Genomic DNA, 57671 nt, shown 5'->3' with positions numbered 1-57671 from the left:
AACGATTCACCACCAGGAATCATCGCTGGACCTGAACAGTCGGTCGGCGGATGCTCGGGTCATGGGTCCGGTTCTGTGTCTTGTCTCCGCGGCGTGCTTCGGTGCCATGGCGATCTTCGGCAAGTTCGCCTACCAGGCCGGGGTCACCCCGGCCACGCTGCTTCTGGTCCGCTTCGGGCTGGCCGCGATCCTGCTGGCGGCGGTGCTGGCGCTGCGGCCGGGACCGCGCCCGGCCCGGCCGCGGCCCCGGGTGCTGGTCACGGCGATCGGGCTGGGCGCGATCGGGTACGCCGCCCAGGCCGGCTTCTTCTTCGCGGCGCTGCGGCGGATGGACGCCTCGCTGCTGTCGCTGATCCTCTACACGTTCCCGGCGCTGGTCACCGTCGCGGCGGCGCTGCTCGGCCGGGAGCGGCTGGCCCCGGCCCGGGTCGCCGTGCTGCTCGCCGCGTCGGCCGGGACGCTGCTGGTCCTGCTCGGCGCGGGCGCGGGAGGGTTCCAGCCGGCGGGCGCGCTGCTCGGCTTCGGCGCCGCGCTCACCTACACCGTCTACATTTTGGTCGCCGACACGATCGTGCACCGGTTGCCGCCGCTGCTGCTGGCCACCCTGGTGATGACCGGCGCGGCCGGCACCCTGGGCGTGCGGGCGCTGCTCACCGGCGGCCCGGACCTCGGCTTCCGGCCCGCGGGCTGGTTCTGGCTGGCGTGCATCGCGGTGGTGTCCACGGTGACGGCGATGCTGACCTTCTTCGCCGGTCTCAAGCGGACCGGCCCGTCGACCGCCGCGATCCTGTCCACCGTCGAGCCGGTGGTCACCACCACGCTGGCCGCGCTCACCCTCGGCGAGTTCCTCACCCCGGCGCAGCTGGCCGGCGGCGTGGTGGTGCTGTGCTGCGTGGCGGCCCTGTCAGTACGGCAGGTCGACCGCACTGTGGCCGCCGCGGCATGACCGGCCTGCTGGCCGAGATCCGGTCGGCCCGGCGCTCAGGCCTTGGTGATCGCGCCCACCAGGTCACCGACCGGGCGTTCGGGCAGCGCCTGGGCCACGTCCGCCAGCGCCACCATGCCGACCAGCTGGTGCCCGTCGATCACGGGCAGCCGGCGTACCTGGTGCTCGCCCATGGTGCGCAGGATCTCGCCGGCGTCGTCGTCCGCGCCGATGGTCACCGGTTTGCCCTGGGCGAGCTCGCCGGCGGTGACGGCGGCGGGGTCGCGGCCCTGCGCGACCGCCTTCACGACGATGTCCCGATCGGTGAGCATGCCCTTGAGCCGGTTGTCCGAACCGCAGATCGGCAGTGCGCCGATCTCCAGGTCGGCCATCTTGCGGGCCGCGTCGGCCAGCGTCTCGTTCTCGCCGACGCAGGTCGCGTCGGGGGTCATGATGTCTCGCGCGCTGGTCATCTCTTCCTCCTCAGGTGTTCGGACCGCTATGCCGCCGGATACCCGGGTCACGCCCGCCGACTCCGGCGATCTGAGTTCCTGTTCGCCGCCCCCTGAACGCGCTCGTGGACGAGGCCGCCCGACCCCTCCAGTGCGCCGGCGCGCTCATCGCGCGGTAGGCCGGCTGCCCGCACTCGGTCCGCAGGTCGCGCAGCCGGGAGGCGAAGGCGACGCGGTGCGCCGGCTGGGCGGCGTCCCCATGGCGGCCTCGCGACGGCCCCGCCGTGCGACTTCTCCCGTCTCGGCCATCCGACCGTGCCCTCCAGAACCGTGCCCTCCAGAACCGTGCCCGCCAGTAGCGTGCCCCCAGGAACCGGGCCCCGGAACCGCGGCCCAAGATGACCCGCTTCTACTCAATGACGTCGATGCGTTGAGTGTCGATGGCCGACAGCGCGACAGGTGCTGATTGGCCCGATGATCCCTGGGTACCACCGTCGGAGTGGAAACCGTGGTGATCACCGGAGCCTCCAGCGGGGTGGGGCGGGCGTCCGCGCTCGCGTTCGCCCGCCAAGGGGCACGGCTCGTGCTGGCCTCCCGCTCCGAGCCGGCGCTGGAGACGGTCGCCGCCGAGTGCCGTGCCGCCGGGGCGCAGGTCCGGATCGTGGTCGCCGACGTGACCAGGCCGGAGACGGTGCGGGCGGTGGCCGCCGGTGAGGCCGTCGACGTGTGGGTGCACACCGCGGCGGTGATGGCCTACGGGCGGTTCGAGGACGTGCCGGCCGACGTGTTCGACCAGGTGGTGGCCACCGACCTGCTGGGCGCGGCAACGGTGGCCCGGGTCGCGCTGGCCGGCTTCCGGGCGCGCGGGCGGGGCGTGCTGATCTTCGGCGGGTCGCTGCTGGGGACCGTCGTGACGCCGTACACCAGCTCCTACGTCACCAGCAAGTGGGGACTGCGCGCGCTGGTGCGGGCCCTGCGCCTGGAGACGCGCGACGCCCCCGACATCCACGTCTGCCTGGTCTCGCCCGGGGCCGTGGACACCCCGATCTACCGCAACGCGGCGAACTTCGCCGGCCGGATCGGGCGCCCGCCGCCGCCGATCGACACCGCGGACAAGGTCGCGGAGGCGATCGTGCGGTGTGCCCGGCGGCCCCGCGGCACGGTCACCGTCGGCGCCGCCAACCGGCTGATCCTGTTCGGCTTCGTGGCCACGCCGGCCCTCTACGACCTGCTGGTCGGGCCGCTGATGCGGATCGCCGGGCTGTCCCGGGAGCGGATCGGCCCGCATCCCGGCAACGTCTTCGCGCCGCCGCCGGCGTCCGCCGAGTCGGCCGGCGGCGGCCGCAAGCGTCCGCGCCGCCGCTGATGAACAACGATGCGATGGTACGGCGGCAGCGCTCGCGCCGTACCGAAGAATCGGTTTGGTGTAGATCCAGCCGGGTAAGTAGTGGTGTGAGCGATACGCCCGTCTACCACCTCCGGCGCGTGGGAACGATCATGTCGCCGGATCTCGACGATCCGATGGAGTTCTGGGGCTCCTTCAACCCCACCGTCGGCCGCTGCCCGGACGGGCACTGGCGGCTGCTCGCCCGGGTCACCGCCGAGGGCAACGTGTCCCGCCTGCGGCTGGCCGACATCGTGCTGGACGGCACCCGGCTGGTCGGGGTGCGCCGCCGTGGCGTCGCCCTCGCCCCGGATGAGGCGTGGGAGCGGAACGGCGGCCGCGGCGGAGTGGAGGACCCCCGCGCCACCTGGGTGGACCAGCTCGGACTCTTTGTCCTCACCTACACTGCGCAGGGCCACAACGGCGGCCGCGCCGCCCTCGCGATCTCCGAGGACTTCCAGCACTGGCGGCGGCTCGGTCCGGTCCACTTCGCCTACCTGCCCGCACTGGCGCACGACATCAACATGTTCCCCAACAAGGACGTGGTGATGTTCCCCGAGCCGGTCGCCGGCCCCGACGGCCAGGCCGCTTTCGCCTTCCTGCACCGGCCGATGTGGGATCCGGCGCTCGGCCTGCCGGCCGGGGTGGAGGATCCCCGGCACGGCATCTGGGTGTCGTTCGTGCCGGTCCGCAAGGTGGCCGAGGACATCTCCAACCTCGTCTACTTCGGTGGCCACCGGCCGGTCGCGCTGCCCCGCTATCCGTACGAGAACTTCAAGATCGGCGCGGGCCCACCGCCGATCCGCGTGCCGGAGGGCTGGCTGCTGATCCACCACGGGGTGAGCCAGCATGTCACCGAGGCGCCGCTGCCGCGACTCGACTACGCGGCCGGCGCGATGATCCTGGACGCCGAGGACGTGAGCCGGGTGCTCTACCGGACCGCCGAGCCGCTGCTGGCCCCGGAGACCCAGCTGGAGCAGGCGGGCATCGACCGGCACATCGTCTTCCCGACCGCCCTGGCGGAGATCGGCGGCCGGTGCTACCTGTTCTACGGAGTCGCCGACCGGCACGTCGGCGTCGCGGAGCTGCGCGCCGAGGCGCGCCCCGACTCGCCCTGGGAGGCGGTGGCGTCGTGACCGACCCGTGGTTCGCGGCGATCCAGGAGATCCTGGACGCGGCGCACCTGCTGCGGCCGGACCGCCTGGCCGGCACGATCGCCGACGCCGCGGCGCGGCTCGGCCTGCGCACCCGGATCTGGCTGGTCGACTACGAGCAGGTCAGGCTGCACGCCCTCGGGCAGCCCGGCTCGGAAACGCCGGAGCCGCTGCCGATCGGCGCCTCGCTGGCCGGCCGGGCGTTCGCCCGGGTCGCCTCGATCCGCGGCGACGGCGGCCGCTGGTGGGTGCCGATGGTCGACGGCACGGACCGGCTCGGCGTCATCGAGTTCGCCCCGGACGACCCGGCCCGGTCCGGCGACGACCTGCCGCTGGCCCGGTGTGAACTGCTGGCCGGCCTGGCCGGGCACCTGATCGCGGGTCTCACCTCGCGCGGTGACCACCTGCACCGGGCCCGCCGCACGCAGCCGATCACACCGGCCGCCGAACTGCTCTGGCAGCTGCTGCCGCCGCTGACCGCGAGCTGCGACCAGGCCGTGGTAAGCGCCGTGCTGCAACCCTGCTACGAGGTCGGCGGCGACGGCTTCGACTACGCCATCGACGGCGACACCGTCCAGCTGGTGATCCTGGACGCGGTCGGCAAGGGCGTCGCGGCAGGCGTCGCCTGTGCGGTGGCCCTGGCCGCGGTCCGCGCCGCCCGCCGCAACGGGCGGGACCTCGCCGATCAGGCGCAGGCCGCCGACACCGCCCTGTCCGAGCAGTTCCCGGAGGGCCGCTTCGTCACGGCGGTGCTCGCCGAACTGCGGCTCGACACCGGCGCGTTGCGCTACCTCAACGCCGGCCATCCGGAACCGCTGCTGCTGCGCTCCGGGCGGCTGGTCCGGGAGCTGCCGGAGGGCCGCCGGCTGCCGCTGGGCTTCGACGACCCGCAGATACGGGTGGCGGAAGAGTCCCTGGAGCCGGGGGACCGGCTGCTGCTCTACACCGACGGGGTCACCGAGGCCCACACCCGCGGCGGTGAACGCTTCGGCCTGGAGCGGCTGGTGGACCTCGTCGAGCAGAACGCCGCCGCCGGCCTGCCCGCCCCGGAGACCCTGCGCCGGCTCGCGCACGCGGTGGTCGAGCACCAGGGGGCGGCCCCCGGCGACGACGCGACACTGCTGGTGCTTGAATGGTCGGCGGCGGCCGCACGCAACACCGTACCCGAGGGGGGACAACGATGATCCTCTCCGTTGGCACCGAGCAGGTGAGCGATGCGGTGACCGTGCTGGCCCTGACCGGCGAGATGGACCGGGACAGCAGCGACGTCCTCGGCGAGGCGGCCGACGTGGTGCTGCACGGGGGCTGCACGCAGCTGGTGCTGGACCTGTCCCGGCTGACGTTCTGCGACTCCTCGGGCCTGAATCTGATGTTCCGGCTGCACCGGCGGCTGGCCGCGCTGGGCGGGGCGCTGTACGTGGCGGCCGCGCAGGGCGTCGTGCTGCGCTCCATCGAGGTCGTCAACCTGAGCCGCGCGGTGGGCGTCCACCTCACCGTGGCCGACGCCGTGAGCGCGGCGTCCGTCTGACCTGGCCCCTGGGCGACGCCTTCGAGTCGTGGCCGCTGTCGCCCGTACGCTGGCTCGACACCTTGGAACGACGTTCCGACGTCCTGTCCGGCCAGTCCGAAGGAGCACCCCGGCGGCCGCCGGCGCATTTGCGGGCCGGGGCTCATGGTGGCTACCGGCGGCGCAAGCAGCCGAACAGGCCTGCGAGCTCGTCACGGTTCTCGGCGGGCAAGCAGTGCGAAGGAATTCGGCAGACGACCAGCCCAGGCCGCGGCATCAACGCCGCCCATACGCCAGAACGGCTCGGGGACCTCCTCCAGATGAAGAATGTGCAAGCCCGCCGCTGCCAGCGTCGTCACGATCTCGCCGAGAGTGTGCTGCCATTGGACCGCTCCGCCGGCAGGGAAGGTGTCGTTGACGTGACTTCCGGAGAAGTAGTTCCGGTCCGCTCGGATGCGAGGCTCATCCTCGTCCCACGACCACAACGGCGCCGCGGGATGCTCTTCGTAGACGAACAGATGTCCGGACGGCCGCAGGAGGCGAGCGATGTCTCGCGCCCATCGGCCGAGGTCGGGCTCCAGATCAACGCGCCCTTGCCGGTGTAGACCAGGTCGGCGCAGGCCTCTGCCAGAGGGGCGCCAGGAAGTTCCGCGACGACGTACCGGCATGGGACACCCAGCTCGATCGCACGTCGTTGGGCCGAGCCGACCGCAACCTCGCTGTAGTCGACTCCCACGACGAACTTCGCGCCCATCTGGACGAGACCGATGTCATCGGTGCCGTTTCCGCTCTGCCAGTGCACGACGTCCGGCGATCCGCGCAACACCTCACGCAACAGGTCGTGCTCGAGGCCGAGAAGCGATGAACCGGCGGCGACCTCCGCCAGCAGAGCTTCGTGCTCGAGGACGTACTTCCGGGATGCGGTCTCCCACGCACGTCTGTTCGCCTGGGTCGTCGGGTCCATGACCGAACGCTGTGCCAGCAGGGAGCGACTGTCAAGGAATCCAGGACCACAGCGCGGCGTCGCAGTGCAACCTTCTGACCGGGACGCGGGGCGCACGGTCACCGGCGACGGCCGGCTGCGCCGGCATCGTCCCGCCGGCCCCGATCACGGGGGGTGCGGAGGCTTGGCCTTCTGCGGGTAGATCGTCTCGTGGCGGGCCAGCATGGCGACGAACTCGCCGATCTTCCGCTCCCGGGTCTGTGCCCGTTTGACGGCGTTGAGCCGATGGATGAGAGCGAACCGGTTCCCCTTGGTGAGCACGTCCAACATGGCCTGGGCGGCCGGGACGGCGGCGATGGCGGCGAGCAGGTCGGCCGGCACCTCGGCTTCCGACTGCGGGGCGTAGGCGGCCGCCCACCGGCCGTCCGCTTTCGCGGCGTCCACCGCGGCGCGGCCCGGGGGCAGCATCCGACCCTGTGCCTCCAGCCGGGCCACGTGCGCGATGTTGCGTTGCGACCAGGAGCTGCGGGGCCGGCGCGGGGTGAGCCGGATCCAGGAGGTCTCCTGATCCCGTCGCCGGGCCTGCCCGTCGATCCAGCCGAAGCACAGGGCCTCGTCGACCGCGTGCTGCCAGGTCAGCGTGGTGACTGTGCCGCCCTTTCTGGTCAGGGCCAGCCAGACGCCGGGCGACGTGGCGTGGTTCGCCGACAACCACGCGCGCAGCACCTCGGCGTCCGCGACGATCAACTCCTCCAGCTCGGCGCTCGCCATGACGGCAGGCTAGCCGACGCGACGTGGCCGCGCCCTCCGCCTGTCGGCCGGTGCGAGCGTCACGGCGAGTTCTCAGGTACGGGGCCGCCGGCCCAGCGCACCGTGACCTTGAAATGGAATCCCGTCTCCGCCTTGGCGATCAGCGCACCCGCCGCCGCGGTCATCACCACACCGAACTCGACAGTTACTTCATCCGGCCCCGCACCACGCAGCTCCTGCAACATCTCCCGGGAGGCCTGCACCACCGGACGAAGCTGGCTGCGCAGGCTGTCGCGCATCTCCACCACGGCATCGGCGGCGCGGCCGGCTTTGATCCGACCGGACACGCCGGCGTCGGCGGACTCCAACAGCAGGTAGCCGCCGCCATCGAGGGGGACATGAACAAGACCTGTCACCGCCGGAGGACATCACACCGATCGTGCCGTCCGCCCCGGATTCTGTGCGCGGTTCCCCCGTTGGAGACTCGACGATCTTGATTGCTGGCGCCCGTTCCCGGCACCGCCACGGGCCCCACGGCGTGCCGATCCCGCCCCCGCCGTCGTGGATCTGCACCTGGTGGTGTGCTGTGCCCTGTACGCCGTCACTCCGCCGGCAGCATCTCGCCCGGCGATTCCGGTACCGACCGGGTGATCGGATCTCGTCGTTGAGCCGTCAAATTCGCCGGGTGATTTCCGGGTACGCCCGAGCGCGGCGCGTGCTGTGCGAGGGGAAAGCCCGGCGGTGTGGGGTCGGCCGGGCTGACCGGAACACCGCCGGACCAGGTGCCGCCGCACCTCCGGGCGCGTCCGGCGTCACATACCCGCGCGGGCGGCGGGTAGACCTCAAACATGAGCACCCAAGCACCTCCCGCCTCGGCCTGGGCGCCGCTGCGGATCGCGGCCTTCCGCAGCCTGTGGCTGGCGCTGCTGGCCAGCAACATCGGCACCTGGATGCAGACCGTCGGCGCGCAGTGGCTGCTGGTCGAGCAGTCCGGCATCGACACCCTGGTGGCGGTCGTGCAGACGGCCAGCACGCTGCCGATCGTGCTGCTGGCGCTGCCGTCCGGGGCGCTCGCGGACACCTTCGACAGGCGGCGGCTGCTGATCGCCGTGCAGTTGTTCCTGACCGCTGTCGGCGTGCTGCTGACCGTGCTGACGCTGGGCGGGCACATGCCGCCGTCGCTGCTGCTGACGCTCACCTTCGTGCTGGGCGCCGGGCAGGCGCTGACCGCCCCGGCGTGGCAGGCGTTGATCCCGGAACTGGTGCCGCGCGCGCAGCTGGCGTCCGCGTCCGCGCTCGGCGCGATCAGCATGAATCTGGCGCGGGCGGTCGGCCCGGCGGTGGCCGGGGTGCTGATCGCGCAGGCCGGAACGGCAGTGGTGTTCGGGCTCAACACGCTGTCGTTCGCGGTGTTCGCGCTGGTCCTGTGGCTGTGGAAGCCGGCGGCCGCGGATTCCGGTGGCATGCCGGAGCCGTTCGTCGCGGCGGTCCGCTCCGGCAGCCGGTACGTGCGGCACTCGCCGGTGGTGCGACGGATCCTGCTGCGCGCCGCGCTTTTCCTGGTGTCCGGCAGCGCGCTCTGGGCGCTGCTGCCGCTGGTGGCCAGCCGCCGGCTCGGCCTGGGCTCCGGCGGGTACGGCATCCTGCTCGCCGCGGTCGGTCTGGGCGCGGTGGGCGGCGCGCTGCTGCTGCCCCGGATGCGGGCGCGCTGGTCGATGAACCGGCTGCTGCTGACCGCGAGTGTCGGGTTCGCGGTGGTGCTGGCCGTGCTGGGGCTGGTCCGGTCGGAGGCCGCGGTGGTGGTCGCGCTGATTCCGGCCGGTGTGGCCTGGGTGATGGTGTTGTCCAGCGTGAACGCCGCGATGCAGCTGTTCCTGCCGAACTGGGTGCGGGCCCGGGGTCTCGCCGTCTACCAGATGGTCTTCGCCGGGGCGCAGGCCGTCGGTGCGCTGGCCTGGGGTGCGCTGTCGGACGCGGTGGGCCTGATGCCGGCGTTGGTCGCGGCGGCCGGGCTGATGCTGGCTGGTGCGGTGACGCTGCGCTGGTGGCCGATGCGCGACACCAGCGGGCTGAACCGGGACCCGGCGAACTACTGGCCGGTGCCCCATCTGGAACTGGACCCGGAGGAGCACGACGGGCCGGTGCTGGTGCTCACGTCGTACCCGGTCAGCGCGGAGCGGGAGGAGGCGTTCGTGGACGCGATGCGGGACGTGCGGCGTAGCCGGCTGCGGACCGGGGCGGTGCGCTGGGGGCTGTTCCAGGACGGTGAGCGGGCCGGGCGGTACGTGGAGGCGTACCTGGTGCCGAGCTGGGACGAGCATCTGCGGCAGCACACCGGCCGGCTGACCGGGACCGATCAGGCGATCGAGGAGCGGGCCAAGGCGCTGGCGGACGGCCCGCCGGAGGTGAGCCACCTGCTGTCGCGGGAGTGAGTGCGGTGCACCGCGCCCGGGTCCTGCAACAGCCGTTCGTCGTGCGGGTCGCCGATCCGCGCGGGGCCGCCGGCGCCAGCGGCCCCGCTCCGCCTCAGTTCAGCAGCGAGCAGTTGGTGATCGCCGGAAGCCCGGCCAGGCGCAGGGCCAGCCAGTCGGTCGCCGGCCCCTGGTCGGCCAGCAGCGGGCCGAAGTGGTTCAGCAACGCGCTCCCGGTCGCCGGCAGCACGACCGGGGCGTAGACCACCTTCCCGCCGAGCCGGCACCAGTCCGCGGCCATCGTCCGGGCCTGCGCGAACGGCACGAGGTTGTCGCTCACCCCGATGGCCACCCGGACCACCCCGGCCGGCTTGCGGGCGCCGATGCGCTGCTCGTCGAGGTACCCCCGCAGCGCCGGCTCGGCCGCGACGATCTCGGCGACCGTCTGGCCGGACGTGGTCCACGACGAACTGCGCCGGCCCGCGTACCTGAGGATGGCGTCCCCGACGCACATCGTCGACAATTTCTGCAGTACGGCGCGGCCACCGTCACTGAGATACCGATCGAGCAGCGACCGCAGCGCTGGTTGCGACTGCGCGAACCCGTTCACCGACCAGCCGAGCGCGCCGACCAGCTCCGACCCGTCGATCGCCGAGGTCACCTCGGTCAGGTCGGCCGGCGGCGCTCCGGCGTAGGTGGCTGTCACCTTCACGTCCGGCGCGTACGACGACTGCAGCTCGGCCGCCGCCGCGACCGCGCCGCCACCCTGGCTGTAGCCGTAGAGCCCGACCACCGACCGGGCGGTGATCGAGGTCCGCGGCAGCGCCCGGGCGGCCCGGGCCGCGTCGAGCACGGCGTGCGCCCCGTCGACGCGGTTGACGTAGGTGTGCAGCCGGTCGGTGGTTCCCAGCCCCACGTAGTCGGTCTGCACCACGGCGACACCCTTGAGCAGCAGCCGGTACATCGTCAGTATCTCGTACCCGATCGAGACCGTGAGCTGGTCGTTCTCGGTGCCGAGGACCAGGCCGCGCTGCAGGGCCAGCGAGGTGGAGCACTGATCGCCCTGGCCCATCGTGCCGGGCGCCAGCACGACCAGCGGCCGCGGGCCGAGCCCCAGCCAGGGCAGGGCCGGCTCCACGTAGGCGCCGGTCACGGCGACCGCTTCGCCGTTGGAGTCGGTGGACTTGTACATGATCCGGGTGGCGGTGCCGGGCAGCGTGCCGGTGATGCCCGGCAGCGACAGCGCCAGTCGCAGCGGCTCGCTGCGGACCAGCGCGCCGTCGGCCGCCGGCAGCGTCGCCGGCGGGTCGTAGAAGTCGGGGACGGCGCCGGCGGCCCCGGCCGGGGCCGGAGCCGCGGCGAGAACGCCCAGGACAGAGGCGGTGAGCAGGACGGTGAGGATGCGGGACATGGACAGCCTCCGGTGGCTCGGCTGCGGGTTACCGGACGGTAACGAGCGCAACCGAGACATTCCAGAGGGTCGATCCCTCAGGTCGGGCGGTGGTCGTCGGGGAGTCGCCGGCTGCCCGCCGACGTGCTCAGGGTGGGCACCGGATGGTCCGCAGCACCTCTCCGGTCTCCGACATCACGACGGTCACCTGCTGGACGGCATCCGCACCGAGCACCCGCGCCGTGCCGCACGGGTTCTCGATGCTGGGCCGCGGCGGCTCGGCGCCCTCGTCGGTGACCCCGAGCAACGCCACGCCGGCGACCACCAACACCAGGTGGCGGGGACGCCACCGGGAGGCCTGCCGGGCGGCCACCGGCGCCGGCGAGTCGAGATCGATGATCGGCACACGCCGATTCTAGGTGGTCGCCGGACGTTGCGACGCCCAGCCGGTCCGGTGTGGACATCGGCGCGCTAAGGTGCCCCCGTGGACCAGATCGACCCGACGCAACCGCACCCGGCCCGGCGGTACAACTACTGGCTGGGCGGCAAGGACCACTTCGCCGCCGACCGGGCGTCCGGGGACGAGCTGGAGCGCCTGTTCCCGAAGGTGCGACTCGGCGCGCTGGCCAACCGGGCGCTGCTGCAGCGGGCCACCCGCTTCCTGGCCGCGGAGGCCGGGATCCGGCAGTTCCTGGACATCGGCACCGGGCTGCCGACCGCGGACAACACCCACGAGGTGGCGCAGCGGCACGCCCCGGAGAGCCGGATCGTCTACGTGGACAACGACCCGCTCGTGATGGTGCACGCCCGGGCGCTGCTGAACAGCAGTCCGCAGGGGCGCACGGCGTACATCGAGGCCGACCTCAACCACCCGGAGCGGATCCTCGGCCATCCGACGCTGCACGAGACGCTGGACCTGAAGCAGCCGGTCGCCCTGATGCTGATCGCCGTGCTGCACTTCGTGCACGGCCACGGCGCGGCCAGGCCGATCGTCCGCACCCTGCTCGACGCGCTCCCCCCGGGCAGCTACCTGGTCGCCACGCACGCCACCTCCGACTTCGGGACGCCCGAGCAGCAGGCGCTCTACCAGCAGCTGGTGGAGTCGGGGAAGTCGGACGTGTGGACCCGGGGCAAGGCCGAGTTCACCGAGCTGTTCGAAGGGCTGGAGCTGGTCGAGCCCGGTGTGACGCCGGCCAGCGAGTGGCGGCCCGACCCGGGGACGGAGATCCCGGAGCGCTCGGACATCAACGTGTGGACCGCCGTCGGGCGCAAGCCCTGACCGATGGACGACCCGATCCTCGCCCGCATCGGCCAAGCGGTGGAACTGCACCACGGTCGCGGCGAGCCGGCCGCCGCCCGTGACCTGTTCGCCCGGATCTGGGCGGAGATCGGCGGAGAACAGGCGGACCCGCTGCACGTCTGCGTGCTGGCGCACTCGATGGCCGACGTCCAGGACGACGTGGAGCAGGAGCTGCTCTGGGATCAGCGGGCCCTGGCAGCGGCCGGCCGGATCACCGACGAGCGGGTGGCGCGGGCCGGGGTGCCGCTGTCGGTGGCCGGGCTGTATCCGTCGCTGCACCTGAACCTGGCCGACTGTCACCGCAAGCTGGGTGATCCCCGCAGCGCCCGCGAGCACCTCGAACAGGCGCGGGCCGGCCTCGGCGCGCTCGGCGACGACCACTACGGCCGCCTGATCAGAGACGGTCTGGTACGGCTGGAGAGGCTCCTGGAAGGCTAGGCGACGCCGGCCACCCGGAAAGCCGCCCACACCCGCGGATCGGCGGTCTCCGGGTCGTCCAGCATCTCCAGCTGCGCCGTCCGCAGCGCCGCCCCCGGCGGCCGGCCGTCCTGGACGAGCTCGTGGAAGCGCCGCATCAACGGCGCCGTGAGCTCGTCGGGGATCCGCCACAGGCTGGAGACGACAGTGTTCGCGCCGGCCACCAGGAACGCGTTGGCCAGCCCGATCGTACTGTCCGGATGGTCGTCTCCCAGCGCGGTCTGGCAGGCGCTGAGCACGACCAGACGGGCGCGCGTGCCGGCGTCGTACCGATAGATCTCGTCGGCCGACAGCGGACCGTCGGCGAGCGCCAGGAAGGAGCTCAGCGGACTGCCCTGATCGTAGTAACCGTGCGTGGCGATGTGCACCACGTCCCGCTTCTGAGGAGTTCCGCGGAGTACGGACCGGGTGGCCGCTTCGTCCAGGAACGGTTCCACGCCGAGCAGGTCCGCGACCTGGCGCGCCTCCGTGCCCGCCCCCGGCAGCGGGGCGGGACGCACCGGCACCGGGCCGGCCCAGGTGTTCCACTGGACCGTCTCGTCGAACCGGGAGCGGCCCAGGACCAGGCTGCCGGTCTCCGGTGGCCGCCGCTTCAGGGAGCCGACCAGCAGCTCCAGCGCGGTCGCCGACGGGGCGACCGACACCTGCAGCTCCTCGAGGAGATACCGGCCGCGCGGGGTGCGCAGGGCGGCCAGCGGCAGCGGCTCCAGCCAGGGATCGGGGATCACCACCAGCCGGTCCAGGCCGCCCAGGACGTCGTCGATCTCCGGCGGGATCAGGGCCGCGTAGCCGGCGGACAGCGCTTCGTCCAGGTCCGCGTCGGGTTCTGGCGACTGCGGCGAGCCGGAGATCTGCCGGGCCAGCTCACCCGGACCGCCGGAAAGATAGGGCAGGGCCGTCCCGAGAGCGGCCAGCGCCGGGTCCGGGCCACCAGCGGTCCCGGCCAGGATCTCGCCGTCCGGGCGGACGAGCCACGCGGCCACGCCGTCCGGCTGGCGCATCAGATAGAGCAGCGGGCCACACGCCGTCACCAGGTCGCCGATGCCGGACGCGTCGATGGTGGGCGTGCTCTGCAGCACTCCGCCCAGTCGCATGACCGTGGTCATGTCCAGCCGCGTCATGGGGTGGTTACGGCTCATCCACGAGGAGAGGGAACCGCCGACGATCGACTCGAAGGCGCCCAGGGCCCTCGCGTCCGCGCCGAGCTTCCGGAGCACCAGGACGAGGTCCCGGCCGACCAGGTGCAGGTGCTCGGACACCAGGTAGCTGAGCTGGTGGGCGAGGGGACCGGCAGCGGTGGTGGCCCGCTGCCGGTTGAAGACGAGGTTGCTGGTCGCCAGCGCCAGGTCGGCGAAGACCCGTTCGGCCGCCGCGGGGTCCGCGACGACCGCCGGCAGGTGACGGCGAGCTTCCGCGTAGACGGTCATGGCATCGTGCGCGTCGTTCCCCTCGCCCGCGGCGGACCGGGCGATCCTGCCGGAGGACACCAGGACGTCGACGAAATCCATCTGCCCGACCTCGCCGGCCGCGGCCTGGATCAGGATTTCCCACGCGCCGTACTCCGCGCAGGTGGTCCGCAACCGATCCTGCACCGCGCGCCGTTGCCGGTGGTCGCCACTCAGCCGGGCCAGTCGCTGCCAGGCATGCAGCAGCGGCGGCGACTCCGGCGGCGGCACCCGGCCGGCGATCGCCGCGACGAGCGGGCACACCGCGGCCGCGTCGGCCGGGATGCCGTCGGCCACGTCTCCGACCGGAGTGTCCTCCCGAACCCGGTCCACGATCTCGCGGACGACCTCCCGGAGCGTCCAGATGTTCGTGGTCGCGGACACCACGCCACCCGCGTCCGCCAGCACCGCGGCGGTGAACAGGCCCAGCCGACCGGCGCGGAACGAGCCGGACAGGTCCCCGCGGCGACGCTTGTCGCGGCCCTGTTCGAGAGCGGTTCCGGTCACGTCCCGCAGGCATTCCGCGATCGCCGGGTCCGCCGCCCAGCGCGTCAAGCCGGCCAGCAACTCCTCAGACCCCGCGTCCAGGATCTCCGCACCGGGGGGTCCCGGCAGCGCGGCGACCGGCATGACCTCCGCGGGGCCCAGCGTGATGACGAGCATCCGGATCCCCCGCTCGCGGGCATACCGCTCGGTCGTCCTGGCGATGTCGTGACTCATGCCGGACGATGCTTCCAGAGAGGACACGGACGAGGGAGCCCCGTGGGACGGAACGTGTACGCCCTTCTCGTCGGGATCGACAGCTACCCGGCGCCGATGTCCCCGCTGGCCGGCTGTGTCAACGACGTGCACGCCGCGCGCGCCCTGCTCGCCGCCCGGTCCACCCTGCGCCCGCTCACTCTGACCGACCGCGCGGCCACCCGGGAGGCGGTTGTCACCGCCTTCCGCGCGCACCTCGGGCAGGCCGCCGCCGATGACACCGCGGTCTTCTGGTTCTGCGGTCACGGCTCCCGGGAACCGTCGAGCCCCGGGGATCCGGAGCGCTGGAACGAGACGATCGTGCTGGTGGACAGCCGTTCACCGGGCGTGCGGGACCTCGCCGACAAGGAGCTCTCCGCCCTGGTCGCCGAGATCAGCGGCCGCGGCGCGCACGTCCTGGTCGTCCTCGACTGCTGCCACTCCGGTTCCGGCGTCCGCGGCGTGGGCCGGTCGGAGCGCTGGGTGCCGCGCGACCTCCGCCCCCGGGACGGACATCTGACCGGCGCGGACGGCGCGGTCGCCCGGTACGTGCTGCTCGCGGCGTGCCGGCGGGACCAGACGGCCAGGGAGGTCGTGGTGGCCGGGACGGTGCGGGGCGCCCTGTCCGCCGCCCTGGACCGTACGCTGCGCCGTACCCCGGGGTCGATCTCCTACCGTGACCTGCACGCCTGGTCCGCGGCGGCGGTGCACGCCCTGGCGCCCGGCCAGACCCCGGTCCTGGAGGCGCCGGCCGCGGACGACGTCATGCGGCCGTTCCTCGGTGGCGCAACGGCCCCGGCTGCTCCGGTCCTGACCGCCGCGTACCGGCACGGCGCCGGCTGGGTGCTCGACGCCGGGGCGATCCACGGCATCCCACCCGCCGGGCGCACCGAACTGGACCTCTACCGGATGGCCGGCGGTGACGTCCCGGTGGCGCGGGCCACCGTCAGCGAGGTCGGGGCCGCCACCGCCCGGCTCGACGTGCGCCCGCCCCTCGACGAGACCGCCGTCCACCGGGCCGTGCTGCGTGCGCTCCCGGTCGCCGGGGCGCCGGTCGCGGTGACCGGCGACACGGCCGTGCGCGCGCTGCTCGACCGGTCACCGCTGGTCCGGCTGGTCCCGCCGCAGGCCGCCGAACTGCTGGTCACCTGTGTGGACGGCCGGGCCCGGATCACTCGCGGCCCGAGCGGCGATGCGCTGACCGAGGACCGGTGGGGCGTCGCGGACACGGTGTTCGCCGTCGAGCGGATCGCCCGCTGGCAGGCTGTCCGGGACCGGGCCAACCCGGCCCCGCCCATCGCGGCGGAATCAGCCGGACTGGCCGTCGAGATCGACGAGGTCCGGGCGACGATCCGGGTCCGGGTGAGCAACGGCGGGCCGCGCCGGCTCTTCTACGCGATCCTGGCGCTCAGCGACACGTTCCGGATCGCCTCCCTGATCCCCGGCGGCGGTGAGTGGCTGGATCCCGGCGAGCACCTGTGGCTGCGGGGCGACGACGGCCGGCCTCGCCTGCACCTGATCGTCCCGCGCGGCCGGGAGAGCGCGACCGACCTGCTCAAACTTTTCGTCGCGGGGGAGGAGTTCGACGCCCGCACACTCACGCAGCCGAACCTGCCGCCGCCCGCACCGGCCCGCGACCTGGGCCCTGTCGGAGCCGGCCGGATCACGGGCCTGCCGGCCACCGCTGACGATTGGACCACGCGGGAGGTGGTCGTCACCACGGTGCGCCCGGTCCGAGCGCCGGGTTCGGCGCCTTTCTGCTGGCGGGCCGTCGACCAGCACGACCCCGGGTCATGAGGCGAGTGGCCGGCGACGCCGCGCGCTCCAGCCGGTGTGGGTCGCAGCGGCGGCATCGGGGTCTACCGAGATGTACGCGTCCGCAACGGCCGCTCGGCGCAGCCGCAACAGTCGAAGGACAGGACAGTCAGTCCACGTCGATGGCGGCGAGGACCGTGTCGGCAGGGTCGGTGGCTGACACCGCGCTGGTGGCCGCCACCAGCAGTAGCAGGCTCGCGGTGAGAGCCATGACGACGCCGATGCTCCGGCGCATGAAGCTGACCCGTGAGTCGTCGGCGACGCGCCGCCTCCACAGAGACACACTCGCCAGGCCGGTTGCCGCCATCACCGTGGCGGCCATCGCGGCCATGATCCAGTGGTAACGCTCGGCCTCCCCGAGAAGCACTGTCAGCGCGGGGGAACTGGCGTGCGGGCCGGTCGACTGCGTCAGCCCCTCCCGCATCTCGCGCAACGTCCGAGCGAGTTCGTTGCCGGGTGTTTCGCCGGCCATCAGCGGCAGCAACGCGATCAGCGGTACGACGGTCGCCTGGACGTTCAGGATCAGCAGTCCCGTCGCAAGGACGGCGAAGACGGTCGCGCCGACAGCGCCCACCGCGTTCCTCGCCGCGCCGTGCAGGTATCTCCGCCACAGCGCGACGGCGAGCAGGACGAAGACCATGAGCATCAACGAGCTGATCACCACCTTGATCGCGTGCCATCGGAACCAGTAGTCGGTGAGCCTGGCCAGGAGAGCGGGGAACTCCGGTCCGCCACCTCGCCAATACTCGACGAGACCGCGCCCGACTGCGTCCCGCCGTGCCTCCTCGTCGCTGAACACCGCATCGGTGGCGTTCAGGATGGCGGCCGGGGCGAGCACGAATGCCGCCACCAACGCCGAGCCGGCGGCCAGGAGTAACGCGATCACCGACCTCGAAGACAGGTGAACCCTGCTCATGGCCGCCATCCCGCCACCCCGGGCACCGGCCGCACGTCCGTCCGGACCACGTCGGTGGCCCAGCTGGGAGGCCGATCGTCCCCGGTGGATCCGACGCCGACGTTCGCGGTCGGGAGCTGCCGGGCAGCTGCTGCCCGGGGAAAAGCCTGTCGTGGTGTCCGTAGTAGAAGATCGCACGGGTCTGAGTAGATCAACGGCGCGGTCTCCGGGGCACTACGGCAGACTCCCGTGACCATGGTGGGGCCAGCCCTACCCGGGCCGAGCACTGAGATGCTTCAACAGCTGCCGCACAACGCGCTGCCTCCGACGGCTCAGCACCATGGGTAAACCCGCCCACCGCGGCGCGGACGCCCGGACCGACCGCTCTCCCGTCGGCGCCGAAGTCGGCTCGGCCGGGCGCGCCAGCAGGCGCGGATCTCGTCGGCGTCGGCGAACGACTGGACGTACACGTACCGCGACAGGCATGTCCGTCCGCAGTCGCCGTCGCCACCCTTGCTGACGTAGCGCTGGTGCGCGGCGAGGCGGAATCGCAGCGGCGGTCGACGGGCCGGCTTCAGGTGGTCACCGGGTGGAGCAGGAAACCGACCAGTTCGCGGGCGTGCGCCCCGGCCCGGGCGGCCAGCTCGGCGCGGCCGTCCGGCGGGGTGGTCAGAGCGTGCATCATCGCGCCGCCGGCCAGCGTGTTCAGCAGCAGCGTGACAGAGGTGGCCGGGGGCAGCTCGCCGCGGCTGATGCCGCGGCGGATGATGTCGCGGGCCGCGGAGATCTGCGATCGGCGCATCGCGGCGTAGTGGTCCGCGATCCCGGTGATCGAGGCGGCCTCCAGGTTCAGGCGCAGCGCCGCGCGGCTGGCCGGGCCGGCGTAGAGGCTGATCATCTGGGTGGCCAGCTCGACCAGGTCGCCGTGCAGGGTGCCGGTGTCGACGTCGCCGACCCGGGGCAGGCCGGCGGTCAGGGCGTCGGTGAGTAGCACCTCCTTGCTGCTCCAGCGCAGGTAGAGGGTGGCCTTGCCGATGCCGGCGCGGCGGGCGACGGTCTCCATGGCGAAGCCGGCCCAGCCCAGGTCGCCGAAGACGTCCAGCGCGGCCTGGGTGATGCGCCGGTCGACCTCGGGGTCGCGGGGGCGGCCAGGGCCGGCCGGGGAAGCGCTCATCAGACAAGAGGATAACGACCCGGCCGGCGATCCACGGACAAGGACGACCCGGCCCGGCGGGGTCCCGGTCACCCGGACGGTGAGCCCGCCGGCGGGAACGACACGTCGACCCGCAGGCCGTCGCCGCCGGTGGAGGTGGCGGCGATGGTGCCGTCGTGCGCGCGGGTGATCGAGCGGGCGATGGCCAGGCCGAGACCCGCGCCGCCACTGTGGTCGATCCGGGCGGCCGTGCGCCGCCGGAACGGCTCGAACAGCGCGGGCACCTCGTCCGGCGGGATGTCGTCGCCGGTGTTGACCACGGTCAGCGCCGGGGTGTCGCCGACGTGTACCTCGATGGTGCCGTCCGGGCGGTTGTACTTGACCGCGTTCTGCACCAGGTTGGTGACCAGCCGCTCCAGCAGCACCTGCTCGCCGGCCACCACCCGGGGCCGCAGGTGCGTGGTGATCGTGACGCCGGCCTCGGCGGCGCGTTTGCGGTGCGCGTCGACCACCGCCTCGGTGATCAGGTCCAGTCGCAGCGGCGTGTGCGACATCAGCCCGCGATCGCTCTCGCTGAGCACCAGCAGACCCTCGATCAGGCGCTCGTTGCGCTCGTTGGTGTCCAGCAGCTGCCCGGTCAGCAGTTCCAGTTTCTCCGGCCCCAGCGACTGCGCCATGCTGACCTCGATCAGCGTGCGCTGCACCGCCAGCGGCGTACGCAGTTCGTGCGAGGCGTCCGCGGCGAAGCGGCGCTGCGCCTCGTAGCCCACCGCGATCCGGTCCATCATCTCGTCGATCGCCCGGCCGAGCCGGGCCAGCTCGTCGCCGCTGTCACCGGGCCGCAGCCGGTGTCCCAGGTTCTGTGGCCCGACGTCGGCGATCAGCGGGACCATGTCCCGGACCGGCCGCAGGCACCAGCGGATCGCCGGGAGGCTGACCAGCACCATCGCGATCAGGATCAGCAATTCCAGCGACGTGTGCGGAATGCTGGGCCGCCGGTAGATCTGGACGCAGATGAAGGAGGTGGTGTCGTCCGGGGCGCGCAATGCGGGCAGGGCGCACCAGGCCGGCCCGAACGCCGACCACAACTCCAGTACCCGGGACGCCAGCCATGGCGCGAACTGCGCCGCGACCAGCAGGACCGCGGCGACGAACAGCATCCGCCGGGCCGGCGAGCCGATCCTCATGAGCCCAGCCGGTATCCGACGCGCGGAACCGTGTGGATCAGCGGCGGCTCGCCGAGTTTCCGGCGCAGCGTCATGATGGTCACCCGGACCGTGTTGGTGAACGGATCGGCGTGCTCGTCCCACGCCTGTTCCAGCAGCTCCTCGGCGCTGACCACGCGGCCGCCGGCACGCATCAGCACGTGCAGCACGGCGAACTCCTTCGGCGACAACGACAGCACCAGGCCGTCACGGGCGGCGGTGTGCCGGGTCACGTCCAGCACGATCCCGTCCCGCTCCAGCACCGGCGGCAGCGCCGGCGCCGACCGCCGGAACAGCGCCTGCAAGCGTGCCACCAGCTCGGCGAACGCGAACGGCTTGGTCAGGTAGTCGTCGGCGCCGAGCCCCAGGCCCTCGACCCGGTCGCGGATGCCGACCGCCGCGGTGAGCATCAGCACCCGGGTGCCGGCGTCCGAGCCGGCGATCCACCGGCAGACGTCGTCGCCGCTGCGCCCGGGCAGGTCCCGGTCGAGGACGGCGACGTCGTAGCGGTTGACGCCGAGCCGTTCGACGGCGCTGTCCCCGTCGTAGACGACGTCGACCGCCATCGAGAACCGGCGTAACCCCTCGGCCACCGTGTCGGCCAGAATCCGCTCGTCCTCGGCGACCAGCACCCGCACCCGCGTCCCTCCGTCACCTACCGCTGTCCGTTGCAGGCTTCCAGAGCCCAGATAAAGCTGCCATAAGTACGCCTCTGACGGTCCCCGAACGTTGCGCCGCGCAACATCGGTGCCCCAGTCCCTGCGGAATTCCCCCGGTGGTGCGTCCCGTGTCCCGTCTGCTGACGAACCTACTCACGATCGTGCTGGTGGTGCTGGCCGGCTCCCGGCCGGCGTACGCCATCGCGTACGGCGCGGACGCACCCGACGGCGACTATCCGTTCTCGGTCCGGCTCACCATGACCGGCATTCCGACCGAGGACGGCGGCACGCGGGACAGCTGGTGCTCGGGAGCGCTGATCGCGCCGCGCTGGGTGATCACTGCCGGTCACTGCTTCCGGGACGCCGCGGGCAAGCGGGTCGAGCGCACGGTCGCCCGGCGTACCACCGCGATCGTCGGCCGCACCGTGCTGGGCCGGCCCGGCGGTCACGAGATCGAGGTCGTGGACGTCCGGCAGTCCGGCTCCGCGGACGTCTCGCTCGCCGAGCTGGCGACACCTGTCACCGACGTCCCCCCGCTGGGGGTCGGCGACAGCCCGCCCGCGGCGGGGGAGAAGGTCCGATTGACGGGGTACGGGCTGGCGCGCGACGGATCCACCACCCCGGACCGGCTGCAGACCGGCGAGTTCGTGATCGACCGGGTGGGCGACGCGACCCTGGAGATCTCCGGCCGGGCGCCGCACCCGGACACCAGCGCCTGCGAGCACGACTCCGGCGGCCCCTACTTCCGGGAGGACCCGCCGGTGCTGGTGGCCGTGGTCAGTTCCGGACCGGCGTGCCCGCACGAGGGGCCGGACACGAGCGCGCGCACCGACAATCTGGCGTCGTGGATCGACGACACCGTCACGGCCGGGCCGGGTCTGCCGTACGTACCGGCAATCGGTCTTTCCGCTCTTGCTCTCGCCCTGCTCGCCGGGCTGATCTGGCTCGGCCCTGGGACACGGCGTGGGGCACGCCGCGGGCCAGGCTGACTTCCGCGAGGCGGCGCGCGGTACCTATCTTGTGAGGCATGCGGGCGCGGGGCCACCTCAAGCAGAGGCTGCGCGTCGCCGTGGGCGGCCTGGAGCACGTCGTCGGCGGCCTGGGCACCGCGCTGCTGGCGTTCGCCGCGCTGGTCTGGCTCGTCCTGGTGGCCGTCGGCTGCCTGGTCGGCGTCGGTCTGCCGCTGGTGCCGACGGTGTTCCGGGTGACCCGGGCGGTCGCCGACCGCGAGCGTGCGCGGCTGACCCGCCGGGGCCCGGAAGTGATCGGCCCGCCGCCGCTGCCGGCGAACGCCCGCCAGGCGCTGGCCGACCTGACCGTCCGGCGCGAGCTGGCCTGGTTGTCCCTGCACGGCACGGCCGGGTTCGTGGTCGGCGCGCTGGGGATCACACTGCCGGTGTACGCGGTCGAGGACATCACTTTCCCGGTCTGGTACTGGCTGCTGGAGCCCGGGCCGATCGGACCGGGAATCATCTGGTGGCGGATCGACGGGCTCGCCGACGCGGCGGGCGTGTCGCTGATCGGCTTCGGCTGCGCGGCTCTGGCCGTCGGACTCACCTCCGGCATCGCCCGGCTGCAGGCCCTGCCCGGCCGGCGGCTGCTCGCGCCGGCCCCCGGCGTCGACCTGTCCCTGCGGGTCGCCGAGCTGACCGCCACCCGCGCCGCCGCCCTCGACGCGCACGCCGCCGAGCTGCGCCGCATCGAGCGATCCCTGCACGACGGCACGCAGAACCGCCTGGTCGCGCTCAACGTGCTGATCGGCGCGGCGCGGCGGGCGCTGGACCGCAACCCGGACGCCGCCGCGGAGATCCTGGACCGCGCGCAGGACGCCACCGAGCAGGCCCTCGGGGAGCTGCGCGCGGTGGTGCGGGGCATCCTGCCGCCGGTGCTCGACGACCGGGGCCTGGCCGGAGCGCTGGCCGGGCTGGCCGGGAACTGCGCGGTGCCGTGCCGGGTCGACGTGGACGTGCCCGGCCGGTGCGCGGCGTCGGTGGAGGCGACGGCGTACTTCGTGGTGGCCGAGGCGCTGACCAACGTGGTGAAGCACAGTGGCGCCACGTCCGCCGAGGTCACCGTGCGCCGCGACGGCGACCGGCTGCGCGTGCGGGTCGCCGACGACGGCGCCGGCGGCGCGGACGAGCACGGCGGCTCCGGGCTCGCCGGGATGCGCCGGCGGGTCGCGGCCTACGATGGCCGCTTCGTGCTGACCAGCCCACCGGGTGGGCCGACGACGATGGACGTGGAGTTGCCGTGCGGATCGTGATCGCCGAGGACGACGCCCTGCTGCGGGAGGGGCTCGCCCTGCTCCTGCGCGCCGAGGGGCTGGACGTGGTGGCGACCGCGGACGAGCCCGGCTCGTTCCTCGACGCGGTGTCGTCCTTCCGGCCCGACGTCGCCATCGTGGACGTCCGGATGCCCCCGACCCACACCGACGAGGGGATCGTCGCGGCGGTCGAGGCCCGCCGCCGGCAGCCGGGCCTGGCGGTGCTGGTCCTCTCGGCGTACGTCGAGCAGGCCTTCGCCACGGACCTGCTCGCGCACGGGTCGGCCGGCCTCGGCTACCTGCTCAAGGAGCGGGTCGGCCGGGTGGAGGAGTTCCTGTCCGCGCTGCACCGGGTGGCCTCCGGCGGCACCGCTGTCGACCCCGAGGTGGTCGGGCAGCTGCTGGCGCGCACCCGGCCGGACAGCGGGGTGAGCCGGCTCAGCCCGCGCGAGCGCGACGTGCTCACGCTGATGGCCGAGGGCCTGGGCAACACGGCGATCGCGGAGAAGCTGGTGATCACCGAGGGCGCGGTCCACAAGCACATCCGCAGCATCTTCGCGAAGCTGGGCCTGGCCCCGGACGACCGCGCCGACCGGCGGGTCACCGCGGTCCTGCGCTTCCTGCAGGCCTCCCGCTGAGCGGAGGTGGGACCGGCACCCCCGGCCGCTGCCCGGTGTCAGTCGCGGCCCTGCCAGGTGGTGATGCACGCTTCGTTGCCCTCCGCGTCGGCGAGGACCCAGAACGCGGGCGCCCGCTCGCCGGACACCAGCCGCCCGCCGGCCTTCAGCGCCGCCTCGATCCGCGCAGCCGCCTCGTCATGGGCGACCGAGACGTCGAAGTGGATCCGGTTGCGCTGCGGCCTCGGCTCGCTCATCTGCTGGAACCAGATCGCCGGACCCAGCCGGTCCGGGTCGACGATCGGATCCCGGGGCCCGTCGGCGCCACCCTCGTCGGTGTAGGCCAGAACAGCCTTCCAGAACGGCCGGATCGCCGGGATGTCCAGCGCGTCGATGGCGATCTCCAGCAGTTGGACGCCGTAGGGCTCGGTCTCCGGGACGGCGACCGTGATCAGCTGAGCCAGTTCGACGGTCGCCTGCTCGCTGCTGCCCAGCGTGAGGAAGACCCGGTCGGCGCGCAGGTCCACCCGCAGGTGGTCGTCGGCGGCGGCGCCGCAGGCGGTGATCGCCCGGGTGGCCACCTCGGTGGCGTGGGCCAGCGAGGAGACCGGCACTGAGGTGCGCAAGGTCCCGAGAACGTATCGCCAGCCCCGGTCACTGACGGCTGCCGAGGCGGCCTGCCTGCTCATATCCATGGAGGACATTATCCGGCCGGCGTTCGGGCTCATGCCGGCAAGTCTTGTGTAAGAAGTCCGGGCGCCGGATGCCAGCCGTCTTCCAGCGCCGCTGAGTTCCGGCGCCGGACGCGGGGACCCTTGCGCGCAGAAGGCCGGCCAGACCGTTCCGGGGGGTTATAGGCGCGCGAGCCAGCGATGCCCCGGATGCACACGGGCGAGCAGTCGAAGACTAGCGCTCGGGCGCCGGCGCCGTTCCTGCCCGGTCCGTCCGGGCTGGTGTTGTGACAAGCATGTCCGGGTGCTCGCCGTGCCGTGGTAATCGGCTGGCATCGCGTGGTGGGGCCGCACTAGCGTGCCGGTGGTGCCGATCCACGAGAACGAGGTCCGGGTCACCGCCGAGCAGCTGCGCCGTCTGCTGGCCGAGCAGTGCCCGCGGTGGGCCGAACTGCCGGTGACCGCCGTGCCGTCCGACCTGGAGGGCACCGACCACGTACTCTTCCGGATCGGCGACGGCCTGGCCGCCCGCATGCCCAAGGTGGCCTGGGCGGCCGACCAGGCCGATTCCGGCCGGCGGTGGCTGCCGGGGCTGGCGGCCCGGCTTCCGGTCCGGATTCCGATCCCGCTGTACGTGGGAGAGCCCGGCGCCGGCTATCCCTGGCGCTGGTCGGTGGTGCCGTGGCTGGACGGGACCACCCCGCCCCGCCTGGGCTGCGACGACGTGCCGCTGGCCGGCGACCTGGCCGCCTTCGTCCGCGCGCTGCACCGCATCGACCCGGCCGGCGGCCCGGCGAAGCCGCCCGGTTCCCGGGGCGCGTCGCTGCGCCACGCCGACGAGAGCGTGCGCCGGGCGCTGCCCCGCCTGGCCGGATTCGACGACGGGTTCGACGTGTCCGCGGCGGAGCGGGCGTGGGAGGCGTGCCTGGCCGCTCCCGAGTGGGCCGGCGCTCCCGTGTGGATCCACGGCGACCTGCAGCCGGGCAACCTGATCACCGATGGCGGCCGGCTGGCAGCGGTGATCGACTTCGGCGCTCTCGGGGTCGGTGACCCGGCTCCGGACGTCGCTGCGGCGCTGTGGACCTTCACCGGCGCGGCCCGTGACGCGTTCCGCGAGGCCGTCGCCTACGACGAGGACACCTGGCGCCGAGCCTGCGGTTGGGCTCTGGCCCCGTCACTGACCGGAATTGACTACTACCGGCACACGTTTCCCCGCATGGCCGAGCACGGCCGCCGCATGGTGCGGGCGGTGATCACCGAACTGTCCTGAGACTCTCTCCTGTGCTCACCGCATTCTGTCGGATTGTTGTGCCGGGTGGCCGGTCGCTGTGGACCACTTGAATGGGCTGGCGGGGCAACTCCGCCGGAGTAGCGCCACCAGCCCATCGGAATGCGATCGGTCAGCCGGCGGAACCTTCGCCGCCGCGGCCCGTCTCGCCTTTCGTTGCAGTCATTTTGCGCCCCCATGTCAGGCGGGGCGAATCGGCGCGGGAGTGCATCCGTGCGCCGCTGCCCGATATTTGGCTCTGTTGCCGAGAGGACACTATCAAAACGCCGGGCCTCTCATTGCCACACTGCCCGGATCTCCCATTCGTAGCGGGTTCGCGCGGCGGGCTCGCCTGCGCACCACAGAGCGATGCGATTGCCATTCGAGTCCCACCCGTAGCTCAGCGTTCCCAAATGATTACGCTCGTGTACGGAGAACGCTTTGGCCTCCGGGTGCAGAACGAAGCGAACCACGAATCGTTGCATCGGGAACTTCCGCAGGTCGTACCGGAAGACATCCAGGCCGACCTCCCGCAGAGGATTCCAGATGCCGTTCGGCACCGGATAGACCAGTTCCCAGCTCAGCTCCGGCGCGAAGACCGGTGGCATGAAGATCACGGCGCCGCGATTGGGGATCGCCAGGGGCAGCCAGTCGGCTTTCACCTCCGGGTCGTGCACGGTCAGCGCCGGCACGACCGGGGTCTCCTCGGCGTGCGGGCTGAGGTAGGCCGAGATCAGCGTGAGTTTGCGGTAGCCGATGGCGTGCGCGTGCCGCCGCCGGGTCACCCGGTGCTCCGCGACCCGGTCACTGCCCGGCCCGGTTCCGATCTGGATGACCAGTTCCAGATCCTCCTCGAAAGGCTCCGAACCCGGCTGGGTGTCCTCGGGCCGGTTGAGGGCCGAACGCCGGCGCCCCCGCGACCGCTCCGGCCGCCGGCCCAGATGGACTCCGGTAACCACGATCAGCACCGTGATCACGGCGATCACCGACGTGGCGCGGAACCCGACGCTGGCGCCGACGATCAGGATCAGGTTGAGGGCGGTGACGGTCCCCGCGGAGGCCCAGGTCGGCGCGGGGACCGATCCGGCGAGCCGCCGGATTCTGGTCCAGAGCGCCCCCGACGCGGCAGTCACTCTGTGCTCGACCGCTGCAGCCGCAGGGACCAGCCGATCGGCTCCACCGCCTTGGCGATGGCCTCGGCGTGGACCGAGAACTCGTACTCGCGTATCTGGGTCAGGCCGTTCGGCTTCTCCTTGAAGGTCACTCCGGCCGGCAGATCGCGCGGGGCGACCAGGACGCCGAGGCTGCTCGGCACCCGGAAGACGAAGGCGGCCGACCCCACCGGGCTGCGCCGGCGGCCGTCCTCGTCCAGTCCGACCAGGGGCGGAAGCCATTCGAAGTACTGCACGTGCCCGGACTGCCGGATCGGGTCCCAGTAGCCCGGCGACCGGTACTTCGCGGTCCAGGTCACCTCGGCGTGCGGCGGCGCGAACGTGATGAGGGCGCGGGGCACGGACTTGCTGTGCAACTTGACCACTCCGGCCTGCTGCGGGTCCCCGGAACTGGCCGGCGGCCTGGTCACGTGCAGATCGATGTCGTCCCAGCCCAGCTCATGGTCGCGTCCGCGGTTGAGCGCCTCGAACTGGCACCAGTAGACGCGCTTGGCGAAGTGCGGCCGCGTCTTGTGGATCTCCTCGATGTCGTCCCCGTCGCCCTGCTCGCCGATGTCGAACACGATCTTCCAGTCGTCGCGGTAGGGCCGGTACGCGCCCAGCGTTCCGTCCAGGACACGCCTCGCGTGTTCCGCCTCCCGCACCCGGATCAGGAATTCACCGCTGGGCACGGCGGCTCCGCCGCTGCGCCGCCCGATCTGGTAGGCAAGCGGTAGGGCGGCCGCGAGGATGATGAACGCGGCGATCACGAGGCCTTCGGTGGTCGGCCGATTCGCGGTGAGGATCTGGATGCCGTTCGCCACCGTGCCGAGGAAGGTCCCGACCCAGTACGCGCCGAGCAGCACCCTCGGCCAGCCCGCCTCGCCCAGCCGTTGGAGCAGGCTGCTGCTCATCGACGTGCCCGATGACGGGGGCGTCCACCATCGTCCGGCCTCCCGGCTCCTCCGGCCGGACTCGACCGGCCGATCCGCGTCGCGTCACCGCTCCGCCGATTACCCGCACGAAGCCCATCAACTTCGAAAACTGCCATCAGTATGAAGTCTAGAAATCCGCGGAGACAACCGGACGCCGCGGAAAGCCGTTCAGGTGCGCATACCCGGTCGCCGGGTCGATTCGTCGCGAGTGGACCGGAACCGTGTCCGGCCGAGGTCGCGCTGGTCAGCTTCTTGATCGCAGAGAATCGAAAACACTCTCATCATTGGGTGGTGAATGTGCCAATCTTGCGGAATACACTCGCGCGGGCGGCTCGGCCGGACCCTGTCGGCGATCCCGGAACCGTGATCGCCGGGCGACGTGAATTCGCACTTTCTGACGCCCGGCTGACGGCGCGGACCCGGGGCGCTAAATTCCGAGGGCATGACACCGGATCCATACGGAACGGTCATGGGATTCCTCGTCGGGCCGTGGCTGGCCCAAGCCGTACGCGCGGCTGTCGATCTGTCGCTGGCCGAGCACCTGGCCGGCGGCCCGCGGACGGCCGAGGAGATCGCCGAGGCCGAGGGCGCGGATCCGGCGGCCACCGCACGGTTCCTGCGTGCCTGCGCCTCGATCGGCCTGGTGGCGTACACCGAACGTGGTTTCGCCGGCACCGAGACGCTGGCCGTGCTGCACCGCGAGGCGCCGATGTCGCTGCGCGACCTGGCCGCCTCCCAGTCCAGTCCGTGTCTGTGGCAGACGTGGGCGCGGATCCCCGAGGCGATCCGCAGCGGCCAGGCGCAGACCGCCCAGGCGCTCGGCATGCCGTTCTTCGACTACCTGGCCGCGCACCCCGACGAGGGTCGGCTCTTCGGCGCCGCGATGGCCAGCATGTCGGCGCCGGTCATCCGGGAGGCGGTGGAGGTGATCGGCGTCGCGGGCGCCACCACCGTGGTCGACGTCGGCGGCGCGCACGGCTCCTTCGCACTGGCCATGCTGGCCAGGCACCCCGGTCTGGACGCGATCGTGCTCGACCTGCCGCACGCGCTGCCGGGCGCGCGGGAGGCGGCCGTCGCGCAGGGCCTGCAGGACCGCTGCGCCGCGGTGGCCGGTGACTTCTTCAAGGAGGTCCCGCGGGGCGACATCCTGCTGCTCAAGTTCATCCTGCACGACTGGTCCGACGACGAGTGCGTACAGATCCTGGCGAACTGCCGCGACGCCCTGCACCCCGGCGGGCGCGTCGTGATCACCGAGATCCTCATCGACGACCATGCCCCCGGCATCGCGCCGCTGATGGACATCGCCATGCTCGCCACCGCCGGCAGCCGGGAACGCACGCTCACCGAATTCGACGATCTGCTGACCCGGGCGGGCCTGCGCCGCGTCACGGTCACGCCGGTCGAGCCGCCGTACGCGGTGATCGAGGCGACCGCGGCGGCCTGAGCGGGCACGCCGAGCGGTCCGCCGTCTCGGCGACGCGTATGCGCGGCAGATGCTGCGGGTGTCCGGGCCGGACCACCGGTGTCCGGCGCGCGGGCCGCCCGTCGTCCGGTTCGGACCGGTCCACTCAAGAGCGTGTGACATATCCCACTCCGTGGCTCTGAGCTCGTCTTTTGAGGAGTGACGGAGGGGATGCAGATGAACGCTGTCTGAACAAGATCTTGTGAATCTCGATTACCGTGCCGCATGCTTCGCCGAAATCTTGGAAGAAGCTGTGAGCGGGGGCTCGAATGAGACGGCGTATCGCTGTCGTCACTGCGCTGGCCGTCGGGCTGTCGGTGGGTCTGCCACCGGAGGTGGTGCCCGACGAACGGGGCGGCTGGCCGTTGTCGGGACTGGTGTCCTTCTTCCGGCAGGTGCCCGCGCTGGCCGCGGTGACCACCGGACTGCCCAGGCAGGAGCGCGGCGGCGCGACCGGCAACGTCGACCACTACGTCGGGGTCGACGAGACGCGCGCCAACGGTGGCACCGGAACGCCGCCCGGCCGGGGCAAGGGGATCAAGGACCCCGCGCAGCCGGCCAAGCCGGCGGACAAGAAGTTCACCACGCCGAAGGGCCAGGGCAACGCCGAGAGCTTCGACAAGAAGACCAGCAAGCGGCTGCCCAAGCGCTCGACGGCGAAGTACGACGAGTACCAGAACGAGGACGGGTCGTACACCCGCGTCTTCTTCGATTCGCGGATCAACTACAAGGCGTCGGACGGGTCCTACCAGCCGATCGACACCACGCTGACCAAGCGCGGCGAGCGCCTGGAGGCCGGGGCGAACTCGATCGACGTGTCGCTCGCGGCGACCGGTGGCCCGGCGCTGGCCACGGTGACCACGGCCTCCGGCCGCTCGATGGCCTACGACCTGGCCGGCGCCGCCGCGGTCCCGGCGGTCGTGAACGGCTCCACCGCCACCTACCGCGACATCCTGCCCGGCACCGACCTGGAGCTGCGGACCACCAACGACGGTCTCAAGGAGACCCTGGTCCTGGACTCGCCGGCGGCCGGCAACGAGTGGGTCTTCCCGCTCAAGCTGCAGGGCCTGACCGCGCGGACCGGCAAGAACGGCTCGCTCGACCTGGTCGCCGCGGACGGCAGCGTCGCCATGCAGGTGCCACGCGGCTACATGCAGGACTCGAAGGTGGACCCGCACTCGGGCGCCCCGGCCGAGTCCGACGGCGTGCGCTATGAGCTGATCACCGCCGCCGGCGGGCCGGCCCTCAAGGTGACCGCCGACCAGGCGTGGCTCAACGACCCGGCGCGGCAGTACCCGGTGCGGATCGACCCGACCATCGAGACCTCCGACACCGGTGACATCTTCACCGACAACAGCACCTCCACCGTCACGCACAACGGTGACAACCTGCCGGTCGGCACCTGGGACGGCGGCGACACGGTGTCCCGCTCGTTCATGCACTTCGACCAGTTCGACGACGACGGCCTGGTCGGCACGCAGATCAAGTCGGCCAAGCTGTTCATGTTCCACACCTGGTCGTACAACTGCGCCGACCACGAGCCGATCGAGGTCCGGCGGGTCACCAAGTCCTGGACCGTCGCCGGGATCGAGGACGCGAAGGGCGTGCTCTCCGCCGGTCCGACCTACTCGTCGCCGATCGCCAACTGGGTGATCAGCGACAACAGCCCGGCGTGCAGCAACACCGGCGGTGACCGGGGCAAGGGCGCGATGCGGTCGGTGTCGCTGCCGACGCAGACGTTCAACGGCTGGTCGACCGGCTCGCTGCCGAACTTCGGCCTGGCGCTGACCGCGTCGGAGACCAACTCGAAGGCGTTCAAGCGGTTCACCTCGGCCAACTACGGCGACTACGCGACCGACCCGCGCATCGAGGTCACCTACGACTACAACACCGACCCGCAGGTCAACGAGCAGTACCCGGCGTACGGCGCGACCACCGCCACGCTGACCCCGGAGCTGATCGCCGACGCGCACGACCCGGACAACTGGCCGAAGACGCTGGAGTACAACTTCTTCGTCTACGACAAGGACAACAAGGTCCAGCTGGCCACCTCGGACTGGACCACGAAGAAGTCCTGGACGGTGCCGCCGGGAACGTTCACCTGGAACGAGTCCTACTACTGGACGGTCCAGGTCCGCGACGGTCTCACCGACAACCACGAGAACCTGGTCAAGAACCTGATCACCACCCCGGTGCCGCAGCCGTCGATCACGTCGGTGCTGTCGCAGAACGCCGGGCAGGGCTTCGACCCGGTGATCGGCAACTACACGACGTCGGCCCGGGACGCGATGGTCAACACCATCGGCCCGCCGCTGGAGATCACCCGGTCGTACAACAGCAGTGATCCCCGCGCCGATCAGGCGTTCGGCGCCGGCTGGTCGAGCATCGCCGACGTCAAGGCCACCGAGAAGCCGGTGACCATCAACGGCTCGCAACGCGTCAACACCGTGGTGGTGACCTATGCGACCGGGCGCGAGCTCGCCTTCGGCCGCAACCACGACGGCTCCTACTCGTCGCCGGCCGGCCTGGCCTCGACCTTCCGGGAGATCCCGGCGGAGGAGGGCGGCGGTTACCGGCTGACCGAGAAGGACGGCACCACCTACGAGTTCAAGCGGCTCGAGGAGGGGTCGGCCCAGTTCCCGGTCGCCTCGATCACCGACGTCTCCGGCCGCGGCCAGAAGTTCACCTACACCGGCGGCCTGCTCTCCACGATCACCGCGGCCTCCGGGCGCACCCTGGACCTGATCTGGACGGAGACCGCGCCCAAGCACGTTGCCTACGTCGCCACCGACCCGGTCACGCCGGGGGACTGGGACTCGGTCAACACCTGGAAGTACGAGTACAACGGCAACTCGCTGACCAAGGTCTGCGCCCCGAACAACTGGGGCGAGTGCAACACCTACCGGTACGACGCCTCCGGCTCGCTGTTCCCGACCGCGATGGTCAACGCGCGGCCGCACTCGTACTGGCGGCTCAACGAGGCCGGCGGCACCGCCGCGGCCAGCACCATGCTGGAGAACGGCGGCGCGGACGTCGGCGTCTACAGCGGCGTGACGCTGGGCCGGCCCGGCCCGCTGGCCGGCTCCACCTCCACCGCTGCCGGCTTCGACGGCACCTCCTCGCAGGTGCAGGTCCCGGCGAACCTGGCCGCCGACGGCGCGAACCAGGCGATCAGCATGTGGTTCAAGGCCCCGGCCGCCGGCGGCGACGGCGTCCTCTACGGCCAGTCGATGGAGCCCGCGGCGTCGACCGCGGCGACCACCAGGACCGCCTACAACCCGACGCTGTACCTGGGCTCGGACGGCCAGCTGATGGGCGGCTTCGCCAAGGCCCCCAAGCTGGGCGCCTCGCTGGGCACGCTGACCGCGGTCGGCCAGGGCCAGTGCCTGACCGTGCCGGGCAACGTCTCCACCAACGGCACCCGGCTGGCGATCGCCAACTGCGCCGGCACCGCCAACCAGCTGTTCACCTGGGCCACCACCCGGCAGCTGCAGGTCACCACCGGCGGCGTGGTCAAGTGCGTGGACACCGAGGACCAGGAGGCCGTCAACGGCACCGACCTGGTGATCAACACCTGCGCGTCGACCGCCGGCAGCCAGCGCTGGGACGTGCAGGCCGACGGCCAGATCATCAGCGACTTCTCCGGGCTGTGCCTGGACTCGGTCGGTGACGGCTCGCAGACCGGCGCGCTGATGCAGATCTGGGCGTGCGGCAAGACCCGCCCGGTCGACCAGCTGTTCCTGACCCGCATCCACACGCCGATGGCGGCCACCACCACTGTCAACGGCGTGACGTCGCCGCTGAAGGTCAACGACGACACCTGGCACCACGTGGTGCTGTCCTCCTCGGGCAACCGGCAGGACCTGTACCTCGACGGCAAGCCGGTGGCCTCGGAGACCGGCGTCACCGTGCAGGACACCTCCCCGGCGTCGTCGTTCATCGGCAAGGGCTTCCTGGGCGGGGCCTGGCCGAACCAGTCGCACGCCAACGCCAACAGCAACGTCGGCACCCGCGACTACTTCACCGGCTCGATCGCCGAGGTGGCGCTCTTCGACACCCCCGTCGACGGGCAGCTGGCCGCCGACCTGTACGACTCCAGGAGCGCGGTCAGCCTGCTGACCAAGGTGGTCCGCCCGTCCGGCAACGCCACCGCGGAGATCTCGTACGACAGCGCCTCCAGCCGGGTCACCAAGGTCATCGACGGCAACGGCGAGACCTGGACCCCGGAGACCCCGGCGATCGTCGGGACCACGAAGGTGTACGAGAGCGGCGTGCTCGGCGGCGCGCCGACCAACTACTGGCGGATGGCCGAGTCCGGCGTCACCGACGCGGTCAACCAGGTCAACGGTGGCACCGCCACCTACAGCACGGTCACGCTCGGCTCAGTCGACGGTCCGTTCGGATCGTCCGGCAAGGCGGCGTCCTTCAACGGCACCAGCTCGTACGTCACCCTGCCCAAGGGCGTCGCGCCAACCGGGCCCAGCTCCGTCTCGATGTGGTTCAACACCACCACGACCAAGGACGTCCTGCTCGGCATGAAGTCGAGCAGCACCGCCCGGTACGACAGCCCGGCACTGTGGATCACCCCGGACGGCAAGCTGCGCGCGCTGTCGCCGTCGCTGACCCCGACCGGCCCGCTGAACTCGGTCGGCGTCGCCGGCAAGTGCGTCGACGTGACCAGCAGCGGCACCGCCGACGGCACGGTGATCCAGAGCTACGACTGCAACGGCACCGCCGCGCAGAACTGGACGCTGGTCTCCTCGGCCTCCGCCAACGGCAACCTGAGCACCGTCCGGGCCTTCGGCAAGTGCATGACCCCGGCCGGCAACGCGACAGCCAGCGGCACCAAGATCGTGCTCTCTGCCTGCACCGGCCACGCCTCGCAGAACTGGGAGCCGTCCAGCAACCGGCTGCTCAACAAGGCCTCCGGCCTCTGCCTGGACCTGCCCGGCTCGACCAAGACCAACGGCGCCGACCTGCAGCTGTACGCCTGCAACACCAGTACCGCGCAGACCTTCATCCCGTCGCTGGCCAGCAAGGCCGCGGTGAACGACGGCAAGTGGCACCACGTGGTGCTGGCCACCAACGGCACGACGCAGACGCTGTACGTCGACGGCGCCAAGGCGCAGTCGACGACCGGGTCGGAGCCGATGGCCCCGTCCCAGCTGACCGGCGGCGCCCCGACGGTGTACACCCTCGGCGCCGGTTACGTCGACGGCACGACGGCCGGCCACAACTGGTTCTACCTGGACTCCAACACCACGCCGTACTACAAGGGCAGCCTCGCCGAGGTGGCGTTCTACGCCTCCGAGGTCGACGCCACCCAGGCGCAGTACCAGTTCAAGGCACGTGACGCGGTCAAGGGCGCGCCCTCCGGCCAGATCAACTACGCGGTCACCGGGCCGAAGGACGCCGACGGCAAGCCGACCCGGACCACCACCGTCAACGACCTGCTGTACGCCCGCAAGATCGCCGAGATCGACGCGCTCGGCAACGAGACGCGGTTCGGCTACAGCGGCAAGGGCAACCTGCGCACGGTCACCGACGCCAACGGCAACATGACGATCAACGAGTACGACGTGCGCGGCAACGTCGTGTCGGTGACGACCTGCCAGGACCGGTCGGAGAACAACTGCTCCACGTCGTACTCGCTGTACTTCCCGGACGCGACGACGCAGAACCCGGACCCGAAGAACCGGCGCAACGACCGGCTCATCGAGCTGCGCGCCGCCGGCTCCGACTCACCCTCGGACAACCGTTACCTCACCAAATACGAGTACGACGACCAGGGCAACCGGATCAGCGAGACCGACGAGCTGGGCCGGCGGACCACTATCACCTACACCGACGGCGGCAAGAACGGCGGTTTCCAGGGCGGCAACGCGCCGGCCGGCCTGCCGTGGCGGGTGGTCAAGCCGGGCGGTGGCCTGCAGACCATCCTCTACTACCCGAACGGCGACGTCGCCGAGACGACCGACCCGGCCGGCGCGACGACCCGGTACGAGTACGACGGCCTGGGCCGCACGGTCAAGGAGATCGACGTCGTCAAGGGCATGCCCGGCTCGACGGTCAGCTACACCCACGACCGGCTGGACCGGGTGGTCACGGTCACCGACAGCGTGGTGACCAACGCCGTCACCGGCGCGGTGCACACGCCGGTCACCACGCTGGCATACAACGTCGACGGCCTGATGACCTCGGAGACCGTGTCGGACGCCACCGGCGGAGACGCGTCCCGGACCGTCACCTACGACTACGACAGCCGCGGCCGGCGGATCGCCGAGACCGACCAGGAGGGCAACCGGGTCGAGCTGGGTTACGACTCGTTCGGCCAGGTGAACCGGCAGACCCACGTCGACGGCTCGACGGTGCTGACCAACTACGACGCGGTCGGCAACGAGATCTCCACGGTGGTCAAGGGCTTCACCGGCGACCCGGACTCGCCGTCGGCGCCACGCGACCTCAAGGTGCGGCAGCTGGCCTACGACCCGGCCGGCCGGCTGGCGTCCGAGACCGACGCCATGGGCTTCGTCAACGAGTACACGTACACCGACAACAACCTGCTGGTGTCGGTGACCCGCACGAACGGCTGCGACCCGGCGAAGACGCCCGGGTGCACCAAGCAGTCGCACGTGCTGGAGAAGAACACGTACGACGCGGCCGGCAACCTGCTCACGCAGATCACCAACAACGGCCGGACCAAGACCACCCGCACGTACGACGCCGCGGGCCGGAACCTGACCGCGACCGTCGACGTCACCGAGGACGGCGAGGCCGCCACCACCCGCACCACCACGTACACCTACTCGGCCGAGGACGAACTGCTGAGCACCACGCTCAGCGACGGCACCTCGGTGCTGGCGTCGACCGGCACCACGTACGACCGCCTCGGCCGGGTCCGGCAGCAGACCGGCTACCTCTCCGCGGGCGTCACCCCGACCCTGCGGTGGAAGCTGGACGAGAAGACCGGCAGCACGGTCGCCGACGCGGCCGCCAACAACACCGGCACCCTGGCCGGCGGCGTGGGCTGGTCCACCGAGCGCGGCGGCGCGGCCTCCTTCTCCGGCGGCGCGTCCGGCACGATCTCCGGCCAGGCGCCGGTGGACACGCTGCAGCCGTACACCCTCAGCGCCTGGGTCAAGCTGGGCAACAAGGACGCCGACCGGTTCGTCGCGGCGATGACCGGCGACGTCGGCAGCTCGGCGCTGAAGGTCTACTACGAGAAGGCGACCGACTCGTGGCGCCTGGCCATGGCGGTGCGCGAGCCCAACGGCGAGGTCAGCTGGCCGAGCAGCGCCAGCACCTACACCACCGGCTCGGCCACCGCGGACTGGACGCACCTGGCGGTCACCGTGACGCCGAACGCGGCGTCCGGTGGCACGAACACCGCCCAGCTGTACGTGAACGGCGTGGTCAAGTCGGCGCTGTCGACCACCAAGCAGTTCAACAACCAGGCGACCGGCCTGCTCGTCGGCGGCCAGACCGAGACGACCGGCATCTTCGCCGGCCAGATCGACGACGTGCAGGCGTACCAGAAGGCGCTGAGCCCGGCGGAGATCGGCCAGCTGCAGTCCGGCGCCCTCCCGGCGGCCGGCGCGCAGGTGAGCCGGACCAGCTTCGGCCTGGACACCGACGGCACGGTCACCTCGGCCATCGACCCGAAGGGTGTCGTCACCTCGATCACCAACGACGAGGTCGGCCGCCCGGTCGTCACCGTCGGCCCGGAGACCAGCACGGTCACCGGGGAGGGCGCGCCGGTCCGGATGCGGGCGGTCAGCCGGATCGGCTACAACACCTTCGGCGACACCACCGAGCAGGCCGACCCGTACGGCAACGTCGTGACCAACCGGTACGACGGGGTCGGCCAGATGGTGGAGCAGGAATCGGCGGCGTACACCGCGCCGGGCGCCACCGCCCCGATCCGCGCCAAGAACACCGTCAAGTACAACAAGGTCGGCCAGGTCCTCTCCAGCACCGACCCGCTGGGCGCGGTCACCGAGTACACCTACGACCAGCTCGGGCGCACCACCAAGGTGGTCACGCCGGACCGCGGGGTCACCCGGTACGCCTACGACGACAACGGTGAGCTGCTCTCGCACACCGACCCCAACGGCGCGCAGGCCCTGTCGACGGTCGACTACCTGGGCCGGACCGTCACCGCGACCGAGGCGGTGCGGCAGGCGGGCACCGGGTACACCACCACCTACACCTACGACAACAGCCCGTGGCCGACCAGCGTCAAGTCGGCCGGCGGCGTGGCCACCACCCTGAAGTACAACAGCCTCGGCGAACAGACGGCGGTGACCGACGCCGCCGGAAACACCAGCCGGACCAGGTACGACGGGGCCGGCCGGCCGGTCAAGGTGATCGCCCCGGACGGCAGCTACTCGACGGCCACCTACGACCTGCTCGGCCGCACGGTCAGCTCGTCGGAGTACGCGGCCGGCACCGGTGAGCTGCTGCGCACCCGCAGCCAGCGGTTCGACATCGCGGGCCGGACCCTGGCGGCGAGCAACGCGTACAACCCGGCGGTCGCCGCCGACACCGATCAGGCCGGCAGCCGGCACGAGACCACGTTCGAGTACGACGAGGCCGGGCAGCTGATCTCGCAGCGCGAGCCGATCAGCGCCTCGGACGCGATCACCACGACCTTCGGGTACGACGTGGGGGGCCGGCAGACCCGGTTCACCGACGGCCGGGGCAACCGGTTCATCACCACGTACAACTCCTGGGGTCTTCCGGAATCGCAGATCGAGCCGGCCACGTCCGGCACGCCGGCCCTGGCGGACCGGACGTTCACCATGACCTACGACGCCGGTGGCCGGGCGATCCGCCTGGACTCGCCGGGCGGGGTCACGGCGACCTCCGAATACGACGTGATGGGCCGGCTGATCAAGAGCTCCGGCAGCGGGGCCCAGGTCGCCACGAAGGACCGCTCCTTCACGTACGACCTGACCGGCCAGGTGACCTCGTTCACCGGCGCGGCCGGCGAGAACAAGGTGCAGTACGACGACCGGGGCCTGGTCACCTCGATCACCGGCGTCTCCGGCAACTCGTCGTACGCCTACAACGCCGACGGCGCGCTGACCACCCGGACCGACGGGGCCGGCACGACGACGTACTCCTACGACGTCGCGGGCCGCCCGTGGAAGGTGGACAACAGCACCGCGGGCGTGCACATGACCTACGCCTACGACGCGCTGTCGCGGGTGAAGGAGGTCGCCTACGGCGGCAACACCCGCTACTTCACCTACAACAAGCTCAAGCAGCTGGAGTCGGACGAGGTCAAGACGTCCGCCGGGGCCACCGTCGGCAAGATCGCCTACGGGTTCGACCTCGACGACAACATGACCAGGAAGACGACCACCGGCTTCAACGGGGCGTCCACCAACACCTACAAGTACGACTGGGCCAACCGGCTCACCGGGTACGACAACGGCGTCACCCCGGTCGTCTACGCCTACGACAAGTCCGGCAACCGGATCCAGGCCGGCTCGAAGACGTTCACCTACGACGAGCGCAACCAGCTCGTGTCGGACTCCACCGGCACCGGCTACCGCTACTCGCCGCGCGGGACGCTGACCTCGACGGTCACCAACGGGGTGGAGACCAAGACCGTCACCGACGCGTTCAACCAGGTGATCTCGCAGGGCACCAAGGCCGGAGGGACCACCACCTACTCGTACGACGGTCTGGGCCGGCTGATCCTGCCGAACCTGACCTACACCGGCCTGGGCAACGACGTGGCGGCCGACGGAACCACCGTCTACGTCCGCGACGTGGCCGACGACCTGGTCGGCGTGGCGTCCGGCACGACGCAGCGCTACGCCTGGACCGACGTGCACAGCGACGTGGTCGGCGAGTTCGGGGCCACCGGCACCGCGCTGACCGGATCGGTGTCCTACGACCCGTGGGGCAAGGTCCTGGCCAGCGGCGGCATGATCGGCAAGCTCGGCTTCCAGCAGGAGTGGACCGACCAGGGCACCGGCAAGGTCAACATGCTGTCGCGCTGGTACGACCCGGAGACCGGCGCGTTCGACACCCGCGACACCGCGAACAACAGCCCGTCGCCGGACTCCGGAGCGGCCAACCGGTTCGCGTACGCCGAGGGCAACCCGCTCACCAACACCGACTCCACAGGTGAGGGCGTCGACGGCAAGTGCGGTCAGTACGACTACGCCTGCGAGGTGAAGAAGTACCAGGCCGCGCTCAAGCTCTACAACCTGGCGATGGAGGCCCGCGACCGCGACATGAAGGCGGTCGGCGCGCAGATCGTCGCGCAGGAGGCCGAGTACGTCCGCGCGCTGCGGGAGAGCAACACCAGCCTGCTCGACATCCTGCTGCAGGTCGGCGTCGGGATGCTGCTCGACATGATCGGCTACAACTCGGTGGTCGGCTGTCTGGGCGGCAGCGTCATGGACTGTGTCGACCTGGCACTGAGCGCTCTCGGCCCGATCAAGGCGCTCAAGGTCGGCAGATCCCTCTACAAGGCGGCCGACCGGGCGTTCGCCGGTTACCGCCTGTGGAAACGGATCGTCGAGGGCGCCCGTACCGCCATGCGACGGGCGCAGGACCTGGTCAACATGGCCCGCAAGAAGCTCGGCGACCTGATGTCGAAGGTGCCGAAGAAGCCGAAGCCGCCCAAGAAGAAGCCGAAGCCGCCGGCGAAGAAGAAGCCCAAGCCGAAGCCGAAGCCGGAGAAGAAGCCGGCCCCGTCGAAGCCTGCCAAGAAGCCGAAGCCGGAGAAGGCTCCGAAGAAGCAGGACAAGCCGGACAAGGGCAAGCCGCAGAAGACCAAGCAGAAGCAGAAGGACAAGTCCGAGCCGAAGAAGAAGCCGAAGCAGAAGCAGTCCCGGTCCGACGACGGAGACGACTCCGACGACGGGGGCGACGACTCGGAGACCGGGGGAGAGTCCTGCCCGATCCCGCAACTGGTGCAGAAGCACAGCTTCGACCCGTCGACGCTGGTGCTGATGGCCGACGGCACGACGCGGCCGATCTCGGAGGTCAACGTCGGTGACTCGGTCCTGACCAAGGACCCGGCCACAGGCGAGATCAGCTCGCGGCAGGTCACCCTGCTGCACTCCAACCGTGACCTGGACCTGACCGACGTCACGGTGTCGGAGAAGCCGGCCGAGGGCACCACCGGAACCGAGACGCGGACCGAGGGCAAGGGCGGCCGTAGTACCCGTGGCCCGACCGAGCCGACGGTCCTCAAGACGACGGCGCACCATCCCTTCTGGGACGCGACCACCGAGAAGTGGGTCGACGCCGCGGACCTGGTCCCCGGCACGTCGACGCTGATCGGTCCGGACGGCGAGCTGCAGTACGTCACCGACGTCGACAACCACGCCGGCGCCGAGGTGATGCGCGACCTCACGGTCGACGACATCCACACGTACTTCGTCGTCGCCGGCGGGGCACCGGTCCTCGTCCACAACAACAACGACGACTGCCGGATCGACTACGGCACGATCAACGAGCACGGTCAGCGGAGCGGCGTGCACGCGCTGCTCGACAAGAGGAATCTCGGCAACTCGACGGCGCCCGACCCCGATGAGGCGATCCCGGACATCCGGCCGGGAGGACTGGACAACCAGACGCATCTGCTCGGAGCCGCCATCGGTGGTTCCAACACGGACCCCCGGAACTTCGTCTCCATGTTCCGGCATGCGAACTTCCCGCGGATGTACTTCGGGGCCGAGATCAAGATCAAGAAAGCTCTGAAGACACAGCAGGTTCGGTTCAGCGCGGTGCCGAAATACATCGGAAACAGTTCACGGCCCATCTACATTCATATCAAGGCAATAGGTAGTGGGCCGGATCCGTTGATGATCGACATGAAGATTTGGAACGTGCCGAAACCGTGAGATCACATAATTATGCCGAGCGGCTCATCGACGTGCTGGGTGTAACCCAGAGGGTTGTGCCCTGCTCGTGGGATGCCGTGGAGGAGGCGATCGGGCAGCCGATACCCGGTGACTACAAGACCTTCATAGGGCACACCGGGTCGGCCTGCATCGATGACCGACTCTGTGTTTTCGGTCCGAACCCGTCCGAGAGCGTGGACATCGGGCACATGATCGAAAGCCTCGATCAGGGTTGGCAGTACCTGCGGGAGAACGATGTCGACCTCCCCGAGGAGTTCTTCGCCGAGGGGCGCAGGCTGATCACCTTCGCGGCCGTCCAGGAGAACTACTTTTTCTGGGACGCACGGGAAGGCGTCGCTCCGGATGACTGGGGCGTGGTGATCGTGGATGCGGACCTCGAAGGCTGGCATGAGTTGGACATGTCGGCGACGGAGTGCATCTACAAAGTCATGGTTCGGGAGATCGACATCAAGCCTTTCGGGCAGTTCTTCGGCCGGACTGAGCACGACATAGGTTTCTTCGGAACGGAGTAGTCGTGCCGGCCGGGGATGGAGCACGGAACAGCGTCCATTCCCGGCCCGGCTGATCTCTGTGTCGTGCAGCCAGGTCGCCGCCAAACGACCGCCAGCGTGTCGGTCCTGGCGATACGGCTTTGTTGTGGGCTGTCCGCGCGGTACCGGAACGCCGGCCGTTCTGCCGCCGGCGCCAAGGGGCTCCTCAGCGTGCGCTCAGCACCCCCTGTGGATGCTGTGGCCGTGACGATCATGATCTCTGGCTTGCATCTGACCATCGCCGAGCTCGTCGTCGTGCTGGCGTCGGCCGTGCTGGTGCTGGCCCGGTGGCTGCCGCCCGCGGCCCGTCGGCGTACCGCTGCCGGCGCCGCCGCCGTGGCGATCGCCGGCGCGGCCGGGACCTTGCCGGGGACGCGCTGGCAGATCCTGCTGGTGCTGGGTGCGGACCTCCTCGTCGGCGCGGCGGCCGCCGGGGTGTGGCTGCTGGACCGGCGCGCCGGCCGGTCCGGGCGGCGGACCCGCTGGTGGCTGGCCTTGCCCGGCTCGTTGCTCTGCGCCGCGCTCGTGGTCGGCGGCACGGTCGCGGCCTGGGCGTTGCCCGTGCCGTCCTTTCCGCGCTTGTCGGGGCCGTCGGCGGTCGGTACCACGGTGCTGCAGTGGACCGACCCGGCCCGCGACGAGCCTGCCACGCCGGACCCAGCCGACCGCCGTACCGTGGTCGTGCAGTTGTGGTATCCGGCGGGGAAGGTGGCCCGTGAGGCGCCGCGGGCGCAATACCTGGGCCGCACCCGCCGGGAGGCGGACACCGTCGCCGCCGCCGTGGCCGGCTATCTCGGGGCGCCCGGCCTGCTGTTCGACGGTCCGACCCGCTCCCGCAGTCACGCGGTGCCCGGCGCGGCGCCGGCGGCCGGTCGCTTCCCGGTCGTGCTGTTCTCGCCCGGGCTGGGTGGGGTGCGCACCCAGAACACGGCGTGGGCCGAGGACCTGGCCAGCCGCGGTTACCTGGTGGCCGGCGTCGACCACCCGTACGACTCGGCCGCGGTGGTGCTCGCCGACGGTCGTACCGTCGGGACGCGTATCGCGGCCGGCGGAGATCCGGACGAGGACGACCGGCGAAGAATCTCCTGGGCGACGGTGCGGGCGGCGGACCTCAGCTTCGTCCTCACCCAGCTCGGCCGCCTCGACTCCGGTGCTGCCGCCGGGACCTTCACGGGGCGGCTCGACACCGGACACGCGGCGGTGACGGGTCATTCCCTCGGTGGGGCCGCCGCCATGCGCGCCGCCGCGCGGGATCAGCGGTTCCTCGCGGTCATCAACCTGGACGGTGGCGTCACCTCCGATCAGCTCCCGCTGCGCCAGCCCGTCCTCGTCCTGACCCACCAGGTGCGCGATCAGGCGGACGCCGGCTACGTCGCGCGGGTGACGAGGGTGCTCGACGGCGGCCGTGGGCCCGGCTACCGGCTCAGTGTGCCCGGCAGCGCCCACCTCAGCTTCACCGACGCGCCGCTCTACCTGCCGCCGGTGCCCGCGCTGGTGGGTTCGCTCGGCCGGTCGGAAAGTGTGCGGATGACGACGGCGACCAGCGCGGCGTTTCTCGACGCCACCCTGTCCGGCCACGCCACCGGGCTGCCGGCGACGCTGGCGGAATACGGCGACCTGTCGGTGCGGGGATCCGCCGCCGCTCGCTGAGCCGACCGGCCACGGAAGCCACCGGTCGCGCACGGGGCCGAGGGTCCGGAGCGGCAGGGGCGCGCGCCCATGGCCTGCCGGGGGAATCCGCAACTCGGGGGGACGCGTTTGACGGCACCCGAACAAATCCAAGAACATCAACGCCGCAGGCACGGACCAGCGGGTCAGCACGATCCTGTCGATCGTGGCGGGACTGGGCGTCGTGGTCACCGCGATAGCTGCGGCCACCCGCCGCAGATGAGAGATCGGAAGCGTCCGGCGAGAGCCGGGCGCTGCCCGCGTCGCGGCTCGTCCCCGGCGCTGCCCGGTGAACTCGTGGGGGTGCGCGAAGCCCTCCCGCCGGATCACTTGATGATCTTGGCTATGGTGACGCGATGAGCGTTGCCGTCGCGGTCCCCGGGCCGGCCCGCACCCGGCGTCCCTGGCGCCTGGCGGTCGCGGTCCCGGTGGTCGCGGCGGCCGGCCTGACCGTGATCCTGCTGGGGCGCGGATGGGTCCCGGGCTCGGTGGGTTCCGTCCTGGACAGCGTCCTCCCGTGGCTGGCCGTCCCGATCGTGTTGCTGCTCGGGGTCACCGCTCTGACCCGGCAGTGGGTTCCGGTCGCCGCGGCGCTGGCGCCGGTCCTGACCTGGACCGTGATGTTCGGCCCGGTGCTGGCCGGTGGCGCCCGGGACGGCGGCCACGACCTGCGCGTGGCCTCCCTCAACCTGGGCCGGGCGAGCGCCGGGCCGGCCCTCGCCCCGCTGCTGGAGGCGCGCCCCGACCTGATCGTCCTGCAGGAGGTCACCGCCGCCAACCGGCCCGCGATCACCGACGTCCTGGCCGGCGGGTATCCGTACCTGGCCGGAGCCGGCACGGTGGCGGTGTTCAGCCGCCTGCCGCTCTCGGACACCCGTCCGGTGGACATCCGGATCGGCTGGACCCGGGCGCTGCGGACCACCGTGCGGGCCCCGGCCGGCCCGATCCGGCTCTACGCCGCCCATCTGGCCTCGGCCCGCGCCGGCATGACCGCCGGCCGCAACCGTACCCTCACCGCGCTCGCCGAGCTGGTCCACGCCGACCCCGCCCCGCGCCTGCTGCTGGCCGGCGACCTGAACACCGCGACCACCGACCGGCATTTCACCGTGCTGGCCCCGCTCGCCGACACCCAGCAGGAGGCCGGCGCCGGCTTCGGGTTCACCTGGCCGGCCCGTTTCCCGCTGGTCCGCCCGGACCACGTGCTGCAGCGGGGGATGAGCACCCGGCACGCCTGGGTGGTCGCCGCGCCGGGCAGCGACCACCGCGCCGTCCTGGCCGACGTCGGGAACTGATCAGATCCGGTAGGCGGACACCGTGGCCTGCAGCTCCGCAGCGGTGCCGGCCAGCTGGGCGGCGGTCTGCTGCGTCTCGGTGGCGCCCTCGGTCACGTGCCGGGAGGCGTCGGCCACCACCGCTATCGTGTCGGCGATGCTGGACGACCCGTCCGCGGCGTGCCCGACGCTGCGCGAGATCTCCGCGGTGGTGGCGGTCTGCTCCTCCACCGCGGCGGCGATCGTCGTGGTGTAGTCGCTGATCGTCTTGATCACCTGGCCGATCTCCTGGATCGCGGTCACCGCCGCGCCGCTCTCCGCCTGGATCGCGGTGACCTGCGCGGTGATCTCCTGGGTGGCCCGGGCGGTCTCCTGCGCCAGATCTTTGACCTCGGACGCGACCACGGCGAAGCCCTTGCCCATCTCGCCGGCCCGGGCCGCCTCGATCGTCGCGTTCAGCGCGAGCAGGTTGGTCTGCTCGGCGATGCTGGTGATCAACGCGACCACCGTGCCGATCTGGGCCGACGCCTCGCCGAGCCGGGCGACGCTGGCGTTCGTCGACTCGGCCGCGCGGGCCGCGCCGGCGGCGACTCCGGCCGCCTCGTTGGCGTTGGTGGCGATCTCCCGGATCGAGGTGCCCATCTCGTCGGTGCCGGCGGAGACCGTACGGACGCTGCGCGACACCTGCCCGGCCGCGTCGGACACCGCGTCGACCTGCGCCGAGGTCTCCTCCGCCGAGGTGGACAGTTGCAGCGACACGGCGGTGAGCTCCTCGGAGGCCGAGGCCAGCAGTTCCGAGCTGGTGTTGATCCGCCCGACCATCCCGGCCATCGCGGACGCTGTTTCGTTGAGCGCCACCGACATCCTGCCGACCTCGTCGGCGCCGTCCACCTCGACCCGGGCGGTCAGGTCGCCGTCGGCCATCCGGTGCAGCGCGTCCACGCACCGGGACAGCGGCCGCACGATCAGCCGGGTGATGCCGGCCGCCAGCGCGAGCCCGAACACGGTGCTGAGCCCCAGCAACGCGATCACCCAGCGCTTGGTCGACGCGTACCGGGAGTCGGCGATCGCCTTCTCGTGCGCTCCGGCCTGGACGGTCAGGTCGGCCAGCGTGGTCAGATCGGCCCGGACCGCCGTCTTCGCGGTGGCCAGGTCGCCGGCGCGCAGGTCGTTCAGTGCGGCCCGGTCGCCCTCGGCGGCCACCGGCAGCACCCGGTTCTCGGCCAGGTCGCCGAAGTCCTTCCAGCCCGTGGCGAACGAGACGGCCGCGGCCCGCGCCTCGGCGTCCAGCGGGTACCCCCGGTAGGCCGTGAGGTACTCGGTGACCTCCTTGTCCGCGGTGGCCATGGCGTCGCTCGCGGCGCCGCGTTCGGCGGCGCCCGGGGCCAGCAGGTAGTCGTCCATCGCGAGCCAGGACCGGTTGACCGCGGCCCGCAGGTTGCCGATGGTGTTCAGCTCGCCGTTCATCTGGTAGCCGACTCCGACCTGCGCGTTGGTGGCCCGCAGTTGGTTGAGCGCGTAGAGGCCGTCGCCCATGCCCAACATGGTGACGACTCCGACCGCCGCCATGATCTTCGTACCCACCCGCCGATCGGTCAGCAGTCGCTTGATCATCGAACTCCCCAATTCGCACCGTTCCTACCGCACTGCCCTTCGGCAGCGCCGGACGGCCGGCGGATCGTCAGATGGTTGCATCAGTGGTGAGATCCGGGTGCGGGCGCAGCAGCGCCCAGACGATCTTCCCGCCCGGCGTCCTCGTGACGCCCCAGTGCGCGCTGGCCGCGGTGATCATCCGCAGGCCGCGCCCGGTGCCCGGCGCCATGATCCGGCCGGTGGCCGGTGGCTCGCCGACCACGCGGGGGGCCGCCGGGCTGCCATCCTGCACGGCGATCCGCAGGTACTGCCCGGTCCACGCGGTGATCACCTGGAAGTCGGTGCCGGCGTGTTGGATCGCGTTGTTCGCCAACTCGGAGGCGACCAGCCGGGCCGGGTCGCGCAGCTGCGGCAGCTCCCAGCTCACGCAGGCGACACCGACCAGCGAACGGGCCTGCCCCGCGCTCGGCGGCCGCGGCGCGAAGCGCCGGCGGATCCAGCGCGGCACGTGCGCGCGCACCGCGAGCAGCGCGAGGTGGCGGTCCTCGTAGAGGGCGACCCTGGTACGGATCGGGCCGAGGCCGTCGATCACTTCCCGGCCGGCGTGGCAGAGCAGGACCGAGACACCCCAGTGGGCCTGCGCCTCGTGCGTCGCGGTGGCGAAGACGCCGAGCTGGCGGGGGTCGGTGTGCCGGAACCGGCTCAGGTCCACGACCACGGCGGACGGGCACTCGGCGGCCGCCTTGCTCATCGCCAGGCGCACGACGCGGATGCCGGACGTGGTCAGCTCGCCGGCGAGCCGCACCGTGGTGACGCCGCTCTCCAGATCGCGTTCGATGCCCGTGTTCAGCGGGTGAGGTGATCGTCGCACACCGCTATACCCAACGCTCTTCAGCTCGGTGGCCGCAATCCTGGTCACCCGTATCGGGGAACACCTCGGCGAGCGTCGATGCGTTGACAGTCGCGTTACGACAGTGTTTCAATCGGCGGCGAGACTCTGTGAGCGGTAACACTTCATCCCCATCACCGCATCACGGCTCCCTTCGCCGCACCCCTGTTAGCGCTCACAGCACAGCCGTCCCCAACGGAAAGAGCCCAGCATGAGAGCGAGAAGTCTCGCCGTCGCGAGCATCGTCGCGGCCGGTGCCCTGCTCCACACCGGCCCGGCGCAGGCCGCCGGCACCGGCCCCTGCGACATCTACGCCTCCGGCGGCACCCCGTGCGTCGCCGCGCACAGCACCACCCGCGCCCTCTACGGCGCCTACTCCGGATCCCTCTACCAGGTGAGACGAGCCTCCGACGGGGCGAGCGCGAACATCGCCCCGCTGACCGCCGGCGGGGTCGCCAACGCGGCCGCCCAGGACAGCTTCTGCGCCGGCACCACCTGCCTGATCACGGTCGTCTACGACCAGTCCGGCCGTGGCAACCACCTCACCCAGGCCCCGCCCGGAGGCTTCCAGGGCCCGGACGTCAACGGCTACGACAACCTGGCCAGCGCCACCGGCGCCCCGGTCACGGTCGGCGGCAAGAAGGCGTACGGCGTCTGGATCTCACCCGGCACCGGCTACCGCAACAACCACACCACCGGCATCGCCACCGGCGACCAGGCCGAGGGCATGTACGCGATCTTCGACGGCACCCACCACAACGGCGGCTGCTGCTTCGACTACGGCAACGCCGAGACCAGCAGCCTGGACACCGGCAACGGGCACATGGAGGCGCTCTACTTCGGCACCAGCACCGGCTGGGGCACCGGCGCCGGCAGCGGCCCGTGGATCATGGCCGACCTGGAGAACGGGTTGTTCTCCGGCTACAACCCGGGCAACAACTCCGGCGACCCGACCATCACCCACCGCTTCCTGACCGCCACCCTCAAGGGCGGCCCGAACCAGTGGTCGATCCGCGGCGGCAACGCCCAGTCCGGCTCGCTGTCCACCTTCTACAGCGGCGTACGGCCGAACAAGTCCGGCTACAACCCGATGCACAAGGAGGGCGCGATCATCCTGGGCATCGGCGGCGACAACAGCGTCAGCGCGCAGGGCACCTTCTACGAGGGCGTGATGACCTCCGGCTACCCGTCGGACGCCACCGAGAACGCGGTGCAGGCCAACATCACCGCCGCCGGTTACGCGACGACGTCGCTGACCAGCGGCCCGGCGGTGGCCGTCGGCTCCTCGGTCTCGCTGCGCGCCACCACGGCGTGCTGCACCACCCGCTACCTCGCGCACTCCGGCACCGCGGTGAACACCCAGGTGGTCACGTCGTCGAGCACCGCCGCCCTCAAGTCGCAGGCGTCCTTCACGGTCCGCGCCGGCCTGGCCGACAGCGGCTGCGTCTCCTTCGAGTCGAAGGACACCCCCGGCAGCTACCTGCGGCACAGCGGCTTCCAGCTCTACCTCAACGCCAATGACAACAGCCCGGTGTTCAAGCAGGACGCCACGTTCTGCCCGCAGTCCGGCCTCAACGGCCAGGGCAACGCGTTCCGCTCGTTCAACTACCCGACGCGCTACCTCCGGCATTACAACAACACCGGCTACATCGCCAGCCAGGGTGGCGTTCACACCTTCGACGCCGCCGGCGTCTTCGCCGACGACGTCAGCTGGGTGGTCACCGCCGGCTGGACCTCCTGATCGCCGCCCGGTCACGCTTTCGCCGGGCGGCCCGAAGACGCCGCCCGGCGAGCCGCCCGCAAGCGGAGATGGTATGACCAACCGGTGCGATCACCCTGGCAGTACCCCGGCCGTGTCGTCCCGCTGGCGTTCCTCGGGGCGATCCTGCTCGGCACCGCCCTGATGATGCTGCCGGCCGCCCGCGCCGAGCCGGGCCACGCGCCGCTGGTCACCGCCCTGTTCACCGCCGCGTCCGCGGTCTGCGTCACCGGCCTGTCGGTCGTCGACACCCCCACCTACTGGTCCACTTTCGGACACGTGCTGCTGACAGTGCTGTCGCAGATCGGCGGCTTCGGGATCATGACCCTGGCCACCCTGCTCAGCCTGCTGGTCTCGCGCCGTCTGGGGCTGCGCGGGCGCCTGCTGGCGCAGGCCGAGAGCGCCGGCCTGACCGGCGGCAACGTGGCCGGCGTGCTGGTGCGGGTGGCGGCGGTCATGCTGGTCTCGGAGACCGCCATCTCGGTCGTGCTCACGCTGCGCTTCTGGATCGTGTACGACTATGCGTTCGGTCGCGCCCTCTGGGAAGCGGTCTTCCACGCCGTGCAGGCGTTCAACAACGCGGGGTTCGCGCTCTACCCGGACAGCCTGGTGCGATTCGTCACCGACCCGTGGATCTGCCTGCCGCTCACCTTCGGGGTGCTGGCCGGCTCGATCGGTTTCCCGGTGCTGTTCGAGTTGGTGCGCGAATGGCGGCGGCCTGGCGGGTGGTCCACGCACACCCGGTTGACCGTGTGGGGGACCGTACTGCTCAGTGGTTTCGGTTTCCTGACCTTCCTGGTCTTCGAATGGCGGAATCCGGGAACCCTCGGCCCGCTCGGCACCCCGGCCAAGGTGCTCGCCGCGTTCACCCAGGACATCATGACCCGCTCGGGTGGATTCAACACGGTCGACCTGGCGAAGATGAACAGCGAGACCACCGCGGTGACCACCGGACTGATGTTCATCGGCGGCGGAAGCGCCAGCACGGCCGGCGGCATCAAGATCACCACCTTCTTACTGCTGGCGTACGTGATCTGGGCCGAACTGCGCGGCGAACCGGACGTCGTCATCCACCACCGGCGGATCGCCGAGGAGACGCAGCGGCAGGCCGTCACGGTGGCCCTGCTCGGCGTCGCCCTGGTCGCCGCCGGCACCCTGCTGCTGGACGCGCTGACCGACGACGTCCCGTTCGACAAGGCCCTGTTCGAGGTCACCTCGGCGTTCGCCACGGTCGGCCTGACCACCGGCGTCACCGCGAACCTGCCGCCGTCCGCGCAGGTCCTGCTGGTCATCCTGATGTACGTGGGCCGCGTCGGCACGATCACGGTGGGCACCGCGATCGCCCTGAACACCCGCCGCCGGCTCTACCGCTACCCAGAAGAGAGGCCCCTCGTTGGCTGAGAACGCTCAACAGAACGACAACGTCGTGGTGATCGGCCTGGGCCGGTTCGGCGGCCAGGTCGCCGCGTCCCTGCTCGACCTCGGCTACGAGGTGCTGGGCATCGACACCGACGAGCGGATCGTCCAGGACTGGTCGGATCGTCTCACCCACGTCGTCGAGGTCGACGCCACGGACGAGGACGCCCTGCGCCAGATCGGCGTCCACGAGTTCCCGCGTGCGGTCGTGGGCATCGGCACCAACCTGGAGACCAGCGTGCTGACCGTGCTCACGCTCACCGAACTGGGCGTGCCGGAGATCTGGGCCAAGGCCACCAGCGTGAAACACGGGAAGATCCTGCGCTCGGTCGGCGCCCACCACGTCGTCTTCCCGGAGACCGACATGGGCGAGCGGGTCGCGCACCTGATCACCGGCCGGATGCTCGACTACATCGAGTTCGACGACGGGTTCGCCATCGCCAAGGTGCGCGCCCCGCGCGGCGCGGCCGGCCGCACCCTGCAGGATCTGGGCCTGCGCAGCAAGTGGGGCGTCACCGTGGTCGGCACCAAACGCCCCGGCGAGGACTTCCACTACGCCACCCCGCAGACCGTCGTCCCGGAGGGCTGCGTGCTGATCGTGGCTGGCGACACCGCCAAGGTGGAGGCCTACGCCGCCGCCAACTGAGGGCGCCGGCGGGATCTACGATCCGGTGAACCGAGGGGGAGGGGTCGGGGGATGCTGCACGTACGGGTGATCGCGCCCACGCCGGTCGCCGAGCAGGTCCGGGAGGCGCTGGCCGGCGACGCCGCGGTCACGCACCTGACGATGCAGCCCGGCGTGGCGCTGCGGCCGGCCGGGGACGTCTTCGAGTTCGACGTCGTCCGGGAGGGCGCCAGCGCCGTGCTGGACCGGCTCCGGAAACTCGGGCTCGACCGGGACGGCGCGATCGTCGTCGAACGGGTCGACGCCACCATGTCGGCCGCCGCCGACCAGGCCGCGCGGCACGTGCCCGGCCTCGGCGTGGACGCGGTCGTCTGGCACGAGATCGAGCACCAGACCGGCGAGGAGACCGCGCTGTCGGCGTCCTTCCTGGCGTTCATGAGCGTCGCCCTGATCATCGCCGCCATCGGGGTGCTGCTCGACCAGCCGATCCTGATCGTCGGGTCGATGGTGGTGGGCCCCGAGTTCGGCCCGCTCGCGGCGCTCTGCGTGGGCCTGGTGCAGCGCAAGCTCCCGCTGGTCCGGGCGTCGGCGCTGGCCCTGGCCGTCGGGTTCGGAGTGGGCATGCTGGTCACCGTCGGCGCGGTCCGGCTGTTGACCGCGGCGGGCCTGGTGCAACGGTCGATGCTGATGGCCGACCGGCCGCTCACCGACTTCATCTGGCAGCCCGACGCGCTGTCCTGGGTGGTCGGCTTCCTCGGCGGGGTGGCTGGCATCCTGTCGCTGACCTCGGCCAAGGCGGGCACCCTGGTCGGCGTCCTGATCTCGGTGACCACGGTCCCGGCGGCGGCGAACGTGGCGGTGGCGCTCACCTACGGCGCCCACGACGAGGCCGTCGGATCCGCCCTGCAACTGGTCATCAACCTGGCCGCGATCGTCCTGGGCGGGGTGCTGACCCTGCTGGTCCAGCACGGGGTGTGGAAGACCGTCGGGCACCTCCGCCGCCGGTAGGGTCCGGCCGGCGGACGGGCGCGCGGATGCTCGGCGGCGCGGACCGTGGGGACCCGGCGGATCTCGCGGGCGGCGGCCGGGCCCCGCGTCGTACTGAAAAGGCTGAATCTCTAAGATCCCCCGAATGACGACGGTGGTCACCGAATCGGCGGGGCGGCCCAGTGTTCCCCATATCGTGCGGCGGCGGTTGGCGACGCTGGAGAACTGGCTCGACCCGTACTCCTGGCTGGTCACCGTGGTCGTCACGGCGCTCGCCGCGGTCCTGCGCCTGGAGCGGATCACCGAGGCCGAGGGCTACGTCTTCGACGAGGTCTACTACCCGACCGACGCCTGGGACATGCTGCGGCACGGCGTCGAATGGGACGAGAAGAGCGACTCCGCCGGGTACGTCGTGCACCCGCCGCTCGGGAAATGGCTGATCGCGGCCGGCGAGAAGATCTTCGGCAACAACGAGCTGGGATGGCGGTTCACGGCCGCGGTGGCCGGCACGTTGATGGTGCTGATCCTGATCCGGGTCGCGTACCGGATGTTCCATTCGGTGGTGCTGGCCGGGACGGCGGGCATGTTGATGACCCTGGACGGTTTTCAGTTCGTCCTCTCCCGGACATCGCTGCTGGACATCTTCCTCGGGCTGTTCGTGCTGGCCACGTTCGCCGCCATGGTGCTCGACCGCGACCATTACCGGCGCCGTCTGCTGCGCGCCGTGGGGAGCGGGTCCACCCCGCGGATCGTGCCGTGGTGGCTGCTGGTGGCGGGCGTCATGTTCGGGCTGGCCTGCGGGGTGAAGTGGAGCGCGCTGTTCTTCCTGCCGTTCTTCGGCGCGCTGACCGTCGTCTGGCGCGTTTACGCCCGCCGCTCCGCCGGATTCACCGGCGGCCTTGCCGGTGACCTGGGCTGGGGGCTGCTGAGCGTCGTGCTGAGCGTCGTCCTCTACCTGGCGACCTGGACCGGATGGTTCCTCACCGACACCGGGTGGGACCGGCACTACCGCGCGCAGAACGGGATGAGCGAGCCGCCGATCCTCGGGGCGCTGCTCAATCTGTTGCACTACCACCAGGGCGCCTACGGGTTCCATGCCGGGCTGACCAAGTCGCACAACTATCAGTCGTGGCCGTGGCAGTGGTTGCTGATCGGCCGGCCGGTGGCGTTCTACTGGCCGGACGATCCCGGCTCCGGCTGCGGGGCGCCGAGCTGCATCCGGGAGATCCTGCTGCTCGGGACGCCCCTTCTGTGGTGGTCCTTCCTGCCCGCTCTGGTGACGCTGCTGTGGCTGGCGATCGCGCGCCGGGACTGGCGCGCCTACACGATCCTGACCGGGGCGGCGGCCGGGCTGCTCCCGTGGTTCTATTTCGCTGTGGCGGACCACCGCACGATGTTCTCGTTCTACGCCCTGCCGGCCCTGCCGTTCCTGATCCTCGCGGTGGTCCACGTGCTGGGCGCGTTGATCGCCTCCCCGCGCGGCCGGCTGGCCGGGACGCTGGTCGCCGGGGTCTATGTGGCGCTGGTGGCTCTGTGTTTCGCCTATTTCCATCCCATTTTCACAGGCGAACTGATCCCGTACGACTCGTGGTTCTCCCGGATGTGGCTCGGCAACCGCTGGATCTAGCTGTAGTACGCAGGGAAGAGTGTCGTTGTCTGCTCGTGACTGCCGACATCGACACCCTTCTGACTGCACCGTACGTTCTCGTAGCTGATCGCCGTGTCTCGCGGCAGGCCCGCGGCGACTCGGTCACCGCGATCGCCCGGCGCCTGGGTGTCGGCCGCTCCACCCGCTACCGGGCCCTGGACACCGCAGGCGACGCGGCGGCCGAAGACGACGTCGACGCGCGGACCCGCGTGTAGACCGGAGCCGTCACGTCGCTTCTGTCAGTAAAGGTACGGACCTGGGTGGATCACTAGGCGACGTAGAGGTTCCAGTAGGGGGAGCTCCACTCGCAAATGTAATATTTGTACTGTCCGGTCAGAACAAGCCAGTCACCGGTGTCGCGGCAGGCTTTCTCTTTCAGGAAGTCGTCGTAGAACTTGCCTGGAGCCGGTGCGGCCAGCACCTCGTTCGAGACTGTGCTGGCGTGCGCGACGCCGGGCGCAACGAAGCCGCCCACGGCGAATGCAACGCCGACGCCAAAACCGACGATCGTTCCGCGGAGACGCATGTGGAGTTCCTTTCTGCTGAGGACTGGCGAAAACTGGGTCGTGAACGGATTCGGGACCGCCCTGACCGGGCACCGATCCGCCGCCATGGGGTGAGGAGAAAGCTGCCGTTTCCAGGCAGCCGTGCGCCGACTCGCGCACGGACCCATCCGAGCGCCGCGGCTCTGCGGATGCTTTCGCCGCGCTCGGATGAACCCCCGGGCAGCTGCGGTGACCGCCATCGGCATGCCCCGGTTACTGCTCTTGCCCACCGTGGCTGTACCAATAGCGTCCGACGGGGTGGCCTGCTACGCAGGGCGATTTCCGCGATTGCACCTGCCAGCGCGGAAAGTCGGACAGGCCGGTGGTTGCGGCCCCACCGGAACGGCGTGCCGATCAGGGCGAGCAACTCCAGTCCGGCCAGAATCGACCGGATCTCGGAAACGGCAGGACCGGTGCCCTCGTGCCGGGTGTAGGCCACCGGAATGTTCTACCGCTCTCGCGGATGGGGCGGTGCCGCCGCAAGCGGTCGGGGAACGCCAGCCGGTGACCTCCCGGACGGTGCTCATCTTCCGCATGGCTGTTCCTCCGTGTGTCGGGGGACGTTCCCGTCCGACGGTCGGAGCCATCCGGCGGATCTTGACAGCGTCGCCTCACGGACCTGTTGCGGGGCAGGTCGCTCGTCGCCTTCGGGAGTCACTGCGGCGTCCCGATTCCCCCGTACGCTGGCGCAACCGGGCGATAGCGACCTGCCGCCCCGCAACGACGTCCATGCTCGCCGGTGGACCTTGTACGAAGCATGGGAGACTCGTACGGTCCTTGTGGATTTCTTGAATCCGCTGGTGAGCGACGGATGTGCGGAGGTCAGTTGGCGGCGGAGTTCGGCGTGCTCGGCGTGGTGGAGGCCCGGATCGACGGGCGTCCGGTCGATCTGGGGCATGCCCGGCAGCGATGCGTGCTGGGCGTGCTGCTGGTGGAGGCGGGCCGCCCGGTCACGGTGGACCAGTTGATCGACCGGGTGTGGGGCGGATCGGCGCCGCAGCGGGCGGCCGGCGCGCTCTACAGCTATCTGTCCCGGCTGCGGACCGCCGTCGCCGCCGGGGCGGAGATCCGGCGTGAGCCGGGCGGCTACCTGCTCACCGTGGATCCGCAGGCGATCGACCTGCACCGCTTCCGCCGGCTGATGACGCTGGCCAGAGGCGCGGACTCGGACCGCGCGGCCGCCGACCTGATCGGGCAGGCGCTGAGCCTGTGGCGGGCCGATCCGTTCGCCGGCCTGGACACGCCGTGGCTGAGCGCGATGCGGCGCACGCTGCTCGGCGAACGCTTCGCCGCCGAGCTGGACCTCAACGACGTGCTGCTGCGGCTGGGCCGGCACGGCGAGCTGCTCCCCGGGCTGTCCGCCGCGGTCGCCGAGCACCCGCTGGACGAGCGGCTGGCCGGGCAGGCGATGCTGGCGCTGTACCGGTGCGGCCGCCAGGCCGACGCGGACGAGCGGTACCGGCGGATCCGCCGCCGCCTCGCCGACGAGCTCGGCAGCGACCCCGGCGCCGCCCTGCGCCGGCTGCACGAGCAGATCCTCACCGCCGATCCGGCTCTGGCCGTGCCGGCGCCCGATCCCGGCCGGTCCGGCGCGCCGGTCGCCGCGGCGGCGACGGTGCCCGCGCAGCTGCCGGCCGACGTGCGGGCGTTCACCGGCCGTACCGGCGAACTGGCGGCCTTGGACCGCCTGCTGGAGTCGCCGGACGACGACGAGCCGCCGCTGACCGTCGCGTTGCTCTCCGGCACCGCCGGGGTCGGCAAGTCGGCGCTGGCCGTGCGGTGGGCGCACCGGGTGCGCGACGCGTTCCCGGACGGTCAGCTCTACGTGAATCTGCGCGGGTACGACGCCGAGCAGCCGGTGGCGGTCGCGGACGCGCTGGCCGGGTTCCTCACCGCGCTCGGCGTGCGCGGGCCGGAGATCCCGCCGGGCACCGACGAGCGTGCCGGGCGGTACCGGTCCGAGCTGACCGGCCGGCGGATGCTCGTGCTGCTCGACAACGCGTCCTCGGTGGAACAGGTACGGCCGCTGCTGCCCGGCAGCGGATCGTGCCTCGTGCTGATCACCAGCCGCGACTCGCTGCCCGGCATGGTCGCCGTGCACGGCGCCGAGCGGGTCAACCTGGACCTGCTCCCGCTGCCGGACGCGCTGGGACTGCTGCGCAAGCTCATCGGGGCGCGGGTGGACCGGGAGACGGCCGCCGCCGAGGCGCTGGCCGCGGCGTGCGCCCGGCTGCCGCTGGCCCTGCGGATCGCCGCCGAGCTGGCCGCGGACCGCAGCGACGTGCCGCTGGCCGACCTCGTCGCCGAACTGGGCGACCACCGGGTGCGGCTGGACCTGCTGGACGCGGGCGGGGATCCGCGGGCCGAGGTGCGGGCGGTGTTCTCCTGGTCGTACCGCAGCCTGCCGGACCCCGCGGCCCGGGTGTTCCGGCTCTTCGGGCTGCACCCGGGCGAGACCGCGCACGTCGACGCGGTGGCGGCGCTGACCGGCACCGATCCCGCCGAGACCCGGCGGCTGCTGGGCGTGCTGGTCCGGGCCAGCCTGGTGCAGGCCGGACCGGGCGGCCGGTACGGCATGCACGACCTGCTGCGCGCGTACGCCGCGGAGCTGGCCACCGGGCAGGACGCCGAGCCGGACCGGCGGACCGCGCTGACCCGCCTGTTCGACCACTACCTCGCGAAGTCGGTAGCGGCGATGGCCGCGCTCCACCCGGACGGCGCCCCGGCGGCCGGCGACCCGGACGCGGCCCGCGCCTGGATCGAGGCGGAACGGCCCAACCTCGCGGTGATCTGCGCCTACGGCACCGCGCACGGCTGGTACCAACACACCGTCGCCCTCGCCGAGACCCTGTTCCGCTACCTCGACGCGGGTGGGCCGGCCGCCGAGGCGGCGGCCGTCACGGCGTCCGCGGTGTCCGCGGCCCGCGCCGTCGGCGATCGCGACGCGCAGGCCCGGGCGTTGTCCCACCTGGGCCGGCTGCACCGGCGGCAGGGCCGCCCGCACGAGGCCGCCGCGACCTACCGGCAGGCGCTGGAGTTGTACGCGGAGCTCGGCGACCGCGCGGCCGAGGCGCTGGTGCTGCGCAACCTCGGTAGCGTCGACTGGCTGCTGGGCGACTACCGGCAGGCCGCCGACCACTACCAGCGGGCGCTGGCGTTGTACGGCCCGCGCGGTGACGACGCCGGGCAGGCCGACGCGCTGGTCCGGCTCGGGCTGATCGACGCGCGGCTGGGCGACCGGATGCGGGCGGAGCAGCGGTTCGGCGCCGCCCTGGAGCTGTACGTCACGCTCGGCGACCGATTCAGTGAGGCGTACGTGCTGTCCCTGCTCGCCCGGCTGCCGCACCGCCCGGTCGCGCTGGACCGGGCCGCCGACCGGCTGGAGCAGAGCCTCGACGCGGTGCGCCGGACCGGCGACCGGACCGCGGAGGCGTACGTGCTGACCGATCTCGCCGCGATCCGCGCCCGGCAGGACCGGCTGGCCGAGGCGGCCGGCCACCTGCGGCGCGCGCTGGTGCTGCACCGGCGGATCGGGGACCGGGCCAGCGAGGCGGAGGCGCTCAACGACCTCGGCCGGGTGCTGCACGCGGCGGGCGACGCCGGGGAGGCCCGCACGCAGCACGGCCAGGCGCTGGACCTGGCTGAGGAGATCGGCGACCGGTACGAGGTGGCGCGCGCGCACGACGGCATCGGCGCCACCTGGCGCGACACCGGCGATCTCGGCCGGGCCCGGCCGCACCTGGACCGGGCCCGGCGGATCTTCGCCGACCTGCGGGTGCCGGCCGCGCCGGGCGCCGCGGCCCCGGTGCCCGTTCCGGGCCGCTGATCAGGCCCGGCGCACGCCGTCGAGCCAGAGCACGGTGACCGGCCGTCCGCGCGC

Annotated in this window: 44 protein-coding genes (1 of these 44 only partly in view); 25 read left to right on the top strand and 19 right to left on the bottom strand. The window is 71.7% G+C overall.

Annotated features, from left to right (window positions below):
* Window positions 1-61 precede the first annotated feature (61 nt).
* The gene (locus tag Asi03nite_RS12710; protein ID WP_203679418.1) at window positions 62-946 is read left to right on the top strand and encodes a DMT family transporter; all 885 of its coding nucleotides are present in this window, start codon (window positions 62-64) and stop codon (window positions 944-946) included.
* Window positions 947-981: 35 nt separating this feature from the next.
* On the opposite strand, the gene Asi03nite_RS12705 is transcribed toward Asi03nite_RS12710, so the two are convergent.
* Complete coding sequence (locus Asi03nite_RS12705; RefSeq protein WP_203679416.1) at window positions 982-1398, bottom strand: CBS domain-containing protein; 417 nt, start codon at window positions 1396-1398, stop codon at window positions 982-984.
* 478 nt (window positions 1399-1876) lie between these two features.
* Here Asi03nite_RS12705 and Asi03nite_RS12700 point away from each other — a divergent pair, with 478 nt between their 5' ends.
* The 4 genes from Asi03nite_RS12700 to Asi03nite_RS12685 all read left to right on the top strand — a co-directional run bounded on the left by Asi03nite_RS12700 (window position 1877) and on the right by Asi03nite_RS12685 (window position 5443).
* Window positions 1877-2743 (top strand): SDR family NAD(P)-dependent oxidoreductase, encoded by an 867-nt coding sequence (locus tag Asi03nite_RS12700; protein WP_203679414.1) that lies wholly within the window; start codon window positions 1877-1879, stop codon window positions 2741-2743.
* An 86-nt stretch (window positions 2744-2829) separates the two neighbouring features.
* Window positions 2830-3897 (top strand): glycoside hydrolase family 130 protein, encoded by a 1068-nt coding sequence (locus Asi03nite_RS12695; protein WP_203679412.1) that lies wholly within the window; start codon window positions 2830-2832, stop codon window positions 3895-3897.
* On the top strand, window positions 3894-5099 hold the full coding sequence (locus Asi03nite_RS12690; protein ID WP_203679409.1) for a PP2C family protein-serine/threonine phosphatase: 1206 nt from the start codon (window positions 3894-3896) through the stop codon (window positions 5097-5099). Before Asi03nite_RS12695 ends, Asi03nite_RS12690 begins: the two co-directional genes overlap by 4 nt.
* On the top strand, window positions 5096-5443 hold the full coding sequence (locus tag Asi03nite_RS12685; protein WP_203679407.1) for an STAS domain-containing protein: 348 nt from the start codon (window positions 5096-5098) through the stop codon (window positions 5441-5443). Before Asi03nite_RS12690 ends, Asi03nite_RS12685 begins: the two co-directional genes overlap by 4 nt.
* Window positions 5444-5634: 191 nt before the next feature.
* On the opposite strand, the gene Asi03nite_RS12680 is transcribed toward Asi03nite_RS12685, so the two are convergent.
* The 4 genes from Asi03nite_RS12680 to Asi03nite_RS12665 all read right to left on the bottom strand — a co-directional run bounded on the left by Asi03nite_RS12680 (window position 5635) and on the right by Asi03nite_RS12665 (window position 7531).
* Window positions 5635-5781: a hypothetical protein gene (locus tag Asi03nite_RS12680; protein ID WP_203679405.1), complete on the bottom strand. Its 147-nt coding sequence runs from the start codon at window positions 5779-5781 to the stop codon at window positions 5635-5637.
* The gene (locus Asi03nite_RS12675) at window positions 5778-6386 is read right to left on the bottom strand and encodes a class I SAM-dependent methyltransferase (protein WP_203679403.1); all 609 of its coding nucleotides are present in this window, start codon (window positions 6384-6386) and stop codon (window positions 5778-5780) included. Before Asi03nite_RS12675 ends, Asi03nite_RS12680 begins: the two co-directional genes overlap by 4 nt.
* Before the next feature lie 144 nt (window positions 6387-6530).
* Entirely contained in the window at window positions 6531-7136 is a 606-nt protein-coding gene (locus Asi03nite_RS12670) for a YdeI/OmpD-associated family protein (protein ID WP_203679401.1), read from the bottom strand.
* A gap of 59 nt (window positions 7137-7195) precedes the next feature.
* Window positions 7196-7531, bottom strand: coding sequence for a CU044_2847 family protein (locus tag Asi03nite_RS12665; RefSeq protein ID WP_203679399.1), 336 nt, complete (start codon window positions 7529-7531; stop codon window positions 7196-7198).
* Between the two features lie 432 nt (window positions 7532-7963).
* On the opposite strand from Asi03nite_RS12665, the gene Asi03nite_RS12660 reads away from it, so the two are divergent.
* Window positions 7964-9547, top strand: coding sequence for an MFS transporter (locus tag Asi03nite_RS12660; RefSeq protein ID WP_203679397.1), 1584 nt, complete (start codon window positions 7964-7966; stop codon window positions 9545-9547).
* A gap of 94 nt (window positions 9548-9641) precedes the next feature.
* Here the strand turns inward: Asi03nite_RS12660 and Asi03nite_RS12655 are convergent, their stop codons facing one another.
* Both Asi03nite_RS12655 and Asi03nite_RS12650 read right to left on the bottom strand, forming a co-directional pair.
* Window positions 9642-10937, bottom strand: coding sequence for a lipase family protein (locus Asi03nite_RS12655; RefSeq protein WP_239102644.1), 1296 nt, complete (start codon window positions 10935-10937; stop codon window positions 9642-9644).
* Window positions 10938-11064: 127 nt separating this feature from the next.
* The gene (locus Asi03nite_RS12650) at window positions 11065-11322 is read right to left on the bottom strand and encodes a hypothetical protein (RefSeq protein WP_203679392.1); all 258 of its coding nucleotides are present in this window, start codon (window positions 11320-11322) and stop codon (window positions 11065-11067) included.
* Window positions 11323-11400: 78 nt separating this feature from the next.
* On the opposite strand from Asi03nite_RS12650, the gene Asi03nite_RS12645 reads away from it, so the two are divergent.
* Both Asi03nite_RS12645 and Asi03nite_RS12640 read left to right on the top strand, forming a co-directional pair.
* Window positions 11401-12195, top strand: coding sequence for an SAM-dependent methyltransferase (locus Asi03nite_RS12645; RefSeq protein WP_239102643.1), 795 nt, complete (start codon window positions 11401-11403; stop codon window positions 12193-12195).
* Window positions 12196-12198: 3 nt separating this feature from the next.
* A complete protein-coding gene (locus tag Asi03nite_RS12640) occupies window positions 12199-12654 on the top strand; it encodes a tetratricopeptide repeat protein (RefSeq protein WP_203679389.1) in 456 nt (151 codons plus the stop codon).
* Here Asi03nite_RS12640 and Asi03nite_RS12635 read toward each other — a convergent pair.
* Window positions 12651-14858, bottom strand: a complete 2208-nt coding sequence (locus Asi03nite_RS12635; RefSeq protein WP_203679386.1) for a CHAT domain-containing protein — start codon at window positions 14856-14858, stop codon at window positions 12651-12653. The two genes, Asi03nite_RS12640 and Asi03nite_RS12635, sit on opposite strands and share 4 nt — an antisense overlap.
* A 42-nt stretch (window positions 14859-14900) precedes the next feature.
* On the opposite strand from Asi03nite_RS12635, the gene Asi03nite_RS12630 reads away from it, so the two are divergent.
* On the top strand, window positions 14901-16673 hold the full coding sequence (locus tag Asi03nite_RS12630; protein WP_203679384.1) for a caspase family protein: 1773 nt from the start codon (window positions 14901-14903) through the stop codon (window positions 16671-16673).
* 127 nt (window positions 16674-16800) lie between these two features.
* Here Asi03nite_RS12630 and Asi03nite_RS12625 read toward each other — a convergent pair whose 3' ends face one another.
* The 4 genes from Asi03nite_RS12625 to Asi03nite_RS12610 all read right to left on the bottom strand — a co-directional run bounded on the left by Asi03nite_RS12625 (window position 16801) and on the right by Asi03nite_RS12610 (window position 20582).
* Complete coding sequence (locus tag Asi03nite_RS12625) at window positions 16801-17577, bottom strand: hypothetical protein (RefSeq protein WP_203679381.1); 777 nt, start codon at window positions 17575-17577, stop codon at window positions 16801-16803.
* A 583-nt stretch (window positions 17578-18160) separates the two neighbouring features.
* A complete protein-coding gene (locus tag Asi03nite_RS12620; protein WP_203679379.1) occupies window positions 18161-18760 on the bottom strand; it encodes a TetR/AcrR family transcriptional regulator in 600 nt (199 codons plus the stop codon).
* Between the two features lie 68 nt (window positions 18761-18828).
* Window positions 18829-19926 carry a sensor histidine kinase gene (locus Asi03nite_RS12615; protein WP_203679377.1) on the bottom strand — a complete coding sequence of 366 codons (1098 nt, stop codon included), beginning with the start codon at window positions 19924-19926 and terminating at the stop codon, window positions 18829-18831.
* A complete protein-coding gene (locus Asi03nite_RS12610) occupies window positions 19923-20582 on the bottom strand; it encodes a response regulator transcription factor (protein WP_203679375.1) in 660 nt (219 codons plus the stop codon). The genes Asi03nite_RS12615 and Asi03nite_RS12610 overlap by 4 nt, the downstream gene beginning before the upstream one ends.
* A gap of 149 nt (window positions 20583-20731) precedes the next feature.
* On the opposite strand from Asi03nite_RS12610, the gene Asi03nite_RS12605 reads away from it, so the two are divergent.
* Genes Asi03nite_RS12605 through Asi03nite_RS12595 form a run of 3 tightly spaced genes read left to right on the top strand, consistent with a single transcriptional unit; the run spans window position 20732 to window position 23504 of the window.
* Entirely contained in the window at window positions 20732-21592 is an 861-nt protein-coding gene (locus tag Asi03nite_RS12605; RefSeq protein ID WP_203679373.1) for a S1 family peptidase, read from the top strand.
* 38 nt (window positions 21593-21630) lie between these two features.
* Window positions 21631-22866, top strand: coding sequence for a sensor histidine kinase (locus Asi03nite_RS12600; protein ID WP_203679371.1), 1236 nt, complete (start codon window positions 21631-21633; stop codon window positions 22864-22866).
* On the top strand, window positions 22854-23504 hold the full coding sequence (locus Asi03nite_RS12595) for a response regulator (RefSeq protein ID WP_203679370.1): 651 nt from the start codon (window positions 22854-22856) through the stop codon (window positions 23502-23504). The genes Asi03nite_RS12600 and Asi03nite_RS12595 overlap by 13 nt, the downstream gene beginning before the upstream one ends.
* Before the next feature lie 38 nt (window positions 23505-23542).
* Here the strand turns inward: Asi03nite_RS12595 and Asi03nite_RS12590 are convergent, their stop codons facing one another.
* Window positions 23543-24178, bottom strand: a complete 636-nt coding sequence (locus Asi03nite_RS12590; protein WP_203679369.1) for a VOC family protein — start codon at window positions 24176-24178, stop codon at window positions 23543-23545.
* Window positions 24179-24521: 343 nt separating this feature from the next.
* On the opposite strand from Asi03nite_RS12590, the gene Asi03nite_RS12585 reads away from it, so the two are divergent.
* A complete protein-coding gene (locus tag Asi03nite_RS12585) occupies window positions 24522-25424 on the top strand; it encodes an aminoglycoside phosphotransferase family protein (protein WP_203679367.1) in 903 nt (300 codons plus the stop codon).
* Window positions 25425-25717: 293 nt separating this feature from the next.
* Here Asi03nite_RS12585 and Asi03nite_RS12580 read toward each other — a convergent pair whose 3' ends face one another.
* Both Asi03nite_RS12580 and Asi03nite_RS12575 read right to left on the bottom strand, forming a co-directional pair.
* On the bottom strand, window positions 25718-26398 hold the full coding sequence (locus Asi03nite_RS12580) for a hypothetical protein (protein WP_203679364.1): 681 nt from the start codon (window positions 26396-26398) through the stop codon (window positions 25718-25720).
* A 152-nt stretch (window positions 26399-26550) separates the two neighbouring features.
* On the bottom strand, window positions 26551-27486 hold the full coding sequence (locus Asi03nite_RS12575; RefSeq protein ID WP_203679362.1) for a hypothetical protein: 936 nt from the start codon (window positions 27484-27486) through the stop codon (window positions 26551-26553).
* A gap of 490 nt (window positions 27487-27976) precedes the next feature.
* Here Asi03nite_RS12575 and Asi03nite_RS12570 point away from each other — a divergent pair, with 490 nt between their 5' ends.
* From Asi03nite_RS12570 to Asi03nite_RS12550, 5 genes are all read left to right on the top strand, one after another.
* Complete coding sequence (locus Asi03nite_RS12570) at window positions 27977-28951, top strand: methyltransferase (RefSeq protein ID WP_203679360.1); 975 nt, start codon at window positions 27977-27979, stop codon at window positions 28949-28951.
* Window positions 28952-29238: 287 nt separating this feature from the next.
* Window positions 29239-40839 (top strand): LamG-like jellyroll fold domain-containing protein, encoded by an 11601-nt coding sequence (locus tag Asi03nite_RS12565; RefSeq protein ID WP_203679358.1) that lies wholly within the window; start codon window positions 29239-29241, stop codon window positions 40837-40839.
* A complete protein-coding gene (locus Asi03nite_RS12560) occupies window positions 40836-41372 on the top strand; it encodes a hypothetical protein (protein WP_203679355.1) in 537 nt (178 codons plus the stop codon). Before Asi03nite_RS12565 ends, Asi03nite_RS12560 begins: the two co-directional genes overlap by 4 nt.
* 243 nt (window positions 41373-41615) lie before the next feature.
* Entirely contained in the window at window positions 41616-43040 is a 1425-nt protein-coding gene (locus Asi03nite_RS12555) for an alpha/beta hydrolase family protein (protein WP_239102642.1), read from the top strand.
* A 374-nt stretch (window positions 43041-43414) separates the two neighbouring features.
* The gene (locus Asi03nite_RS12550; RefSeq protein WP_203679352.1) at window positions 43415-44350 is read left to right on the top strand and encodes an endonuclease/exonuclease/phosphatase family protein; all 936 of its coding nucleotides are present in this window, start codon (window positions 43415-43417) and stop codon (window positions 44348-44350) included.
* Here Asi03nite_RS12550 and Asi03nite_RS12545 read toward each other — a convergent pair whose 3' ends face one another.
* Window positions 44351-45943, bottom strand: a complete 1593-nt coding sequence (locus Asi03nite_RS12545) for a methyl-accepting chemotaxis protein (RefSeq protein WP_203679351.1) — start codon at window positions 45941-45943, stop codon at window positions 44351-44353.
* A gap of 67 nt (window positions 45944-46010) precedes the next feature.
* Window positions 46011-46793, bottom strand: coding sequence for an ATP-binding protein (locus Asi03nite_RS12540; RefSeq protein ID WP_203679350.1), 783 nt, complete (start codon window positions 46791-46793; stop codon window positions 46011-46013).
* A gap of 229 nt (window positions 46794-47022) precedes the next feature.
* Here Asi03nite_RS12540 and Asi03nite_RS12535 point away from each other — a divergent pair, with 229 nt between their 5' ends.
* The 6 genes from Asi03nite_RS12535 (at window position 47023) to Asi03nite_RS12510 (ending at window position 53461) form a co-directional block, all read left to right on the top strand.
* Entirely contained in the window at window positions 47023-48552 is a 1530-nt protein-coding gene (locus Asi03nite_RS12535) for an alpha-L-arabinofuranosidase B (protein WP_203679349.1), read from the top strand.
* 162 nt (window positions 48553-48714) lie between these two features.
* Window positions 48715-49971: a TrkH family potassium uptake protein gene (locus Asi03nite_RS12530; RefSeq protein ID WP_373872104.1), complete on the top strand. Its 1257-nt coding sequence runs from the start codon at window positions 48715-48717 to the stop codon at window positions 49969-49971.
* Window positions 49964-50632: a potassium channel family protein gene (locus Asi03nite_RS12525; protein ID WP_203679347.1), complete on the top strand. Its 669-nt coding sequence runs from the start codon at window positions 49964-49966 to the stop codon at window positions 50630-50632. Before Asi03nite_RS12530 ends, Asi03nite_RS12525 begins: the two co-directional genes overlap by 8 nt.
* Before the next feature lie 51 nt (window positions 50633-50683).
* The gene (locus tag Asi03nite_RS12520; protein WP_203679345.1) at window positions 50684-51619 is read left to right on the top strand and encodes a DUF389 domain-containing protein; all 936 of its coding nucleotides are present in this window, start codon (window positions 50684-50686) and stop codon (window positions 51617-51619) included.
* Between the two features lie 187 nt (window positions 51620-51806).
* Window positions 51807-53225: a dolichyl-phosphate-mannose--protein mannosyltransferase gene (locus Asi03nite_RS12515; RefSeq protein ID WP_239102641.1), complete on the top strand. Its 1419-nt coding sequence runs from the start codon at window positions 51807-51809 to the stop codon at window positions 53223-53225.
* Between the two features lie 35 nt (window positions 53226-53260).
* On the top strand, window positions 53261-53461 hold the full coding sequence (locus Asi03nite_RS12510; RefSeq protein WP_239102640.1) for a helix-turn-helix domain-containing protein: 201 nt from the start codon (window positions 53261-53263) through the stop codon (window positions 53459-53461).
* A gap of 53 nt (window positions 53462-53514) precedes the next feature.
* Here the strand turns inward: Asi03nite_RS12510 and Asi03nite_RS12505 are convergent, their stop codons facing one another.
* Window positions 53515-53772 (bottom strand): hypothetical protein, encoded by a 258-nt coding sequence (locus Asi03nite_RS12505; RefSeq protein WP_203679335.1) that lies wholly within the window; start codon window positions 53770-53772, stop codon window positions 53515-53517.
* 845 nt (window positions 53773-54617) lie between these two features.
* Between Asi03nite_RS12505 and Asi03nite_RS12500 the strand changes: the two genes are divergently transcribed.
* Complete coding sequence (locus tag Asi03nite_RS12500) at window positions 54618-57617, top strand: AfsR/SARP family transcriptional regulator (RefSeq protein WP_275409375.1); 3000 nt, start codon at window positions 54618-54620, stop codon at window positions 57615-57617.
* Here the strand turns inward: Asi03nite_RS12500 and Asi03nite_RS12495 are convergent, their stop codons facing one another.
* Window positions 57618-57671: the 3' portion of a hypothetical protein gene (locus Asi03nite_RS12495; RefSeq protein ID WP_203679331.1), read on the bottom strand. 426 nt of this gene lie beyond the right edge of the window; the window shows 54 of its 480 coding nt (coding positions 427-480); its start codon lies off the right edge, out of view; its stop codon occupies window positions 57618-57620. It abuts the gene before it with no gap.

This window comes from Actinoplanes siamensis, assembly GCF_016862395.1.
Classification (GTDB): Bacteria; Actinomycetota; Actinomycetes; order Mycobacteriales; family Micromonosporaceae; genus Actinoplanes; species Actinoplanes siamensis.
This window is presented reverse-complemented; position numbering and strand designations above follow the sequence as displayed.

Excerpts from the sequence above, each read along its gene's own strand:
- Asi03nite_RS12710 (WP_203679418.1), top strand. The coding sequence starts at position 62 with ATGGGTCCGGTTCTGTGTCTTGTCTCCGCGGCGTGCTTCGGTGCCATG.
- Asi03nite_RS12705 (WP_203679416.1), bottom strand. The coding sequence starts at position 1,398 with ATGACCAGCGCGCGAGACATCATGACCCCCGACGCGACCTGCGTCGGC.
- Asi03nite_RS12685 (WP_203679407.1), top strand. The coding sequence starts at position 5,096 with ATGATCCTCTCCGTTGGCACCGAGCAGGTGAGCGATGCGGTGACCGTG.
- Asi03nite_RS12675 (WP_203679403.1), bottom strand. The coding sequence starts at position 6,386 with ATGGACCCGACGACCCAGGCGAACAGACGTGCGTGGGAGACCGCATCC.
- Asi03nite_RS12670 (WP_203679401.1), bottom strand. The coding sequence starts at position 7,136 with ATGGCGAGCGCCGAGCTGGAGGAGTTGATCGTCGCGGACGCCGAGGTG.
- Asi03nite_RS12660 (WP_203679397.1), top strand. The coding sequence starts at position 7,964 with ATGAGCACCCAAGCACCTCCCGCCTCGGCCTGGGCGCCGCTGCGGATC.
- Asi03nite_RS12655 (WP_239102644.1), bottom strand. The coding sequence starts at position 10,937 with ATGTCCCGCATCCTCACCGTCCTGCTCACCGCCTCTGTCCTGGGCGTT.
- Asi03nite_RS12640 (WP_203679389.1), top strand. The coding sequence starts at position 12,199 with ATGGACGACCCGATCCTCGCCCGCATCGGCCAAGCGGTGGAACTGCAC.
- Asi03nite_RS12635 (WP_203679386.1), bottom strand. The coding sequence starts at position 14,858 with ATGAGTCACGACATCGCCAGGACGACCGAGCGGTATGCCCGCGAGCGG.
- Asi03nite_RS12620 (WP_203679379.1), bottom strand. The coding sequence starts at position 18,760 with ATGAGCGCTTCCCCGGCCGGCCCTGGCCGCCCCCGCGACCCCGAGGTC.
- Asi03nite_RS12615 (WP_203679377.1), bottom strand. The coding sequence starts at position 19,926 with ATGAGGATCGGCTCGCCGGCCCGGCGGATGCTGTTCGTCGCCGCGGTC.
- Asi03nite_RS12600 (WP_203679371.1), top strand. The coding sequence starts at position 21,631 with ATGCGGGCGCGGGGCCACCTCAAGCAGAGGCTGCGCGTCGCCGTGGGC.
- Asi03nite_RS12590 (WP_203679369.1), bottom strand. The coding sequence starts at position 24,178 with ATGGATATGAGCAGGCAGGCCGCCTCGGCAGCCGTCAGTGACCGGGGC.
- Asi03nite_RS12575 (WP_203679362.1), bottom strand. The coding sequence starts at position 27,486 with ATGAGCAGCAGCCTGCTCCAACGGCTGGGCGAGGCGGGCTGGCCGAGG.
- Asi03nite_RS12570 (WP_203679360.1), top strand. The coding sequence starts at position 27,977 with ATGGGATTCCTCGTCGGGCCGTGGCTGGCCCAAGCCGTACGCGCGGCT.
- Asi03nite_RS12565 (WP_203679358.1), top strand. The coding sequence starts at position 29,239 with ATGAGACGGCGTATCGCTGTCGTCACTGCGCTGGCCGTCGGGCTGTCG.
- Asi03nite_RS12550 (WP_203679352.1), top strand. The coding sequence starts at position 43,415 with ATGAGCGTTGCCGTCGCGGTCCCCGGGCCGGCCCGCACCCGGCGTCCC.
- Asi03nite_RS12545 (WP_203679351.1), bottom strand. The coding sequence starts at position 45,943 with ATGATCAAGCGACTGCTGACCGATCGGCGGGTGGGTACGAAGATCATG.
- Asi03nite_RS12535 (WP_203679349.1), top strand. The coding sequence starts at position 47,023 with ATGAGAGCGAGAAGTCTCGCCGTCGCGAGCATCGTCGCGGCCGGTGCC.
- Asi03nite_RS12530 (WP_373872104.1), top strand. The coding sequence starts at position 48,715 with ATGATGCTGCCGGCCGCCCGCGCCGAGCCGGGCCACGCGCCGCTGGTC.
- Asi03nite_RS12520 (WP_203679345.1), top strand. The coding sequence starts at position 50,684 with ATGCTGCACGTACGGGTGATCGCGCCCACGCCGGTCGCCGAGCAGGTC.
- Asi03nite_RS12505 (WP_203679335.1), bottom strand. The coding sequence starts at position 53,772 with ATGCGTCTCCGCGGAACGATCGTCGGTTTTGGCGTCGGCGTTGCATTC.